Here is a 57671-nt window from a genome sequence, read left to right as displayed (position 1 = left end):
ACAGAATATGAATCTTTTGTTTGGCTTTAAAGAGCAGGAAGGATTGGAACTGGTTCCTATGTTTCCGTAAAAATGTGATAGTAGATCAGGAGAAGAAAAGATTGACAGAAAAAATGAGACAGAATAAGGATTTTCGATTGCCGGAAGGAGTGCAACTCCGCACTATGGAAGAAGGAGATTTTGCTGAGGTGCATGCGCTGTGGATGCAGATCAACGGATTTGCCATTCGCAGTATAGATGATTCCAAGGAAGGCGTTTTACGTTTTATCAAGCGAAATCCGACCACCAGTATCGTGGCTGAGGCAGATGGCAGGATCGTGGGTTCCATTCTTTGCGGGCACGATGGCAGACAGGGATGCTTCTATCATGTCTGCGTGGCAGAGGGCTACCGCAAGCACGGCATCGGAAAAGCCATGGCAACGACCTGTATGCGGCGTCTGCAGGAGGAGGGCATCAATAAGATCTCTCTGGTGGCATTTAAGGACAATGCCCTTGGCAATGCCTTCTGGAATGAGGAAGGCTGGAAATTGCGCCAGGACCTGAATGTATATGATTTTATTTTAAATGAAGAAAATATAACACGATTTAACAAATAAAGGAGTGGCAAAGATGGAAAAGATAGATGGCGGAGTTACCGCAGCAAAGGGCTTTCTGGCAGCGCACACCGCAGCCGGGATCAAATATCAGGGCAGAGACGACATGGCTATGATCTATAGCAAGGTGCCGGCGGTTGCAGCAGGTACTTTTACCCGCAATGTGGTAAAGGCTGCACCGGTCAAATGGGATCAGCAGGTGGTAGGGGAGAGTCCTTTCGTTCAGGCGGTAGTCATGAATGCCGGGATCGCCAATGCCTGTACCGGACAGGAAGGCATGGGCTATTGTAAGGAGACGGCTGACGCGGCAGGATCTGCACTTGGGATCCCGAGTCAGGCAGTCTTAGTCGCATCGACCGGTGTGATCGGCATGCAGCTGCCTATGGATCGTCTGCGCGCGGGCATTGGGGCAATGGTGCCTAAGTTAGAGGACACGCGGCAGGCAGCAGCCGCAGCCGCACAAGCCATCATGACGACCGATACCCACAAGAAGGAAGCGGCAGTGACCTTTACGGTGGACGGAAAGATCGTGACGGTCGGCGGTATGAGCAAGGGAAGCGGTATGATCCATCCTAATATGTGTACCATGCTTGCTTTTATCACAACGGATCTGGCAATCTCCCACGAACTTTTGCAGGAGGCACTCAGCAGCGTTGTGGACGACACTTACAATATGATCTCTGTGGATGGCGATACTTCCACCAATGATACCTGTCTGGTGCTTGCTAATGGTATGGCAGGCAATACTGAGATTACGGAGAAAAATGCTGATTATCAGGCTTTTGTAGAAGTTCTTTTTGAAGTCAACAAGACACTTGCCAAGATGATGGCGGGCGATGGTGAAGGCGCGACCGCCTTATTCGAGGTCAAGGTCATAAATGCTTCCAGCAAGGCAGAGGCAGTGACCCTCGCCAAATCTGTCGTTACATCCAGTCTGACCAAGGCAGCGATCTACGGTCATGATGCCAACTGGGGCAGGATCCTTTGCGCGCTGGGTTATGCCGGTGTGGACTTTGATCCGGAAAAGGTAGATCTCTACTTTGAGAGCAGCAATGGCAGATTAAAGATCATAGAAAACGGTGTGGCAACCGGTTACAGTGAGGAAGAAGCCACAAAGATCTTGACGGCAGATGCTGTGACAGCCATCTGCGATATGAAACAGGGGGATGCCGAGGCAACTGCCTGGGGATGCGACCTGACCTATGATTATGTCAAGATCAATGCCGATTATCGTTCTTAATGAAGAATGTCATAGATCCGCGATAAGGAGGATACAAAAGTGGAAGAAAAAAATATGCAGGAAGTCATGGAAAAGGCACAGGTTCTGATCGAGGCTTTGCCTTACATCCAGCGTTTTAACCGAAAGATCATTGTTGTAAAGTATGGCGGAAGTGCCATGATCGACGAAGAATTAAAAAAACATGTTATTCAGGATGTGACACTTTTAAAACTGGTCGGATTTAAGCCAATCATCGTACATGGCGGCGGTAAGGAGATCAGCCGCTGGGTTGAAAAAACAGGCATGCAGCCGGAATTTGTCAACGGACTCCGCAAGACGGATGCTGCGACCATGGAGATCGCAGAGATGGTCTTAAATAAGGTCAACAAGTCTTTAGTACAGATGGTCGAGGAACTGGGGGTCAATGCCATCGGTATCAGTGGCAAGGATGGCGGACTGCTGCGTGTAGAAAAGAAATATTCCGACGGTCAGGATATCGGCTATGTAGGTGAGATCACAGAAGTCAATCCAAAGATCTTAGAGGATCTTCTGGAACGCGATTTTCTCCCGATCGTCTGCCCGATCGGTATGGATGCCAATTATGAGACTTACAATATCAATGCGGATGATGCGGCTTGTGCCATTGCGCAGGCAGTACAGGCAGAAAAACTGGCATTCTTGACGGATATCGAGGGTGTCTATAAAGATCCTGCGGACAAATCAACGCTGATCTCAGAATTGACCGTATCCGAAGCAAGAGAACTGATCGCAGACGGCTTTATCGGTGGCGGTATGCTGCCAAAACTGAATAACTGTATGGAAGCGATCGAAAAAGGGGTTTCCCGGGTACATATTCTGGACGGGCGTATCGCACACTGCCTGCTTTTGGAGATCTTTACCAATAAGGGAATCGGAACGGCTATTTTAGATGATAAGGAGAAAAAGTTTAATCATGAATAAAGAAGAATATATTGCTACAGCAGAAGAATCTTTGTTCCATGTCTACAATCGGTTCCCGGTCGTATTTGAAAAGGGGAACGGTGTGCATATCTATGATACGGATGGCAAGGAATATCTGGATTTTGCATCCGGGATCGGCGTTATGGCATTTGGTTACAATGACGGCGAATACAAACAGGCACTCATGGATCAGATCGACAAGATTACCCATACCTCCAACCTCTACTATCATCCGCCAATGATCTCGGCAGCCAAAAAACTTTGTCAGGTATCCGGCATGGATAAGGTGTTCTTTACCAACAGTGGTGCTGAGGCGATCGAAGGAGCCATTAAGACTGCCAAGAAATATGCTTATCTGCGCGATGGATTTGCCGGACATGAGATCATTGCCATGGAACATTCTTTCCACGGCAGGACAGTGGGATCCTTGTCTGTGACCGGTACGGAGCACTACAGAGAACCATTTTTACCGCTGATGGATGGCGTGCGTTTTGCCAATTTTAACGATCTGGATAGTGTCAAGGCACAGATCACGGACAAGACTTGTGCCATTATCATGGAGACTGTGCAGGGCGAGGGTGGTCTGTATCCGGCAGAAGCGGACTTTTTACAGGGTGTCCGGGATCTGTGTGATGCGCATGATATCTTATTGATCTTAGACGAGATCCAGTGCGGCATGGGCAGGACAGGCTACATGTTTGCATGGCAGAAATACGGTGTAAAGCCGGACATCATGACCTGCGCAAAAGCACTTGGAGCAGGCGTGCCGGTCGGCGCCTTTGCACTCACCGACCGCGTGGCAGAGCACTCTTTGGTACCGGGCGACCATGGTACAACTTACGGAGGCAATCCGCTGGTATGTGCGGCAGTTGATAAGACACTGGATATGATGGAAAACCGCCATATTACTGACCATGTCAAAGAACTGACGCCATATTTTGAAAAGGCATTGGATGGTCTGGTCGCAAAATATGACTTTATGACAGGCAGACGTGGCATGGGACTCATGCAGGGCATTGTGATCGATGCGCGTATCCCGGTTGGTTCTATTGTGACAAAGGCACTGGAGGCAGGGCTGATCGTGCTCTCCGCAGGTGGGAATGTCTTGCGACTTTTGCCGCCACTGGTCATCGAAAAAGAAGATATCGATCATATGGTAGAAATTTTGACCGGGGTTTGTGACATAATTTCGTAAAACTCTTGTAATAATTGACGCTTTTGGATAAAATGATTTGCATAGCATTCATGTTTCCTTTCAGCGATCCAGAGGGGGTAGCAGACATTGCTGCTCCCTTTTCTTATTGTTTGAAAGGAGTGTAAAGTGAAAAAACAAATCATACTACTTGGTATTGTAGTTCTTATCTTGCTAGGATGTACGGCTTGCAAGTCTACATCTTATTTAGAAAAGCAGTCTGATCTTTCTAGTGAGGACACATCAGAAGATGCGACGGATTCCGCGGACACAACAGAAGAGACAGAGAAAAAGACAGAGATCTATGTGCAGATCAGTGGGGCAGTGGCAGATCCCGGTGTTTACACTTTTCCTGCAGACAGCCGCGTGTATGAACTGATCGAGGCTGCGGGCGGTCTGCTGCCGGAGGCGTATGATGTCTCTTTGAATCAGGCGGAGCGGCTTTCGGATGGGCAGAAGATCCATGTCTATACCAAAGAGGAAGCGGCAGAGGGGCTGGCACCGACAGAGGAAAGTTCTTCGACATCGGATGGAAAGGTCAACATCAATACGGCTTCCACGGAGGAACTGACAAGTTTAAAGGGAATCGGACAGACCAGGGCAGAAAGCATTGTCGCCTATCGGCAGGAGCACGGAGCCTTTGCGGCAGTGGAAGATCTAAAAGCAGTATCCGGGATCGGTGATGCGACCTATCAAAAGATCGCAGATGCAATTACAGTGAATTGAGGTTTTGAAAAATGGCAAAAAAAGTATTAGTGGTGGATGATGAAAAATTGATCGTAAAGGGGATCCGCTTTAGTCTGGAGCAGGACGGCATGGAAGTGGATTGTGCCTATGATGGACAGGAAGCGCTGGATAAAGCCATGGCAACACCATACGATATGATACTTTTGGATGTGATGCTGCCAAAGATGGATGGATTTGAAGTCTGCCAGCGTATCCGTGAATTTTCCAATATGCCGATCGTTATGCTGACGGCAAAAGGGGATGATATGGATAAGATCTTAGGCTTAGAGTATGGTGCAGATGATTATATCACCAAGCCTTTCAATATCTTAGAGGTCAAGGCGCGTATCAAGGCCATCATGCGCAGAACGACACCACAGGTCGTCAAGGAACAAAAGATCACAGAGATCAAAAGCGGAGATTTTACCATCAATACAGAAAACCGTCGTCTTTTTATTTTAGATCAGGAGATCAATGTGACCTCCAAAGAATTTGATATGCTCTTACTTTTAGTGACCAATCCGGGCAAGGTCTACAGCAGGGATGAGTTGCTCCGTGCTATCTGGGGCGAGGACTATCCGGGAGATGCGCGTACCGTGGATGTGCATATCCGGCGTCTGCGTGAGAAGATCGAGCCAAATGCCAGTGAACCAAAGTATGTGCACACCAAGTGGGGGGTAGGCTACTACTATCAGCAGGTTTAGAGGTAGGACATGAAAAAACAGAAACTCAAAGAAATGATCAAAAGTCTTAGGGCACATATTGTAGTGGTGGTCCTTTTGGTGGGGATCCTGCCTGCTACGCTGTTTTCTGTGCTTTTTTCCAGTTTATATGTGAGACGCTCCGTGGAGAGCGACGTGACGGACATGGTTGCCAATGGACAGATCTTAGGTAAGCAGATCATGTCGAGCGGCTATCTGAATGAAAAAGATTCCAAAAATGTAGATGAGCAACTGAGTGCCTTGTCTTTGACCTATTCCGGTAGAATGATGATCGTAAATTCTTCCTTAAATGTCATCAAGGATACCTATGGGGTGGACGAGGGCAAGACGATCGTCTGGTCGGATGTCATCACGGCATTTACCGGCAAGACGGCATCCTATTATGATAAGGAAAATGCTTATCTGGTAGTAGCCATACCCATTTTATCTACGAGCAAGGATGATAATGAAGTCTTAGGGGTACTGGTGATGAATAAGTCCATGACTTATATCACGACCAATCTGGAATATTTCCAGTCGGTAGCCATCATTACCCTCTTGGTCTTATATGTGGTCGTGATCGCACTGGCGATTCTTTTTTCCGGCCGCTTTACCAGACCTTTTAGAAAACTTGGTACAGCCATTGAGGCAAGGGAAAAGGGCAGCGATAACGGAGAGGAGATCGCCGTAGATGATTATACGGAGTCGGCTGAGGTTTCCAAAAAATTAAACAGCCTGATCGCCCGAATGAAGGTGGTGGATGAGTCCCGACAGGAATTTGTATCCAATGTGTCACATGAATTAAAGACACCGCTGACTTCCATGAAAGTGCTGGCAGATTCCTTGAACGGACAGGATAATGTGCCGGTGGAACTCTACCGGGAATTTATGGCAGATATCGGCGAGGAGATCGACCGCGAGACCAAGATCATCAATGATCTTTTAAGTCTGGTCAAGATGGATCGTGCAGCGGCATCTTTGAATGTGTCCGCTGTCAATATGAATGAGTTGATTGAACTGATCTTAAAACGCTTACGACCGATCGCGGAAAAGCAGCAGGTCGAGGTCGTTTTTGAGAGTTTCCGTCCGGTTGCGGCTGAGGTGGATGAAGTCAAGATATCCCTTGCAATCACCAATCTGGTCGAAAACGGGATCAAGTACAACCAGGAGGGAGGCTGGGTGCATGTGTCCTTGAATGCAGACCATCAGTATTGCTACATTAAGGTCGAGGATTCCGGTATGGGAATCCCACAGGAGAGTCTGGACTTTATTTTTGAAAGATTTTACCGTGTGGATAAGTCACATTCCAGAGAGATCGGTGGTACTGGTCTGGGACTTGCCATCACGAAAAATGCCATCACCATGCACAATGGCGATATCAAGGTACATAGCGTCCTGGGTGAGGGAACCATGTTTGATGTGCGTATTCCGCTGAACTATATCAGCCCACAGAATAGTGCCGGAAGCCATAAAAACAGAAAACAGCATAAGATGGTACATGATTAAGGCAGGAAGCAATGTGATGAGGAGCACACTTCTATGAAAAAAAGAGGGATCGGGTGTCTCATGGCGCTCGTTATGCTATGTGGTCTGCTGACGGGATGTGGCGGATCCAAAGAAAAAGAGAATATGAAGATCTATTATATCAATGCCTTGGGAGATGGGATCGGTGCTGTCGGTTATCATATGGATGCGACAAAGACGGATGCTATGATCGATGAAGCCTTACAGGCACTTGCCACAGATCCGGACAGTGTCGACTATCGCAAGACGATCTCAGACAGTATCAAGATCACAGACCGTGTTCTGGATAATGGACTGCTCAGTCTGTATTTTGACCGGGAATATGAGGAATTGACCGGTTATACGGAGGTTCTGATGCGGGCAGCCATTGTAAAGACTTTGGTACAGATCAAGGGAATCGACAGTGTTGCCTTTTATGTTGGCGAAGATCCGCTTCTGGATGCCAACGGCTCGCTGGTCGGCAGTATGAATGATGATACTTTTATCAATGACTACGGTGCAGAGACCGGAAGCCTGGAAAAGACAAAACTGACATTGTACTTTGCCAGTGCAGATGGGCAGTCTTTGGTCAAGCAGGAAAAGGATGTTTATTACAATAAGAATGTAGCCAGAGAGCGCCTGATTATGGATTATTTGCTCAAGGGACCGGATTCGGATGATGCTAAGTCCGTTTTTCCATCCGGGACAAAGATCTTAAATGTAACGGTGACAGACGGTGTCTGCTATGTCAATCTGGATTCGGCATTTTTAAAGACGCCAACCGGGATCAACAGCAATGTTGTCTTGTATGCGATCGTCAATTCTTTGACGGAACTGGATAACATCAATAAGGTGCAGATCCTGGTAGACGGTGCGCAGAGCACATCGGATTCTACTCTGGAATTTTCACTGGGAACATCTTATGAAAGAGATACATCTATGGTCATGCAGGCGGTAGAGCGTGACCTGATGAAAGAAGGAGACTAAGGGGATCATGTTAAGAAGAAATCTATGCCAGATCGGCATGGCATTTCTCCTTGGGGTTGGATGGAAAATATATGACAGCCTTTACTGGTGTCCGGCTTTTGCGGTCTATGTTCTGTGGCTTTTGCTGGGGCTTAGACCATATTTGCCGGTAAACATGCGAAAGAGGCGGATGCTGTTTTGGTGTATGGCATTTCTTTTGGGAAGCATCTGGGGCATGAGGGCAGTAGAAAGGCAGAAGAACATTCAGGATTTCTTGGCAGATGCAAAAGAGATCGAATTTCAAGGGGAGATCTACAAGAAAGAGAAAAAGGCGGATCAGCCAATCTATTATCTGCGGGATGTCATCCTGCGGGATCAAAAAGAGCAGATGACTTGCTCATCAGTTATTCTTTATCCGGGATCGGATGATGAAATCATAGGAAGCATTTATATAGGAAAGGCAAGGATACAGGCATTTCGACAGGCGCGTAATGACGGCAATTTTGATGAATTGTCCTATTATGAGAGTAGTGGGATCGCCGCAAAGTTGGAAGAGACAGCAAAAATAAAAAGCATAGTCCCGCGTTTTTGTCTGCGGCAGGTCTTATATGATCTGCGTGGAAATATGGCGCGCTCGTATGAAAACTGGCTGCCGGGCGAGGAGAGCGGTGTCATGAAAACGCTGGCATTGGGGGAGCGTGACGGACTGGATGCCGAGGTCAAGTCTTTATATCAGATGGCAGGACTGTCGCATATTTTAGCCATATCAGGTCTGCATATCTCGGTCGTTGGCATGGCAATCTATAATTTCTTACGACGCAGGGGCACAGGCTTCTTTACCGCCGGTATCCTTGCGGGGAGCCTGGTGGTCTCCTATGGCATCCTTTGCGGTATGGGAAGTTCGACCAAACGTGCTGTTTTTATGTATGGGATCTATCTTCTGGCAAATGTCTTGGGGGAGGTCTATGATTCGGGCAATGCCCTCATGCTGGCAGGGATTGTTCTGGTCGTGCAAGATCCGCTTTGTATGAAAAATACTGGGGTTATCTTTTCTTTTGTGGCTGTACTTGGTGTTATTTCCTTTGCATCACCTCTGGTGGAAGTGGTAAAAGGGAAGGCAGTGGATGCTTTTGTCTTTTCACTGGGGCTACAGTTGTTTACCCTGCCGCTTGTGGCAAGGTTTTATTATGAAATCCCGCTATACAGTATCTTTTTAAATCTGGTACTACTTCCTTTGCTGGGGCTTTTGCTGGGCTGTGGACTGATCGGTGGGTTGGTAGGTCTTTTTTGGCAGGGGCTGGCGGGCAAGATCCTTACGATCTGTCATGTGCTCCTGTATTTTTACGAATGGATGGCAGATCTGACCCTGCGTCTGCCGGGGGCAAGACAGATCGTGGGCGCTCCGGCATGGGGAAGGATCTTTCTCTATTATGGGCTTTTATATCTGGGACTTTTTTTGCTCAAGGGTAAAAATGGCAGGACGAAGGAAAAGAAGAAGGAAAAAGTGGGGCGCAGATATGGGCAGGCTCTGCTTTGCGGACTGATTGGACTTGTATTTTTGTTCTGTCCCAAAAAGACGCAGAATCAGATGGTCATGCTGGATGTTGGACAGGGGGATGGCATTTATCTGCAAAGTAGTGCCGGCGATCATTTTTTTATAGATGGGGGAAGTACGGATGTGACCAAGGTCGGCACGTATCGGATCCTGCCTTTCTTAAAATACCATGGCATCCGCAAGATAGACTACTGGTTTGTGTCCCATACGGATCTGGATCATATCAACGGCTTGCAGGAGTGTCTGGAGAGGGGTTATGAGATCGAGCACCTGGTCTTTGCTAAGGCGCAAAAGGAGGGGGTGGAAGATGGGGATGCCATGGAGAAACTGATACAGACGGCAAAAAAGCAGGGAAGCCAGATCCTTTATATGGAAGTGGGAGATCGGCTGATCAGCGGAGACCTGAGACTGCAATGTGTCGGACCGACTCAGGCGATCAGCAGGGATTTTGCCGCGGATTGCAATGCCATGAGCCTTTGTCTTTTATTGACCTGTGGAGATTTTCAAGGACTTTTTACCGGAGATATAGCCATGGACCAGGAAGCGTCTTTGGTGGCAGAGGTTCAAAGCGCGCTTGAAGAGAATGGGACGTTGGTCTTTTTAAAAGTGGCGCACCATGGCTCGAAGTATTCCAGTGGCGAGGACTTTTTGGATGCCTTGGCTCCGAAGATTGCCTTGATCTCCTGTGGAAAGAATAACTCTTACGGACATCCCGGCAAGGAGACCTTGGAGCGCTTGGAAGATGTGATGGGAAAAGATGATATTTATATCACTATGGATGCAGGACAGATCCGAATTTTATTCGATCAGGAAAGCCCTGCCCAAGTAAAATTTGCAAAATGATCATAAAACGGTAAAGCATTCATATATTAGACTATGGCTGAAGAACAAATGGACGAGTTAATGAAAATATTTCCGGTTAGGCTGCGGGAGATCCTGTCGCAGGTGACATGGTATCGGGAGGATTTAGAAGAGATCCGCATCCGCATCCAAAGACCGGTACAGTTTGTGACGTCGCAGGCATCCTTTTATCTGGATCCCCGGGAAAAGCGCTTGATGACACAGGCAAAAGGCGGACTTGCACTGGGGGAGGAAGACCTGCGGGAAATGCTGACCTATGTTTGTGAGTATTCCCGCTATGCCTATGCCAGGCAAATGCGGCAGGGATTTCTCGCCTTGGATGGCGGCATCCGTCTGGGACTATGCGGGCAGTATATGGCAGAGGAAGACGGACGGATAGGCATGGAATATCCCATGTATTTTTCCATCCGCATTCCCCATGAGAAGAAGGGATGCGCGGCGTGGATAGAGCCATGGCTCATAGAGGGGGAGACATTTTTACATACACTGATCCTGGCGGCACCTGGCATGGGAAAGACTACTTTTTTGCGGGATCTGGTACGGGTTCTATCCGACCGTCCGACCTGTCGGGGGCTGGCATTGATCGACGAAAGATATGAAGTGGCGGCAGCCAATTTTGGCATTCCGCAAAATGATGTGGGACTGCATACGGATGTCTATTCCGGTTACGCCAAGGAGGCGGGCTGTATGCAGGCGATCCGCACCATGGCGCCGCAGATCTTGGCGGTGGACGAGATCGGTGGGAAAAAGGATCTGGAAAGTCTGGTCTATGCCATGCACTGTGGGGTGGGCGTCCTTGCGACCATGCATGCCGGAAGCCTTTTGGAGTATCAGCAGAAAAGAGAGTGGGAGCCGCTTTTGGAAAAATGTCATTTCCGGCGTCTGCTCTGGATCGACAAAAAGTCCGGCAGACGGCAGTTTTTCTTATATGATGAAGCGGGGGAACTGTTATGTGTAAAGGAATCGGCATAGCCACCTTTCTTTTTGGGGGAGCGGGACTTTTGCTACAGCAGTGGTATAATTCCCGACAAAGATGGTACTTTTTACAGGAAATGCAGGCGAGTCTGCTTCGGATACGGCAGGCGGTAGCCCAGAGAAACCTGCCCATGCATGCCATCCTAAGGCAGGAAAGCGGGCACGGTATCCCGGTTTTATCCGATTACTTTGCGGCAGTGTTAAGGGAAATGCAGAAGCATAAAAAAGAAGATATGGAACCGACGCTCTGGCAAGAAATGACACCGGATATGCGAAGGCTTACGAAAGAGGAGGAAAGACGTCTGTTTGTACAGGCTCTTTGCTCCTTATTTTCTGCCTGCCTGCCCGGACAGGCGGAGGAATTTGGTATCTATTACGATTCTTTTGCAAAGTTACTGGAGAAGGAGCAACAAACAAAAAAAGAAAGGGGAAAGGTGACGGCGGCTACGACCGGGATGGGTCTCATGCTGGTTCTGGTGCTGTTACTGTAAGGATATGCCCATTGAACTCTTATTTAAAATTGCAGCAGTTGGTATTATCGTGACTATCTTAAATCAGGTCTTAAAACACAGTGGCAGGGATGAACAGGCTTTTTTTATCTCGCTGGGCGGACTTCTGGTCGTTTTGTTCTGGGTCGTGCCTTACATTTTAGATCTCTTTGAGATGATGCAAAAATTATTTGATCTTTAGGGGGCGGTACTTTGATAGGTGTTGCGGTGGCTGGCATTGTGACGGTCTTGCTGGCACTTTTGTTCCGGCAGCAGAAACCGGAATTTGCCATGATGCTTTCCTTGGCTTGTTGCCTTTTTATCTTTTTTTGTGTGCTGGCAAAGATCAGGGATGTCATGGATTACATACAGAGTCTGGCAGACCTGATCCATGTGGATGCCCTGTATATGGGCGTGATCTTAAAAATGATCGGCATTACTTATATTTCTGAGTTTGCATCTGCCATCTGCAAAGATGCGGGTTATGCCAGCATTGCCGGGCAGATCCAGGTATTGGCGAAGTTGTCGATCTTAGCACTGGGAATGCCGGTTCTGATGGCGTTCTTATCGACGGTGGAGGCATTTTTATGACGGAAGGAAGCGCAGTGGATCGCCTGTTTTCCTCATTGGACTTAAGTGGTATTGAAGATGCCTTAAGGGGCAGTGACGGATGGGAAGATCTGCGGTTTGAACAAATTGTAGAAAAACTGATCTCTGGGGAATATGACATCAGTCAGGGCCTGGGGCAGATGGTCTGGCAGTTTTTTTGGGGCGAGTGGGAGACCAACCGAAAGTATCTGATCTATATCCTGCTTTTGACGATTGCCTTTTCCCTTTTGAAAAATTTTGCGCAGGTCTTTGAACAGTCCTACATATCAAATGTCTGCTTTTTACTGGTCTATGCACTTTTGATGGTGCTATTGATGAAGTCGGTACTGCTATTGGATCAGGTCGTGCAGCAGACCATTGCGGTGGTGCTGGATTTTATGACGGCATTTGTCCCCGTCTTTGCGACGACCGTTGTGGTGGCGGGCGGGGATGCAACGGCTATGGGATTTTATGAACTGGGTTTTCTTGTGGTCTATCTGGTGCAGTGGATCTTAGCGGACGGTCTGGTGCCGCTGATCCGCATATATGTTGTCATGGGGCTTTTGAATTATGTCATGGAGGAAGGAAGATTTTCCAAACTGACGGATCTTTTGGAAAATATGGTTTCCTGGGCACTCAAGATCTTAACATCCGTAGTTCTTGGGCTAAATATCATCAAGAATGCCATTGCCCCGGTCACAGATACCTTTGCCAGACAGACGCTGAGAAAATCGCTGGCATTTGTGCCGGGGATCGGTTCGACCTTGTCGGCGGCATCGGATCTTTTTCTGGCGGCAAGCGATGTCATACGCAGCGGCATCGGGGCGGCGGCTCTGGTCGTACTTGTGATCCTGGTTGCCGTACCCTTGTCCAAAGTGGGAATCATGACATTTTTTTACCGGGTTCTGGCAGCCTTTGTGGAGCCGGTGGCAGATAAAAGGATCAGCAATGCTATACTGGTGGCGGCAAAGGGAGGCGGTATGCTTTTTAAACTGCTGACCAACTGCGCCATACTGATCTTTATCACGGTGGCAATGACGACATTAATAGGAGGCAGATGATGTGATCGCGTGGATCAAGGCGTATATTTCTCTTTTTCTGATCTTTGCCATGTTTTTGTACCTGCTCCCCTCCGGGCAGTATCGCAGATATCTGCGCTTTTTTCTGGAGATGGTCTTGGTACTCTTTTGCCTGACTTCCATTTTAGGGATCGGAAAACAAGATTACGAAAAGCAGTGGAATCAGACTTTTTCCCAGTATTATGCGCAGTGGGAGCAAAGAAAAAAGGAAGCCGAGGACTATTCTTATTTGGATCAGAATTATATAGATGCAGTGGTAAATGGGCAGGAGGAATGATGAAAAACTGGAAGAAATTGGCAGAAAAAATGCTAAAGAATATGGACAGACAGAAATGGATCGTGTGCATTTTGATCGGTGTTTTGCTCTTGGTCATAGCCATACCGGTCGATTCCAAGAAGCAGGATGCCGGAACGCAAGAGTCGGTACAGACCACGGAAACGGAAAGTTCTTCTTATGTGGAACAGATGGAGAGAGAACTGGAAGACTTGTTGGGGCAGATGGATGGCGTAGGAGCGGTCCGGGTCATGATCACCTTGGAAGATCAGGGGGAGAATGTCGTGGCACAGGACATCAGCAGCCAGTCATCCACGACCAAAGAGGGGGAGATGACCAAGGAGGAGATGAGTTCTGATCGCACGACCGTACTCTCGCAGGATGCACCCTATGAGACCAAGACCATTGAGCCAAAGATCCGTGGGGTCTGCGTGGTGGCGGAGGGAGCATCGGACAATCGGACAAAAGTGGCGATCTATGAGGCGATTCAGGCATTATTTTCCGTGGACGCACATAAGATATCAATAGTAGAAATGGGATCACAGGAGGGAACATGAAACGTATATTCCGAAAAAATCAGATCGTGGTAGCAGCCTTGGCACTTCTCATTGCCGGAGCCGGTTATCTCAATTATACATATGAAAATGATGAAAAAGATATTGCGACTATGGCGGCAAAGGACAGCAAGGAGGAAAAAGCAAAAGATACGGAGGCGTCGGCATCCCTGAGCGAGGAGGAGATCCTGACCGATACGGAGGCGAGCAGTGATGATATGGGGGATGACAGTGCAGGGGAGACGGTACTGACGGACAGTACTAATGTGCAGGTGTCAAAAGCGGCAAGCCTTAAGATGGATCGGGAGCAGACCAGGGCAGCCAGCAAGGCAACGCTGATGGAAGTGGTCAATAATGCTGCTTTGACGGATGTGGAAAAACAGGCAGCCGTAGAAGAATTGGCGGCACTTACTCAAGTGGCAGAAAAGGAGGCTGCCTGCGAGATGATGCTGGCAACCAAGGGCTTTGAGGAAGCCGTGGTCTCCATCGCAGGAGAAAATGCAGATGTCATTTTAAATGCCAGTCAGGTGACCGATGCACAGCGGGCGCAGGTAGAAGATGTTGTCAACCGTAAGGCTGGCATTGCACCGGACCATATCGTGATCTCGACCATGAACTAGGAGGGCATCCGCAAGGCGTGGAGAAGCAGGCGGCAGGGGGCAGGCGTGTCCTGTTGGGCAGAAATCTGTCGCAGAACAGGGAGTCTCTATGTGAGAAAGCATTGCTTGCGCATATAAAAACTGTCTTTGCAAAGTTAGACAGTCGCCTAGGATGATGTTCGCCTGTGACAGATATGAATGCAAAACGCATTAGAGACTCTTATAACTTGAAAGCATTCCGGCAACTCGGGTACAGGGATGTACCCGAGAGGCGCAACCGCACACGGATGTTCGTTTGCGCCGGTTGCCGACTTTGGATACAGCAAAACGGCCAAGTTATTAGAGTCTCTTATGTGTGACGCCTCTGAATATCTGTCACAGGCGGACACATCCTGTCGCCCGTCGAAGCTGTGCAAGAGACAGTTTACGGCAAGCAATCACTTTCTCACAGAGACTCACCTAACCTGCTCCAAAGATTTTCTGCCCAACAGGACACGCCTGCCCCCTGCCGCCTGCTTCTCCACGCCTTGCGGATGCCCGACGTAGACTTGACAAGGAATGTGAATGTAAGATAAACTAAATTAGTTTGAGATAAGATATAGATAGTATATAGATCCCGGCAATACCGGGAGCGCAGGATAAATGGGAGGAACATACTGTGTCAGATTTAGTGAAAGAGATTGAAAAGAGAAGGACATTTGCCATTATTTCTCACCCGGATGCAGGTAAGACGACCCTGACGGAGAAATTTCTCTTATATGGTGGAGCCATCAATTTAGCAGGCTCTGTCAAGGGAAAAGCGACTGCCAGACATGCGGTGTCTGACTGGATGGAGATTGAGAAGGAAAGAGGTATTTCGGTTACATCTTCTGTATTGCAGTTCCATTATGATGGTTATTGCATCAATATTTTGGATACACCGGGACATCAGGACTTCTCAGAAGATACCTATCGTACCCTTATGGCTGCGGATTCTGCCGTCATGGTCATTGATGCCTCCAAGGGTGTTGAGGCACAGACAAGAAAATTGTTCAAGGTATGCGTGATGCGACATATCCCGATTTTTACCTTTATCAACAAGATGGATCGTGATGCAAACGACACCTTTGAACTTCTGGATGATATTGAAAAGGAACTGGGCATTGCGACCTGTCCGATTAACTGGCCGATCGGCTCCGGTAAGGGCTTCAAGGGCGTGTATGACAGAAATACCAAGCGCGTCATGACCTTTGCAGATACCTTAAAGGGAACCAAAGAAGGAACCGAAAAAGAGATCGCTATTGATGATCCGGCACTTGTAGATGAGATCGGAGAAGATCAGAGACAGACCTTATTGGATGAGATCGAACTTCTGGACGGTGCCAGTGCAGAATTTGATATGGAACTGGTGTCCAAGGGCGAGTTGTCCCCTGTATTTTTTGGTTCGGCGCTTACCAACTTTGGTGTTGAGACCTTTTTGCAGCACTTTTTACAGATGACATCATCCCCATTGCCGAGAATGTCCGACCAGGGTGTGATCGATCCGTTTTCACCGGATTTTTCCGCATTTGTCTTCAAGATTCAGGCAAATATGAACAAGGCACACCGCGATAGGATCGCCTTTATGCGTATCTGCTCCGGCGAGTTTGATGCCGGTATGGAAGTCTTTCATGTGCAGGGAAATAAGGCGATGAAACTTTCCCAGCCTCAGCAGTTGATGGCGCAGGAAAGAAAGATCGTGGATAAGGCATATGCCGGGGATATCATCGGTGTATTTGACCCGGGCATCTTTTCTATTGGCGATACCATCGTCAGCGGAAAAAACAGATTTGCTTTTGAGGGCATTCCGACATTTGCACCGGAACATTTTGCCCGTGTGCGCCAGGTCGATACCATGAAACGTAAACAGTTCATGAAGGGCATCAGCCAGATCGCCCAGGAAGGTGCGATCCAGATCTTCCAGGAATACAATACCGGTATGGAGGAGATCATTGTCGGTGTTGTCGGTGTTCTGCAATTTGATGTTTTAAAGTATCGTCTGAATAACGAATATAATGTCGAGATCCGCATGGAAAATCTGCCATATGAGCATATCCGCTGGATCGAAAATGAGGATATTGATCTGGATAAGATCTCCGGTACCTCGGACATGAAGAAGATCAAAGATCTCAAGGGCAGACCGCTTCTTTTGTTCGTCAACTCTTGGAGCGTTGGCATGACACTGGATCGAAACGAGGGATTGATCTTATCAGAGTTTGGACGCAGTTAAGTTCATCCGGATAGGAAAGGCCGGTGCCAAGATGAGTCTTGACAGATGGGACGACCACTGGATATAATAAGGCGGTAGCGATTTGCTACTGTCTTTTTTCGTTTTACAATCCCCATGATACAGGATAATAACAAAGGAACACAAAATGAGGTTGACTTTTTTGTGGAAGTATAATAGTATTAGAACATGAAAACGAACAAAGGTTCGATATGGAGGTTTTTAGTTATGGCAAATGATGATAAGTTAAAGGCGTTAGACGCAGCGATTTCCCAGATAGAAAAGCAGTATGGCAAGGGCTCGATCATGAAACTCGGAGACACCAGCAACCAGATGCAGGTCGAGACCGTACCGACCGGTTCTCTCAGTCTTGATATTGCCCTGGGACAGGGCGGTCTGCCAAAGGGCAGAATTATTGAGATCTACGGACCGGAGTCCAGTGGTAAGACGACAGTCGCATTACATGCTGTCGCAGAGGTACAAAAGGCAGGCGGTATCGCAGGCTTTATTGATGCAGAGCATGCGCTGGATCCTGTCTATGCCAAGAATATCGGGGTGGATATCGACAATCTTTATATTTCCCAGCCGGACAACGGTGAGCAGGCTCTGGAGATCACAGAGACCATGGTGCGTTCCGGCGCGGTAGATATCGTGATCGTGGATTCCGTTGCTGCCTTGGTTCCAAAGGCAGAGATCGACGGTGATATGGGTGATTCCCATGTGGGCTTACAGGCACGTCTGATGTCACAGGCACTCCGTAAGTTGACTGCGGTGATCAGCAAGTCGAATTGTATCGTTATCTTTATCAACCAGTTGCGTGAAAAGGTTGGCGTTATGTTCGGTAATCCGGAGACGACGACCGGTGGTAGAGCGCTTAAGTTCTATTCTTCCGTACGTCTGGATGTCCGTCGTATCGAGGCGATCAAGCAGCAGGGAGAGGTCATTGGCAACCGTACCCGTATCAAGGTCGTAAAGAACAAGATTGCACCGCCATTTAGAGAGGCAGAGTTTGATATCATGTTTGGTCAGGGGATTTCCAAAGAGGGAGATATCCTAGATATTGCGGCAGATCTTGATATCGTCAACAAGTCCGGTGCGTGGTATGCCTACAATGGAGACAAGATCGGACAGGGGCGTGAGAATGCCAAGACCTATCTGCGTGAACATCCGGAAGTGCGTGATGAGATCGAACAGCAGGTCAGAGCACACTTTAAGCCGGAAGAGGCGGAGGAGACAGAGACTGTAGAAGAATAGGAGTGTCACAGTGTATATAGAATCGATTGACACAGCAGGAAAAAATAAATGTAAGATCCACCTCAGCAATGGGGTGGATCTTGCACTCTACAAGGGTGAAGTGCGGCAGTTGCATTTACAGGAGAATGACGAGATCACAGAGGATATGTATGAAAAGATTTTAGAGGAGATCCTCATACCCAGAGCCAGGCGCCGTGCTATGCACTTGCTGGAAAAGATGGACCGGTCGACCAGACAGTTGGAGACCAAACTGCGCGAGGGCGGCTATCCGGAACCGGCGATCGAGAGTGCCATTGCCTATGTAACAAGTTACCACTATCTGGATGATGAACGCCTTGCAAGATCCCACATCCGCTTTTATCAGACCAGCCGCAGTCGCATGCGCATGACACAGGATCTTTTGAAAAAGGGGATCGATCGTGAGATCATTGATCGTTGTATGGAAGAAGAATTGGAGCAATCCCAGATGGAGTTGATCGCAGTTTTATTGCAGAAGAAAGGCTATGCTCCGGAGAATGCAACGAGGCAGGAAGAAGCCAAAATGTATCGTTTCCTTATGCAGAGAGGCTTCGCATCCAGTGAGATCAGTCGTGTCCTGCGAGGCGGATTTTCGGAATGGGATTGAGGGATATATTCTTGACAAGCCATATAAGAAAGTATAAAATTTAATTGTTGTATTTATATGCAGATTAGTAATTTTTCATGATGTATGTACAATAAAATTAAATAAGGGAGGTGCTCCTGTGCTTACGATAATAATCACAGCGGTTGTTACGTTAGTCGTTGCAGTTCCGGTGTCTCTTGCCATCGCAAATGCTTCCTACCAGAAGGCATCTGCAAAGAAGGTTGGCAGTGCAGAAGACAGGGCTCGTGAGATCATTGATGAGGCTGTCAAGAATGCAGAGACCAAGAAGCGTGAAGCTCTTTTAGAGGCCAAGGAAGAGTCTATGAATACCAAGAATGAACTCGAAAAAGAGATTCGTGAGCGTAGAGCAGAAATTCAGCGCAATGAACATCGTGTGCTTCAGAAGGAAGAGAATCTGGATAAAAAATTAGAGGCTCTTGAGAAGCGTGAGGCTGAATATACTGCCAAGGAACGTGCGGTTAACAAGCAGAAAGAAGAAGTTGCGAAGTTAAATCAGCAAAGAGTACAGGAACTAGAAAGAATCTCAGGATTAACCTCCGAACAAGCGAAAGAAATACTTTTAAAAACTGTTGAAGAAGATGTAAAACTTGACACTGCAAAACTGATCAAAGAATCCGTTGCGCAGGCAAAAGAGGAAGCAAACAAGAAGGCAAAGGACATTGTGGTTACTGCAATCCAGAAGTGTGCCGCAGATCATGTTGCCGAGACAACAATCTCTGTTGTTCAGCTTCCGAATGATGAAATGAAGGGAAGAATCATTGGTCGTGAGGGACGTAATATCCGTACCCTTGAGACTTTGACAGGTGTAGAACTGATTATTGATGATACACCGGAAGCAGTTATTCTTTCTGCATTTGATCCGGTCAGACGTGAAGTGGCTAGAATTGCCTTAGAGAAGTTGATCGTAGATGGTCGTATTCACCCGGCTAGAATTGAGGAAATGGTTGAGAAGGCTCAGAAGGAAGTTGAGACTTTGATCCGTGAAGAGGGTGAGGCCGCAACACTTGAAGTTGGTGTTCATGGCGTACATCCGGAACTTGTCAAACTTCTTGGTAAGATGAGATATCGTACCAGTTATGGTCAGAATGTCTTAAAGCATTCTATTGAAGTAGCACAGTTAGCAGGACTGCTTGCCGCAGAGATTGGCGAGGATGTCAGACTTGCAAAGCGTGCTGGGTTACTTCATGATATTGGTAAGGCAGTCGACCGAGAGATGGAAGGTACACACGTACAGCTCGGTGTAGAACTTTGTAAGAGATACAAGGAATCACCGATTGTTATCAATGCGGTTGAAGCGCACCACGGCGATGTGGAACCGGAATCATTGGTCGCATGCTTGGTACAGGCTGCTGATACGATCAGTGCGGCAAGACCTGGTGCAAGACGCGAGACATTAGAAGCATATTCAAACAGATTACAACAGTTAGAAGAGATTACCGATGGATTTAAGGGAGTCGAAAAATCTTTTGCTATTCAGGCAGGTAGAGAGGTTCGGGTAATGGTAGTTCCTGAACAGGTCAACGATGCAGAGATGGTATTGTTGGCGCGGGATATTTCTAAGAGAATTGAGTCAGAATTAGATTATCCTGGACAGATCAAAGTAAATGTAATTCGTGAATCAAGAGTAACGGATTATGCAAAATAAAAAATAGTCAGCGAAAGCTGACTATTTTTTTACAAACTTATCGCGGCACGGGAATGTGCGGAAGGCACATTCTTTTTATCAGAAGGAGTGAGAAAGATGGAACACGTAGAGGTGGAAAAGAGAGAACTGGTTTATAAAGGCTCTATTCTGGATGTCTATGCAGACACCGTGCGCCTGCCAAACGGACACAAGGAAGCCTGGGATTTTGTGAGCCACAGAAAAGGGGCGGCGGCAGTCGTACCGGTTCTGCCGGATGGTAGGATTGTACTGGTACACCAGTACCGCCATGCCTTAAAACGTATGACATGGGAAATCCCGGCAGGATCCAGAGATTCCGTGACGGAAGATACTATGGTCTGTGCAAGAAGGGAACTGACCGAGGAGACAGGTTACACCTGTGACCGGATCGAGCCGCTCATCTCATTAAAGACCACCGTTGCCTTTTGCGATGAATTTATCGATGTCTATCTGGCAACCGGTCTCCATCCGGGACAACAGCATTTGGACGAGGCAGAGTCCATCGAGATCAAGGCTTGGAAGATGGAAGATCTTTTGACAGAGATCTATGCCGGGCGTATGCAGGATTCCAAGACGGTTTCGGCAATTCTGGCATATCAGGTCAAGGTCTTACAGCAAGGATAAGTAGCATAAAACGAGTACAGTATCATAAGATGAATAAGGATGATTTGGACAGGGAGTGAAACCAAATGAAGCAGTATTCATATTATGATGCATATCACAGACAGAGGAAATTCCCGATGACGATCCGCCTGCATCGCTGGCGGAGCAAGAGAGGGGTATTTCTTTTGTCTTTTTTTATTGCCCTGGTCTTGGTGCGCTTTTTCTTGTGGGAGGAGATCACGGAGGTGGCAGGCTGGAGCAGGATCTGTCTGGAACGGTTGGATGCCAATATCAGCGACAGCAGGAATTTTTTCTGGTATGTGGTCATACGAAGAAGTGAACTTCTCTTGCTCTTGACCTTGTGTGGGCTGACGAGAATGCGAAAAGCCTTATATTATATTGCCAGTGGACTGGGTGGCATTTGGCTTGGAATTTTCCTCATGTCTTTTCTAAAGATCTACGGTTGGAAAGGTCTGCTACTGGGAGCAGCAGCCTTGCTCCCACAGTGGATCGTCTACGGCATGCTCTTTGCTTATTTGTATTGGCTTTTCATTCGGCGTAAAGAGTTGGAGAGCAGGGAAAGCCTGCCAAGATATCTTTTATATGTGCTGGGACTTTTTGGGATGATGGCAAGCGGTATTTATTTGGAGTGTTTTGTCAATCCGCTTTTGATCGTATTCGTCAAAAATCTCTTTGTATTGTAAAAAGATGTCCGGCAAATACCGGAAAAGTGTTTTTCTACGCGTACACATGTACCTGTACAACGTACAAATAGTACGTGTATATATGAAAACAATATATAAAGACAGATAACAATATAAATATATAAAAATAGTCGAATAATCAGACAATATAAAAGAAAAAGTTGTTTACAAACGGGAAAAGCAGGAGTATATTAGTTAGCGACAGATGAATTTTCGGGAAGGAAAAGATATACAGAGAGGATGGATACGATGGAGAATAAGAATCAGAAGACGGGCTTATATCGACAGGAATTTGAACATGATAACTGCGGTATCGGTGCCGTTGTCAGTATGAAAGGGATCAAGACACATCAGACAGTGTCAGATGCTCTAAAGATCGTAGAGAATCTGGAACACAGAGCCGGCAAGGACGCTGAGGGGAAGACGGGCGACGGTGTTGGTATCATGTTGCAGGTATCGCATAAGTTCTTTAGCAAGATCGCGGGTAATCTTGGCATAGATTTAGGAGAGGAGAGAACCTATGGTGTAGGTATGTTCTTTTTCCCCCAGGATGAGTTGAACCGCAATCAGGCAAAGAAGATGTTTGAAATCATTGTGGAAAAGGAAGGCATGGAATTCTTGGGTTGGAGAGATGTACCGACCAATCCAAAGGTTCTTGGAAAGAAAGCAATCGACTGCATGCCTTATATTATGCAGGGATTTGTGAAAAAGCCGGCAGATGTTAAGACAGGACTCGATTTTGACCGCAAGTTGTATGTGGCAAGACGTGTATTTGAGCAGACCTGTGAGAATACCTATGTGGTTTCACTTTCCAGCCGTACGATCGTATATAAGGGTATGTTTCTGGTAGGACAGCTGCGTACCTTCTTTACTGATCTGCATGATGAAGATTACGAGTCAGCGATCGCTATCGTACATTCCCGTTTCTCCACCAACACCAATCCAAGTTGGGAGAGAGCACATCCGAACCGTTTTATCGTACATAATGGAGAGATCAATACGATCAAGGGAAATGCAGACCGCATGCTTTCCCGTGAGGAGACTATGTATTCTGAGTTCTTAGAGACAGAACTTTCTAAGATCACACCGGTTGTCAACACTTCCGGTTCTGACTCAGCAATGCTTGACAATACTTTGGAATTTTTGGTCATGAATGGACTGCCATTGCCGCTTGCCGTCATGATGACCATACCGGAGCCGTGGATCAACAATCAGGCAATGAATCAGGAGCGCAAGGACTTTTATCAGTATTATGCGACCATGATGGAGCCTTGGGACGGACCGGCATCCATTCTTTTCTCAGATGGAGATATCATGGGAGCAGTTCTGGATCGAAACGGTCTGCGTCCATCCAGATATTATGTGACCAAGGACGACTATCTGATCCTTTCTTCCGAAGTTGGTGTACTGCCGATCGATGAGAGCAGAATCTTATCCAAAGACCGTTTAAAGCCGGGCAAGATGCTTTTGGTAGATACGGTTGCCGGACGTCTGATCGATGATGATGAATTAAAGACCGCTTATGCGACCAAGCAGCCGTATGGTGAGTGGCTGGACAAGAACCTGGTACATCTGCATGATCTGAAGATCCCGAATAAACGTGTACCGAACCACACCAAGGAAGAACGTGCCAAGTTGCAGAAAGCCTTTGGCTATTCTTACGAGGACTTAAAGACTTCCATCCTGCCAATGGCACTCAATGGGGCAGAGGGCATCGGTGCCATGGGTATCGATACACCGCTGGCAGTACTGTCTAACCAGCATCAGCCGCTCTTTAACTATTTCAAGCAGTTGTTTGCACAGGTTACCAATCCGCCGATCGACTCCATCCGTGAGAAGGTCGTGACATCTACGACCATCTATCTGGGCGAGAGCGGCAATGTCTTAGAGGAAAAAGAAGAAAATTGTAAGATGCTTCGGATTAACAATCCGATCCTGACCAATACAGACCTGCTCAAGATCAAGAATATGGATGTGGAGGGATTTAAGGTTGAGACTATCCCGATCACATATTATAAGAATACATCTTTGGAAAAAGCCATCGATCACCTCTATGTAGAGGCAGATCGTGCGCACAGAGAGGGTGCTAATATCATCATCCTGTCTGACCGCGGCGTGGATGAGAACCATGTAGCCATCCCATCCCTGCTTGCAGTTTCTGCTTTACAGCAGTATCTGGTACAGACCAAAAAGAGGACAAGCCTTTCTGTGATCCTGGAGAGTGGAGAACCGCGAGAGGTACACCATTTTGCAACCCTTTTGGGCTATGGTGCATCTGCCATCAATCCATATCTGGCACAGGAGAGCATCCAGGAACTGATCGATCTCAACATGCTTGACAAAGATTATTATGCGGCAGTGGATTCTTATAATGAAGCCGTTATCAGCGGCATCATCAAGATCGCATCCAAGATGGGAATTTCTACCGTCCAGTCTTATCAGGGAGCCAAGATCTTTGAAGCCATCGGTATCAATGAGGATGTGGTAAACCGTTACTTTAAGGGAACGGTCAGCCGTATCGGCGGTATTGGTATCGAGGATATCCAAAAGGATGTAGAAATGCTGCATTCACAGGCATTCGATCCTTTGGATCTGCATACGGATAATACCTTGGACAGCAAGGGCGCACACAAGATGCGCAGTGGCAAGGAGGAACACCTGTATAACCCACAGACCATCCACTTGCTGCAACTTTCTACCAGAACCGGCGACTATGATACCTTTAAGGAATATACCTCACTTGTCAATAAAGAGGATGATACCATTATGAACTTGCGCGGACTTTTGGATTTCAAATATCCGAAAAAGGGCATCAGCATTGATGAAGTAGAATCCGTAGATGAGATCGTTAAGCGATTTAAGACAGGTGCCATGTCCTATGGATCTATTTCCAAGGAAGCACATGAGACTATGGCGATCGCCATGAACATGCTGCACGGAAAATCCAATTCCGGTGAAGGTGGTGAGGAAGAAGAGCGCCTTACCATCGGCAAGGACGGAAAGAACCGTTGCTCTGCTATCAAGCAGGTAGCATCCGGTCGATTTGGTGTTACCAGCCGTTACTTGGTAAGCGCCAAGGAGATCCAGATCAAGATGGCACAGGGAGCAAAACCGGGTGAAGGCGGACATTTGCCGGGCAAGAAAGTTTATCCTTGGATCGCCAAGACAAGACTTTCCACACCGGGCGTATCCTTGATCTCGCCGCCACCACATCATGATATTTATTCGATCGAAGATCTGGCACAGTTGATCTACGATCTGAAAAATGCAAATAAAGACGCCAGAATTTCTGTAAAACTGGTTTCTGAGGCGGGGGTCGGAACGGTTGCTTCCGGTGTGGCAAAGGCAGGAGCACAGGTTATTTTGATTTCCGGTTATGACGGAGGAACCGGTGCCGCACCGAGAAGTTCCATTCACAATGCCGGACTTCCGTGGGAACTTGGACTTGCAGAAGCACACCAGACCTTGACTATGAATGGTCTGCGCAACAAGGTTGTCATTGAGACAGACGGTAAACTCATGAGTGGTCGTGATGTTGCAATCGCTGCCATGCTTGGTGCCGAGGAATACGGCTTTGCTACAGCGCCGCTGGTTACCATGGGATGCGTGATGATGCGTGTCTGCAATCTGGATACCTGTCCGGTGGGGATTGCAACCCAGAATCCGGAATTGCGCAAGCGCTTTACCGGAAAACCGGAATATGTTGTCAACTTTATGCGTTTTATCGCACAGGAACTGCGTGAGTACATGGCAAGACTTGGCGTGCGCAGCGTAGATGAACTGGTAGGCCGCACGGATCTTTTGGAAGTAAAGGAGAGTGCAAAACAGGGCAGATATGCAAAGATCGACCTTTCTGCGATCTTGGACAATCCATATGCCAAGGATGCAGGAAAGATCTGCTACAACAAGAAAAATGTATTTGATTTCCAGTTGGAAAAGACGGTAGATGAAAAGATCCTTTTGAAACAGTTTAAGGACGCTTTGGAAAACGGAAGCAAAAAGGGTCTACAGATCGATGTGACCAATACCGACCGTTCCGTAGGTACCCTCTTTGGCGCGGAGATCACCAGACGCTTTGGCGAATCTTTGCCGGAAGATACCTTTACGGTACAGTGTAACGGTGCCGGTGGACAGAGTTTTGGTGCCTTTATTCCAAAGGGGCTGACGCTTGAACTTGTCGGCGACAGCAACGATTACTTTGGTAAGGGACTTTCCGGTGGAAAGTTAGTCGTTTACCCGCCAACAGGTGTAACTTATAAAGAAGACGAAAATATCATTATCGGTAATGTGGCACTTTACGGTGCGACCAGCGGTAAAGCCTTTATCAACGGTGTGGCCGGAGAGCGTTTCTGTGTCAGAAATTCAGGTGCAACTGCGGTTGTAGAGGGCTGTGGCGATCACGGTTGTGAATATATGACCGGCGGACGTGTCGTAGTCTTAGGGCAGACCGGAAAGAACTTTGCTGCCGGTATGAGCGGCGGAATCGCTTATGTACTGGATGAAGATGCATCCCTTTACCGAAAACTCAATAAGACCATGGTATCTTTGGAACCGGTGACAGATAAGTATGATGTCTTAGAATTAAAGGAGATCATTACGGAACATGTTGCTTACACCAATTCCAAGAAGGGCAAGGAGATATTTGACAACTTTAGCCAGTATCTGCCGAAATTCAAAAAGATCGTGCCTCACGACTACAAGAAGATGATGATGACTATTGTCCAGATGGAAGAAAAGGGACTCAGCAGTGAGCAGGCCCAGATCGAGGCGTTCAACGCTTTGACAAAGTAAGAGAAAGGAGATACCAATGGGAAAAGCAACAGGATTTTTAGAATATGAGCGTCGGGAGTCACAGGCGATCGACGCAAAGGAGAGAATCAAGAATTTTAACGAATTTCATATTCCACTTTCAACAGAAGAACAGCAGAGACAGGGATCACGTTGTATGGACTGCGGTGTTCCTTTCTGCCAGTCGGGTATGACGATCAAGGGGATGACCTCGGGGTGTCCTCTCAACAACCTGATACCGGAGTGGAACGATCTGGTCTATCATGGCAACTGGGAGCAGGCGTACCTGCGTTTGCACAAGACCAGCAATTTCCCGGAATTTACTTGCCGTGTATGCCCGGGACTTTGTGAAAAGGCATGTACCTGCGGGCTGAACGGAGATCCGGTCACGACCAGGGAAAATGAGCGTGCTATCATTGAATACGCCTATGCACACGGTCTGGCAGACGCAAAGCCGCCGGTCAATCGTTCCGGCAAAAAGATCGCGGTCATCGGTTCCGGTCCTTCCGGGCTTGCAGCAGCAGACCAACTCAATTCCAGAGGACATGCAGTGACGGTCTATGAGAGAAATGACCGTGTGGGTGGATTGCTCCGTTACGGTATTCCAAATATGAAACTGGAAAAGCAGATCATTGACCGCAAGACCGCTGTTATGGAAGAAGAGGGCATTACCTTTAAGACCAATGTAGATGTTGGTAAGGACATCAAGCCAAAGGAACTCCTGGCAGAATATGATGCTGTGATCTTAGCATGCGGGGCATCCAATCCAAGAGACATCCAGGCGCCGGGCAGAGAGGCAAAAGGTATCTACTTTGCGGTAGATTTTTTGACCTCCACGACCAAGAGCCTGTGGGACAATGGATTAAAAGAAGGAACTTTTATCTCTGCAAAGGATAAAGATGTGATCGTGATCGGTGGTGGTGATACCGGTAATGACTGTGTGGGTACCTGCATGCGTCATGGTTGCAAATCCATCACACAACTGGAAATGATGCCGAAGGCACCGGATGAGAGACGGGAGAGCAATCCTTGGCCACAGTGGCCGCTGGTCTGCAAGACAGATTACGGTCAGGAAGAAGCAATCGCGGTCTTTGGACATGATCCGCGTATTTATACAACGACGGTTAAAGAATTCAAGAAAGACCGCAGCGGCAACCTAAAGAGCGTTATCCTTGTCAGTCTGGAATCCAAGACGGACGAAAAGACCGGCAGACGCATGATGGTGCCGGTGGAAGGTACAGAAAAAGAAGTGCCATGCCAACTGGTGCTGATCGCCGCAGGTTTTTTGGGAAGCCAGTCTTATGTGACCGATGCCTTTAAGGTAAAGGTGGACGGCAGAACCAATGTCGCTACGGAGGCAGGAAAGTTTGCCGCTTCGGTAGACAAGATCTTTACCGCGGGCGATATGCATACCGGTCAGTCGCTGGTTGTGAAGGCAATTCGACAGGGACGTGATTGTGCAAGAGAAGTAGATGAATATCTGATGGGATATTCTAATTTATAATTTAGATTTACGGAAAAGACACCGACGGTGCAGAGTCAGAAGACGACTTTGTGCTATCGGTGTCTTTTTGTGTCCGGATATGTACACCGTGTATGGTATAAAGCCCATCCGTGGCTTAATTTATAAAAATTTAAGAATTGAATCTTATGTCCTTCCTTGTAAAAGATAGTCGCTATGCCTTAAAATTAAAGTAAGAAAATGGCAGGTGATTTATTATGGAAAAAGGAAAGAAATTATTGAAAAATAAAAAGGTCTGGGTATTTTTACTTCTGATAATTTTGGCGGTGGCGATCGGCTTTATCGTGGTTGTCCGCAAGCAGAAGCAAAAGGAAGAACAGGTGGCGGAAAAGGTCTATCAGGTCAAGGTCATGGAGGCGGGGGAGACCGGGAGTGATGTAAGTCTTTCCTATACGGGGATTGTCCAGCCGGAAGAAACCATCCAATGTACCTTTGAAACGGTTGGGACGATTGAGACCGTGAATGTCGAAAAAGGGCAGGAAGTCGCAGAGGGACAGATCCTTTGTACCATGGATGCCGGGGATGCAGAGGATCAGTTGGATAGTGCCAATCGGACTTTGGAATATGCGGACAAGACAAGAAAAAATGCGCAGGAATCTTATGAGAATGCCCAGGAGGACTATGCGACAGCCTGCGGTACCAAACGTGAATTGGAAAATCTAAATGATGCCATAGCAAGAAGGGATGAGCAGCAGAAAAAGGTGGATGCCCTCAAGAGCAAGTTGGATGGCATGTCGCAGTACAAGCCGGGCAACGGCAGCCTTGGCAATATGCCGGAGACCAATACCGAGTATTATTCTACCAAGTTGGAACTGGATTCTGCACAAAGCACCTTGGAAGTCTATCAGCGAAATGTAGACAGTGCTCAGGAAGCCTATGATAAAAAGGCAAAAGAAGGGGCAGATTCCGATGAGGCAAAAGCCCAGAAAGAACGGCTGGACTCTGCGCGTGATGCCTTGGATAATGCCAACGAAGCCTATGATAATGCTGCGGACAATGTGGAAAAGGCACAGAGTGCAGTAGATAAATGTACGCTGAAAGCACCCAAGGCGGGATATGTGGTCAATGTTTCTGCGACAGAGGGCAGTGTTTCAACACCGATCATGCCGGCGGTTGTTCTGGCAACGCATGATGTTGTGATCAATTTCGGTGTGTCACAGACAGATATTACATCCCTTTCTGCCGGTATGGCCGCACAGATCCAGATTGGAGATAAGACTTTTGCCGGAAATATTAAGAGCATAGATGTGACGCCGGATGAGAATACCAGGACTTATGCGACGGATGTGACGGTAGATACCGCGGATCCGGAGGTATATCTGGGAGAACTGGCAACCGTTGAGATTAATATAGGAGAACGGACCGGCATCTGGCTGCCTTTGTCGGTGATCCTAAATGATGGCAATGATTATGTTTATGTGGTGGAAAATGACAGGGCAAAGCGTGAGTATATCAATGTCCTGGAAGTCAGTGATGATCAGGTGCTGGTCGAAGGAACAAAAGCAGGGGATAAGATCATCTGCGAAGGCATGAAGCTGGTCCGTACAGGTAGTGCTGTGTCCTATGACAAGGCAGAATAAGGGGGGCAGGGCATGGATAAATTAACAAAAGGTTTATTACATAATCGCTATATTGTGGTATTCTTTCTGGCGATCATTGTTTTACTGGGCGGCATTTCTTATTATCTGGTGCCAAAGCAGGAAAATCCGGACACGTCCATAGCGGTTGCGCTCGTGACGACTATCTATCCGGGAGCCTCACCGGAAGAGGTAGAGGAATACGTGACAGATAAATTGGAAGATGCCATTGGGCAGTTGGCGAATGTGGACTATACAACCAGTATGAGTATGGAATCTGCAAGCGCCGTGATCGTGTATTATACCACCGATGTGACGATCGACCAGGTGGAATCCAAGTTGCGAGAATGTGTATCGGATGTGCAGGGCGACCTGCCGGATATGTGCCAGACAAGTACAGTAAAAACGGATCTGGTCTCAAATAATCAATTTATCATTAGTTTGTCGGGAGAAGACTATTCTTCGGAGGAACTGGTAGCCTATGCAGATACGATCAAGGATCAACTGGAGGATATCGATCATGTGGCATCGGTATCCATTGAGGGCGCCAGCACGAAACAGGTTGTGGTGGAGGCTGACATCCAGAAATTGCAGTCTTACAATGTTTCCATTGAAAATATCTTATCCTTGATGCAGGCGCAGAACCTTAATATTCCGGCAGGAAGTATTGCTTATGATTCCGGTACGGTCACGGTGACCAGTGACGGACTTTTTACCAGCCTGTCAGATATTGAGAATACAGTGATCGGCGGTGCGGATGACAGTCTTTCTTTTGTAAAATTAAAGGATGTGGCAAATGTCTATGTGGAAAACACCAGTGATAAGCATTATGAGCAGGACGGAAAAGGCTGTATTCTTCTGGTCGGCAAGTTTGATGATGGTGTCAATGCGGTAAATGTCGGCAAAGATGTCCGCAGTCAGATCAATACGATCAAGAAGCAGTTGCCGGAAAATCTGGATTTCCATGAAGTCATGTATGCGCCGGAGGCAATCAGCGAAAATATCAACGGCTTTATCTTGAATCTGATCGAAAGTGTCCTGCTGATCATGGTGGTTGTCCTGATCGGTGTCGGTATCCGCAATGCACTTGTCATCAGTACGGCACTGCCAATCAGTGTTCTGGTGACTTTTACGGTCATGTATCTTTTAAATATCGAGTTTCAGTTTATATCGATCGCAGCCTTGATCATCAGTCTGGGTATTTTGGTGGATAATGCGGTTGTGATCAGCGAAGCGATCCAACAGCGCATGAACGCCGGACAGGAAAAAGAAGAAGCCATTGTGGGCGGTGTCAAAGAAACCTGGCTGCCGGTACTGACCAGTACACTTACAACGATCGTGACCTTTAGTATTATCTATTTTATCCCGGGGACGATCGGTAAGGTGGCAGGAACGATCCCTACGGTTGTTATCACATCCCTGATCGCTTCCTATATCATGGCGATGTGCGGTATTCCGGTTTTGGCATATTTCTTCTTTAAACCGGAAAAAGAAAAAGAAAATAAAAAGCCGAATCCGGTGCATAGATTTTTTGACCGCCTGCTGGGGATCGGGCTTCGCTATCCGAAGCGGACGCTGGTGTTTTCCTTTGCAACGCTTGGCGTGGCAGCACTTTTAGCCACACAACTTGGCATGCAGTTTTTCCCATATTCATCAAAGCCGGTGATCTATCTGGATGTCAGTGGAGAAACCATGAATCTGGATGCGACGGAAAAAGTCATAGATCAGGTAGAAGATGTCTTAAAAGAGGATGAACTGGTGGCACATTATACTACAGCCATCGGCGGCGGGCTGCCGAGTTTCTTCATATCGGTACCTTCCATGAATGATGCAGACAATGCCGGGCGCATCATGCTGGAGTTAGATGAGGATGCATTGAAAAAGGTTGGCAGTACGGAAAAGGCTGCTAAACAACTGCAAGAGGAAATCAATGAGAAGGTTACCGGCGCAAGCATTGAGGTCAAATGTCTGGAATACTCCCTGCCGGCAGATGATAAGATCGTTTATACGGTATCGGGGGATGATCTGGATGAAATCAATGCATTTGCGGCACAGATGGTAGAAGACCTGTCCCAGATAGAAGGAACGACGAATGTGCGTGACACTTCCGTAAATGCACAATATGAGTACAAGGTAAATCTGGACAGTGAGAGATTATCCAGTTATGGACTTTTGAAATATGATGTGGTCAAGCAACTCAATACCAGCCTTATGGGGGCAACGGCATCCACTTATACCGGCGCAGAGGATGAGATGAATATAGTCGTTAGGGCAAAGGTGGATAGTCTGGAACAACTGAAAAATCTGCCAATTTCCGGCTCCGTCAGTGATACCCATGTTTTGTTGGGGCAGGTGGCGGACATCACGCTGGAGCCGACTATTCCGCTGATCAACCATTATAACGGAAAGCGGTATGTCAATGTCTTATCCGGTGTGCAATCCGGCTATGTATCCGGTACGATCGAATCAAAATTTGAAAAACAATATCTGGACAAAATGGATAGCGAGGGACTTACCATTGTGGAACAGGGCGAGATGAGCAATATGATGACTCTGGTCGGAAATCTGATCAAGGCGGCAGGTGTGGCGATTTTGATCATATACATTATCCTGCTTCTGCAGTTTAAGGATTTTGGAAAGCCGCTCAACATACTGACTTCCATACCGTTGTCGCTGATCGGCTGTTGCTTTGGACTCTGGATCTTAAACATGAACATTCAGGCGATGGCGCTTTTGGGCATTGTTGCCCTCTTTGGCATTGTGGTAAATAATGGTATTCTTCTGATCGAGGTCATCGACGAGAAACGAAGGAATGGCGAGAGCGTCCGGGAAGCCTGCCGCAGTGCGGTGGCAGCAAGATTTCGTCCGATCATGATCTCTAGTGTTACGACCTGTATCGGTTTGGTACCGCTGATCGTATCACAGGATCCCATGTCAGCGCCGATGGCGGTAACGCTATTATTCGGACTGCTCTTTTCTACCATACTTACCATGGTGGTCGTGCCGACGATTTATTATTTGCGGGAGAGCAAGAAAGAAACAGAATAAGGAAAAGAAAACGCTGTGGGTCAAACCTACAGCGTTTTGTTATGATAGGAATATTTACTTCCAAGAAAAAGTCGCAATGCCATAAATATAAATGATGGCGATGATCACAGGTACCACGAAGGTAAAAATGGGCTTTTGCCAGTTCTTCATCTTAGGCCCGACACCGGTATTGGCTTCCTTAAAGAAATTATCCCATCCCCAGCCAAACTTATGACAGCAGAAGAGGGCGAGGACGAGAGAACCCAGCGGCAGTATGTTAGTAGAAACAACAAAGTCCCAAAAGTCCATCCAGGTCGTCCCTTCAGCAAATGGCTGGAAATGCAGGACATTAAATCCGAGTGCTGTTGTCAGTGCCAGTAAAAAGACGATGATGCCACAGACCAGACTTCCCTTTGGTCTGGACCAACCGGTTAGTTCGCGGACCATGGCAAGAATATTTTCGCAGACACCCAGTACCGTGGAGAGCGCAGCGAAGATCATAAACAAAAAGAATAAGGATCCCCAGACGCGCCCACCGGGCATATTATTAAAGACGGTTGCCATCGTATCAAATAAAAGGCTCGGTCCGGCACCGACTTCCAGATCATAGGTAAAACATGCAGGGAAGATGATGACACCTGCTAAAAAAGCGACTAAAGTATCAAGCGTGATGACATGCAGGGCTTCGCCCATGAGGGTGCGGTCTTTTCCGATATAAGAGCCAAAGATCGCCATGCTTCCCATACCGGTGGAAAGCGTGAAAAATGCCTGGTTCATGGCGGCAACCACGACAGATCCGTTGATCTTGGAAATATCCGGTTTCAGATAAAAAAGTAAGCCTTGTCCGGCACCTTTTAACAAAAGACTGTGGACTGCCAGTACCAGCATGAGCACTAAAAGTGCGCTCATCATAAATTTTGTGATCCGCTCAAGCCCGCCCTGTAAATGGAAGGACAGGATGAAAAAGGCAAGGACAACCGTTATGAACAGGAAAGTCACATTGATCGTTGGACTTGCGATCATGGAGGCAAATCCTAAAGTCTGCTGCCTACCGGCAACAAATTTACAGAAATAATAGACGAGCCATCCGCATACCACGGTGTAAAATGCCATCAGTGCCAGATTACCGATCAGACAGATAATGCCGAAACCACCCCATTTTTGACCCGGCTTTTCCAATTTTTTATACATATTGAGAGGACTGGTCTGTGCGGCTCTGCCGATCGCAAATTCCAAGGTAAGAGCCGGAATGCCGAGGATAATCAGACAGATGATATAGACCAGCATAAAAGAGCCGCCACCATTTTGCCCGCACATCCATGGAAATTTCCACATATTTCCACAGCCGATAGCGCACCCCGCCGATAGCATGATGAAGCCCAGACGACTTCCTAATTGTTCACGTTTCATATAAATCTATAAATCCCCTCTTATTTATTCAACTCGGCGATCATATAAAGCAACTTCTCAGAATCCTCCCATCCAAGACATGGGTCGGTGATGGACTTGCCATAGACCTGATGATCGGAAATCTTCTGGGAGCCTTCTTCCAGATAACTTTCTACCATGACGCCCTTGACCAGGTTCTTGACATCGCTTGAGAACTGGCGGCTCATCATGATTTCACGGACGATACGGATCTGCTGCTTGAACTGCTTGTTGGAGTTGGAGTGGTTGGCATCCACGATCGTAGCCGGATTGACAAGATCCATAGAGGCATACATATCGGAAAGGCGAACCAGATCCTCGTAGTGGTAGTTCTGTACACAGTTGCCATGCTTGCTGACAGCCCCGCGCAGGATCGTATGCGCCAAAGGATTGCCGGTTGTGCGCACCTCGTAACCGGAAAAAGTAAAGTGGTGTGCATGTTGTGCTGCATATACGGAATTGAGCATAACGGAAAAGTCACCGCTGGTCGGATTCTTCATACCACTTGCTACATCAAAACCACTGACGGTCAGACGATGGTGCTGGTCTTCTACAGAACGTGCACCGATGGCAACGTAGGAGAGCAGGTCTTCAACATAAGGCCAGTTCTCCGGGTAGAGCATCTCATCGGCACAGGTAAAACCGCTTTCTGCGATAGCGCGCAAGTGCATTTTACGCATGGCGATCAGACCCTCGACCATATCCGGTGCCTTGGTAGGATCCGGCTGGGAAGCAATGCCCTTGTAACCGGAACCGGTGGTCCTAGGTTTATTGGTATAGATACGAGGAACGATGAGCACACGGTCTTTGATCTTTTCCTGTACGGAGGTCAGGCGGTTGACATACTCACAGACAGAATCTTCGTTGTCTGCGGAGCATGGCCCGATGATGGCGAGCACGCGGTCATCTTTTCCTGTAATGATATCTGCAATCTGCTGATCTCTGTCAGCCTTTAATGCCTTCATCTCCGGTGTTAAGGCAAATTCACTTTTGATGGTGTCCGGATCCGGCATCTTTTTTAAATATGAAAAACTCATGATAATCTCCATTCTGTCGCAGATTGCGACATAAATTTAACAATAACTATATTATAAGAAATTGTTGGCTCTGTCAAACATTGGCATGTTTCTTACATTGACTTTGCCTCGTGATTTTGATAGAATAAACAAGATTTGTATTAAGTAGGCGTAGCGTAGCTGGATAACGCATCGGACTCCGACTCCGAAGATCGCTGGTTCGAATCCAGTCGTCTACATTCAAAACACTATGTGTTGGGGAGACTTTTTTGGAGGTGATATTGTTGAAGGTGAAAGAATTCTTTCAGAAGATAAAAATAGATAAAATTACAGAATTCCTTAAAAAGAATGCGAGATATTTTGGCGCAGCGGCAGTCTTTGTGGCTATGGTACTCATCCTTGCCAGATGTACAGATGGTACGACATCGGACAAGGATCCGATGGCAGGCGCATATCAGCAGTATGCGGAAAGTGACAATCAGGAAGTCAATGACCTGATTACCAAATATTACGAATATTATGCAGCAGGAGATACCGATTCTCTCAAGCAAATCGCTACTCCGATTTCAGATGCAGAAGTCAGTTATATCCAGTTCTATAGTCAATATATTGAAAAGTACCAGAATTTAAAGGTTTACACAAAGCGTGGCTTGGACAAGGATTCCTATCTGTGTTCCGTATATTTGCAGATCAAGTTTGCAAATATAGATACACCGGTTGCAGGGCTTGATTTCTTCTATGTCCAGACCAAGGATGATGGAAGCCTTTACATCAACAATGTATATGGTTCATTCAACCAGTCCAACGGCGAATTTGACATGGATACGGATATCGCATCCTTGATCGCTACCTTTGAACAACAGAGTGATGTCCTTGCTTTGCAGGCAGAAGTACAGCAGGAATGCAACGAGGCAATGCTTGCAGACGAAAATCTGAACACCTTTGTCAATACGACCTTACAGGATGCTATCAAGCAGTGGGCGGCAGATTATAAGGCATCCGTAGCCCAAGCAGCGGAAGAGGCAGCAGCAGCCAAGGCAGCAGAGGAAGAAGCAGCAGCCAAGGCGGCAGAAGAAGCCAAGGCAGCAGAGGAAGCAGCGGCAGCCGAAGCAGCAGAGGCAGCAAACGCTAAGACAAAGGTCACAACCGACAAGATCAATGTGCGTGATGCCGCATCCGAGGATGGAAACTTGTTAGGACAGTTGGCATCCGGTACGCAGGTTACCTGGTATGCAGATGAAAATGGCTGGGCAAAGATCGACTACAATGGCACCAAGGCATATGTAAAGGCAGATTATCTGGCAGATGTATCTGGTGACAGTACACAAGATACAAGCCAGTCAACAAATAGCAGTGCAAACCTGAGCCAGGGACAGGAGATCACACTTGCCAATACGGTCAATGTTCGCGAGAGCATGAGTGAGACTGCTTCCAAGGTAGCAGTTGCATACGCAGGCGAACAGGTCACTGTGATCGAGTCTTATGCGGATGGATGGACCAAGGTCAATTACAACGGCAAGCAGGGATACTGCAAGACAGAATACTTACAGTAAAAGCAGTTTTATAATGTATCTTTAGGGGCAGTCCATATGGTCTGTCCCTTTCGTAGCCTTATAGGAATCGGACAGAAAGGAGACCCATGGCAGAAGAAGAGATCCGCCTAAATAAATATTTGAGCGAAGCAGGTATTTGTTCCAGAAGAGAAGCGGACCGGTGTATCGAGGCAGGCAAAGTCTTAGTCAACGGCAAAGTGGCTGGCATGGGACAAAAGGTTAAAATGTCCGATTGTGTGGAATACTGTGGACGAGAGGTCATAGGAAAGCCCAAGGATGTCCTACTTTTATTCAACAAGCCTGTTGGGATTGTCTGTACGGCAGAAAAGCGGGAGAAACACAATGTGGTCGATTATATTGATTATTCGACCCGGCTTTATCCGGTAGGACGTCTGGATAAAAATTCCAGAGGACTTCTTTTGATGACCAATCAGGGAGATCTGGTCAATCAGATCATGCGCAGTCGTTACCATCATGAAAAAGAGTATATCGTACGCGTAGATCGTCCGATTGATGCAGCTTTTGTAGAGCGTATGGCAGCAGGAGTCTATCTGTCAGAACTGAAAGTTACGACCAGACCCTGTAAAGTAGAAAAGTTATCCAAATTTACTTTTCGCATTATTTTGACCCAGGGACTCAACCGCCAGATCCGCCGCATGTGTATGGAATGCGGTTATCATGTACGGGATCTGGAACGTGTGCGCATCATGAACCTGACGCTGGACGGTATCGCGGAAGGGCAGTATCGCCCGATCACTGCGTCAGAATTTGCTGAGTTACAGAAATTACTTAGAGGTTGATATGGATATTAAGGAAGAAGTAAAAGCATTACGGGAACAAATCGAATATCACAGCAATCGTTACTATAATATGGATGCACCGGAGATTACAGACTATGAGTATGATATGCTCATGCAGCGTCTAAAGCAGATCGAAAAAGAGCATCCGGAACTGGTGGACGCGTCTTCTCCGACACAAAAAGTCGGTGGCAATGCCAAGAGAGAGGCAGGAGTACTGGTGCGTCACAATGTGCCAATGCTGAGTTTGCAGGATGTCTTCTCTAAGGAAGAGGTCATGAACTTTGTGGCAGAAATGCAGGAAAAACTGGAAGATCCTGAGTTTGTCGTTGAGTACAAGATCGATGGGCTTTCCATGTCCTTGCGCTACGAGCAGGGCAAACTTGCGCTGGCAGAGACCAGAGGTGATGGCATCAACTTTGGCGAGGATGTTACAGCAAATGCCAAGGTGATCGAAGATGTAAAGACGACCTTAAAGGACGCACCGGACTATCTGGAGATCCGTGGAGAAGTCTACATGACGGAAGCCGCTTTTTCCCATGTGAATGAGACGCAGGAACTGCTGGGCAAAAAGACTTTTGCCAACCCAAGAAACTGTGCGGCGGGCACGCTTCGGCAGTTGGACAGCAAGGTGGTAAAGGAACGCCATCTTTCCATGTTTATTTTTAATTTACAGCAATCGGTGGGACGGGAATTTTTGACCCACACCGAGGCATACGAATATATGAAATCCCAGCACATCCCGGTCATTGAGGATTACCGGGTCTGCCACAGTGGCGAGGAAGTCTGGGATGCCATCTGTGCCATAGGGGAGAACCGTGGCAATCTGGCGTATGATATTGACGGAGCGGTGGTCAAGATCAACCGTTTTTCCGACCGCGAACTTTTGGGAAATACATCTAAAGTGCCACGCTGGGCGATCGCCTACAAGTATCCGCCGGAGGAAAAAGAGACCAAATTACTGGATATCGAATTATCGGTAGGGCGTACGGGGCGTATCACACCGACTGCCATTTTTGAACCGATCCGTCTGTGTGGGACTTCGGTCAGCCGGGCAACCCTGCACAATCAGGATTTTATCAATGATCTGGATATCGGGATCGGCGATACCATCCTTGTCTACAAATCGGGAGAGATCATTCCAAAGGTCAAAGAGGTATTACATGACAAACGTCCGGCCGGGGTAAAGACCTTTGTGATCCCGGATAAGTGCCCGGTGTGTGGAGCGCCGACCTATCGGGAAGAAAACACGGCAGATATCAAGTGTTCTTCTGCGACCTGTCCGGCACAACTGGAACGCCATATCATCAATTTTGTGGGGCGCGATGCCATGGATATCAAAGGATTTGGCACAGCCTATATTGAGGAACTCATCCATCAGGACTATCTGCACGACATTGCGGATATTTATGGACTTTATGAATACCGGGACGAATTGATCGAAAAGGGTATCCTGGGCAAAGAAAAAAATACAGATAAACTTCTCGGAGTGATCGAGGCATCCAAGGAGAATGATGCCTACCGCCTTCTGACAGGACTGGGCATACCGGGGATTGGCAAAGCAGCGGCAAAATCGCTTTTGGACTATTTTGGTTCGATCGATGCGGTAGCAAAGGCAGAGCCGGAAAAACTGGTCGAGGTCAATGATATTGGCGAGATCAGTGCAAAAGCCATCTATGCTTATTTTCGTGATCCGGTCAGTCTGGGGATCTTGGAGCGAATGCAAAAGCACGGTGTCAATATGGCACGCCTTCAGGCAGCAGATAGTGACGATGTGCTGGCAGATCTTACATTTGTGATCACAGGAACACTCCCCGGCATGGGAAGAAAGGAAGCAGCAGAATTGATCGAACGCCACGGCGGCAAGGTCAGCAGTTCTGTTTCCAAAAAGACAAACTACCTACTGGCGGGTGAAAATGCAGGAAGCAAATTGGATAAGGCGAACGCTTTAGGAGTCACCGTGCTTACAGAGGAAGAATTATTAGAAATGCTTCAGGCCAAAGCCTAGAGAATAGAGATAGAAAGAGGGGGCAATTATGCCGATCAAAACACAGAGCGATCTGCCTGCAAAGGCGATCTTAGAGCATGAAAATATATTTGTTATGGACGAGGAAAGGGCATTGCATCAGGATATCCGCCCGATCGAGATCGGGATCCTGAACCTTATGCCTTTAAAAGAGGATACGGAACTGCAGATGCTGCGTTCCCTGTCAAATTCCCCGCTTCAGGTAGACATTACTTTTATCGCAGTGGAGAGCCATATTTCAAAAAATACGTCCATGAGCCATTTGAACAAGTTTTACCAGACCTTTGGTGACATCAAAAACCGTAATCTGGACGGCCTGATCATCACGGGAGCACCGGTGGAACTGCATGATTTTGAAGAAGTGGATTACTGGGATGAACTGGTCGAGATCATGGAGTGGTCAAAGACCCATGTGACCTGTACTTTTTACCAGTGCTGGGGCGCACAGGCGGGGCTATATTATCACTACGGTATCAAAAAGGAGATCTTAGATCAAAAGATCTTTGGTGTCTACAAGCACAGGGTGCAAAACCGCAAGATCCCATTGGTACGCGGTTTTGATGATTATTTCATGGCACCACATTCCAGACACACCAGAATGGACGAGGATGCCATCCGAAACAACCCGGATCTGATCGTGCTGGCAGAGTCGGAAGAAGCAGGCATCTTTTTGATCCTGTCCAAGGATAACAGCCAGATCTTTTGCATGGGACATCCGGAATACGATCGTTTGACCCTGGATAAAGAGTACAAGCGGGATCTGGAAAAAGGCATGGATATCCAGATGCCGGTCAATTATTATCCTAATGATGATGTGAACGAAAGACCGTTTTTACAATGGCGTTCCCATGCAAATTGCTTATATACCAATTATCTGGATTATTATGTCTACCAGATGACACCGTACGATTTGCACTGGCTGCCAAAAGACAAAAGATAAAAAACTTCCCAATTTACGGGAGGTCTGATATAATAATGCTAAGAATATGTTTAGGAGGCTACCGATATGGCAGAAGATAGAAAGAGTTTTGTTATCAAAGAGAGCGAAAATGGTGGGGTCAATATCACAGATGAAGTAGTTGCAATCATCGCAGGACTTGCTGCTACAGAGGTGGAAGGTGTATCTTCTCTGGCTGGAAATCTGACCAATGAAGTGATCAGCAAGGCTGGGATGAACAAGTTATCCAAGGGTGTAAAGATCATCACAGAAGAAGAAAACAAAGTTGCAGTACGTTTGGGAGTGAATATCTCTTATGGCTATGAGATCCCAAAGATCTGCCAGCAGGTGCAGGACAAGGTCAAGAATGCGATCGAGAACATGGTCGGACTAGAGGTCATCAGCGTAGATATCAAGATTGCATCTGTAGCGGTTGCAGGGGAATAATTCTTTTGTTTTATCAAGGATTGCGCTATAATCAAGGGTGTCTGAAAAGACATCCTTTTTTACCATATTATCAATACATTGAGGGAGCGAAAAAGGTCTATGACAATGACAAGAAGACAAATACGAGAAGAGATATTTAAGATCATCTTTCAGGCGGATTTTCATGCGCAGGAAGATCTACCGGAACAGGTAGACCTATTCTTGCAGGATGAGAGCGAGCCGGAGAAAGAGACAGAAGAATTCCCGGTCAAGAGCGATAAGGAATTAGAACAGGAAAAATACATTGCTGACAAGAGCAGTGACATCTTTGCACACGTTGAGGAGATCGATGCGATCATCGATGAGGCAGTGGAGGGCTGGAAGACCAGCCGTATGGCAAAGGTCGACCTGTCTTTGATCCGTCTGGCAGTCTATGAGATTCGATATGAGAAATTGCCAAAGGGCATTGCCATCAATGAAGCCGTAGAACTGGCAAAGACCTATGGCACAGATCAGTCAGCAGGATTTGTCAACGGAGTATTAGCAAGGATCCATGAATAAAAATATCTATGGTGTAGGGCAGGTCAATGCCTATATCCAACGTATGTTTGCAGAGGATTTCTTACTCCGTGATATCCGTATCAAGGGAGAGGTCTCCAACTGCAAATATCATTCCAGCGGTCATATCTACTTCACCTTAAAGGACGCAGGCGGAGCGATCTCTGCCATTCTCTTTCGCGGGAACCGTGTCAAGGGTCTGCGTTTTCCTATGAAGGATGGAGATAAGGTCGTGGTCACAGGTTCCGTTTCCGTCTATGAAAAGGGCGGTACCTATCAGATCTACGCAAAAGAGATCACGCTGGATGGGGCAGGAGATCTGTATGTACGTTTTGAACAGTTAAAAAAAGAACTGGAAGAAATGGGCATGTTTGCCGCAGAGTACAAAAAGCCTATTCCCCGTTTTGCACAACGGATCGGCATTGTGACGGCACCGACCGGCGCAGCCGTGCGGGATATCATCCAGATCTCCAAAAGACGCAATCCTCATGTATCCATTGCCTTATATCCGGCTTTGGTACAGGGCGAGGGCGCCGTGGAGAGTATCATTTCCGGTATCATGGCGCTGGATGCCATGGGTTTAGACGTTTTGATCGTCGGCAGAGGCGGTGGCTCGATCGAAGACCTATGGGCATTTAATGAGGAAGCCGTAGCCAGAGCCGTGTTCAACTGCAATACACCGGTCATTTCGGCGGTGGGGCATGAGACCGATACGACGATCTGTGATTTTGTGGCTGATCTACGTGCACCGACACCGTCGGCGGCAGCCGAACTGGCAGTCTTTTCCTATGAGGAGGTCGCTGGTGCTTTGACATCCGTCCAGGTCCGTATGCAGCAGTCCATGCAGATGCATCTGCAAAAGGACAGACAGACCTTGGAAGGGCTAAAAAGGCAGATGCTGCTTTTGAGTCCAATGGGGCGGCTCAATGAGAAAAGACAGTATGCCATGCATTTGGAAGACCGTTTGCAGCAGACGATGCGAAGGAGGCTGGACGGCTTTGATGGGCGGATGCGGCTTTTGGCAGAGCGTTTGGAGGGCATGTCGCCTTTGAAAAAACTGGCACAAGGCTATGCCTATGTAGCAGATGAGAGCGGACATTGCCTGTCTTCGATAAAAGGCGTAGCCATAGGAGATCCTGTGCAGGTTTATGTGCGTGACGGCAGGATGCAGGCTGTCATAAAAGAAATCGATGAGGATGTAGCATGGAAGAAAAAGAATTGACCATAGAACAGAGTTTTGCAGAAATTGAAGAAATCTTGAACAAGTTAGAGTCCAATGAAGTGACTTTGGAGGATTCTTTTTTGTTATATCAATCAGGTATGCAGCAGATCAAGCACTGCAATGACCTGATGAATGCCGTAGAGCAAAAGGTACAGATGTTGAACAGTAATGGTGAGTTAGAAACATTTGAAGAGGTGTAGTTATGGATATCAATAAGGAAATCGCCTATAAGGCAAGCGACGCAGACCGTATGATCTACCGTGTGTTACCGGCGGAAAAAGGTTATCAGAAGACAGTATTTCAGGCAATGAACTATAGTGTTTTGGCAGGGGGCAAGCGGATCCGTCCTATCCTCATGCTGGAGACTTACAAATTATTCGGTGGTTCCAACAAGGCAATCGAATCTTTTGTGGCAGCGATCGAAATGATCCACACATATTCTTTGGTGCATGATGATCTGCCAGCCATGGATGATGATGAATTGCGCCGTGGCAAATTGACGACACATGCCAAATTCGGCGAGGCTATGGGCGTTTTAGCAGGTGATGGCTTGCTCAATTATGCCTTTGAGATTGCGCTGGATACTTTGGATGAGACCAAGGGGGCAGACAACAGGGCTGTCATCCGTTCACTCAAGGTTCTGGCAAAAAAAGCCGGTATTTATGGCATGATCGGCGGTCAGGTTGTAGATGTGGAAGCCGAGAAACAATACGGTATCTCCAAGAATCGTTTGGACTTTATCTATGAGTTGAAGACCGGAGCCCTGATCGAGGCAGCCATGATGATCGGTGCTATTTTAGGTGGCGCGACGGATGAAGAAGTCGAACAGATCGAAGAGGTGGCAAAAAAGATCGGACTTGCTTTCCAGATCCAGGATGATGTCTTGGATGTGATCGGTGAGACAGAGACAATCGGTAAATCCGTTGGCAGTGATGAGAAGAACCAGAAGGCAACTTATGTTGTATTTGAAGGTTTAGAAAAAGCAAAGCAGGAAGTAGCAGATCTGACAGACGATGCGATCGCTATTTTACAAGAACTTCCATACGAAAATCCATTTTTGACAGAACTTTTACGATGGATGGTGCTTCGCGATAAGTAGAGGATGAGACTTATGGTGTTAGATAAGATACAAAAAGAAAATGATATTAAGAATTTGACACCGGCAGAGATAGATGTCTTACGACAGGAGATCCGTACTTTTTTGATCGAAAAGATCTCAGAACTCGGCGGACATTTGGCGTCCAACTTAGGAACCGTGGAACTGACGATGGCATTGCATCTTTTTTTGGATTTTCCAAAGGATAAGATCGTGTGGGACGTGGGACACCAGTCTTATACCCACAAGATACTGACCGGCCGCAAGGACGACTTTGATCATCTGCGCCAGTATGGTGGTATGAGTGGCTTCCCAAAGCGGACAGAGAGTCCGTGCGATTCCTTTGATACCGGACACAGTTCTACTTCCATCTCCGCAGGACTTGGACTGGCATGGGCGAGAGAGTTACAGAATGAGGACTACAAGGTGGTTTCTGTGATCGGTGACGGAGCCCTGACAGGCGGTATGGCATATGAGGCGATGAATAATGCCGCCGCCCTCAAGAAGAATTTTATCATCATATTAAATGATAACAATATGTCGATCTCAGAAAATGTCGGCGGGATGTCCAGACATTTGTCAAAACTGCGTACCAGCACGAACTATGTGGAATTAAAAGAGGGCGTGCAGTCTTCTTTGGAAAAGATCCCGGTTTATGGCGAGCGCATTGTATCCGGTATTCGCAAGACCAAGAGCAGTATCAAACAGATGGTGATCCCGGGGATGATCTTTGAAGATATGGGGATCATGTATCTAGGACCTGTGGATGGGCACGACATATCCGCTATGCTCAAAGTCTTTCAGGAGGCTTCGCAGGTACAGGGACCGGTCTTAGTGCATGTTCTTACCAAGAAAGGATATGGCTACCGCCCGGCAGAAAGACATCCGTCCCGTTTCCACGGTACGGCACCTTTTGATATTGAGACAGGGATCCCGCTTTCCCATGGGAAAGCGACCTATACCGATGTATTTTCAACCGTTATGCGCAAGATGGGAGACCGGGATGACAAGTTAGTTGCCATCACCGCAGCCATGGCAGACGGTTGTGGACTCAAGCGTTTTCACAATATGTTCCCGGATCGTTTCTTTGATGTGGGGATTGCGGAAGAACACGCCGTGACCTTTGCCGCTGCACTTGCAGCAGGAGGCATGCATCCGGTCTTTGCGGTCTATTCCTCCTTTTTACAGAGAGGCTATGACCAGATGCTGCATGATGTCTGTATGCAAAATCTTCCGGTTGTATTTGCTATTGACCGGGCGGGACTTGTCGGCAGTGATGGAGAGACCCATCAGGGCGTTTTTGATCTGTCCTATTTGACTGAAATGCCGAATATGACTGTCATGGCACCGAAAAATAAATGGGAACTTTCCGATATGTTAAAGTATGCGATCGCTTATGATGCACCGATCGCCCTTCGTTATCCGAGAGGAGAGGCATATGACGGCTTGCAGGAACACCGTCAGCCGATCGTCTACGGCAAGTGTGAGGAGATCACAGTGGGGCAGGATATACTCCTGTTTGCTTTGGGCAGTATGGTAAAGACCGCCGAGGCTGTCTGCGGGCAGTTAAAGGAAAAAGGCATAGAGGCAACGCTTGTCAATGCCAGATTTGCCAAGCCTTTTGATGCGGCATATTTAAAAGAAGCCATGACCAAGCACTCTATGATCGTTATTTTGGAGGAAAATGTAGCCTTGGGCGGCTTTGGTGAGCATGTGGCATGTTTCCTTCGTCGGGAGGGCTATGAAGGACAGATCCTTTCTATTGCGATCGGAGACCATTTTGTAGAGCATGGCAATGTGGCAGTCTTGCAAAAAGAATTAGGGATCGATGCCGATGGTATCACGCGGCAGATCTTAGAAAAATTATAGGATAGATAAGCATGAAAGAACGTTTGGATGTTTTATTGGTGCAAAAAGGACTTGCCCCTTCCAGAGAAAAGGCAAAGACCATGATCATGGAGGGTAATGTCTTTGTAGACAACCAGAGAGAAGATAAGGCGGGCACTTTTTTTGATCCGTCCGTGAATATTGAGATCCATGGCAATACCCTGCGTTATGTCAGCCGTGGCGGACTGAAACTGGAAAAGGCAATGGCACAGTTTGGCATTACCCTAGATGACAAGGTCTGCATGGATATCGGGGCATCGACCGGAGGCTTTACCGATTGTATGTTACAAAACGGAGCAAAGAAGGTCTATGCCGTGGATGTAGGATATGGACAGTTTGCCTGGAAACTGCGGCAGGATCCGCGGGTGGTCTGCATGGAAAAGACCAACATCCGCTATGTGACACCGGAGGACATCGGGGACGCTTTGAATTTTGCGTCCGTGGATGTATCTTTTATTTCCCTGACCAAGGTCTTGGGACCGGCAAAGGAACTTTTAAAAGACGGCGGACAGATGGTATGTCTCATCAAACCCCAGTTTGAAGCAGGTAAGGACAAGGTCGGAAAAAAAGGCGTGGTAAGGGATCCGGCAGTACATAAAGAGGTGATCGAGCGCGTGATCTTATTTGCAAAGTCCATCGGATTTGGCATCCTGCATCTGGATTATTCGCCGATCAAGGGACCGGAAGGAAATATCGAGTATCTGGTACATATCGTAAAGGATGCCGAGGCGGAGAGCCAAGAAGTGATTGATGTGGGGGCAGTTGTAGCGGCAGCCCATGGAGAACTGGATAAATAGGCATGAAACATTTTTTTGTTGTAGCAAGAGAAGATAAAAAAGAAATCTTAGAATTTGTGCAGAAACTGACGGATTATATCGAAAAAAAGGGCGGAACCTGCTCCTATGGGATCAATCCGGATGATGCATTAGAAGCAGAACTGGATGTGCCGGAGGACACACAGGGAATCTTAGTTGCCGGCGGTGACGGTACGGTGATCCGGGCTGCACAGAATATTTTTGGAAAAAATATCCCAATGATCGGGATCAACCGCGGGCATCTGGGCTATCTGTGTGATCTGGATGATGCATCGGTCTATGATGCCATCGATGCCATGATGGCAGGTGATTACAGTATTGAAGAACGGATGATGTTGTCCGGGCATATGGTAGATGCCCAGGGCAATGCGGGCAAAGAGATCCAGGCACTCAATGATATTGTGCTTTGTTCGAGTGCAGGCCTGCAGGTCATGCGTGTTGTTGTTTATGTCAATGGGCAGTATCTTTATGCCTATAATTGTGATGGGGTAATCTTTGCGACACCGACCGGATCAACGGCATACAATCTTTCCGCCAATGGTCCGATCGTCAATCCTATGACCAATCTCATCCTTCTGACACCGATCAATCCGCATACCCTAAATGCCAGAAGTATTGTTCTGGATCCCTATGATGAATTGGTGATCGAGATCGAGTCGCGCAGGGAAGATGGGACAGAGGAAGCCGAGATCAGTTTTGACGGCAATCACAAGAGATTATTGCATCCGGGAGAAAAACTCGTTGTACATCGGGCAAAGGAGACCACAAAGATGATTCATTTGCGGGATGTGAGTTTTTTGGATCGCATCCGTACCAAGTTACAGGCGGATGACGATTGATGGAGTATAGATAGAGTTGTTTGATACAGTATAAGAGGTAAGGACATGAAAGCAGAACGTCAGGCAAAGATCTTGGATCTGATCGTAAAAAAGGAGATTGGCACGCAGGAAGAATTGACCATGGAATTGGAACGTGCCGGATTTGTGGCAACACAAGCCACGGTTTCCCGAGATATTCGAGAGATGAAACTGACAAAGGTAGCCATGAGCGATGGAAAACTACGCTATGTGGCATATCGTAAGACCGAAGAGAAGATGGCGGAAAAATATATCCGCATTTTCCGGGATGGTTATGTGTCTATGGATAACGCACAGAACATTCTTGTCATCAAGACCGTTTCCGGGATGGCGATGGCAGTGGCAGCAGCACTCGATCATATGGAATTGCCGGAGATCGTGGGAAGTATCGCCGGGGATGATACGATCATGTGCGCGGTCCGCAGTGTAGACGATACCATTGTGATCATGAGTAGATTAAGGAAACTAGTTGAGAATAAAAATGCTTAAGAAGAGTGAAAGGAGCAAGTATGCTTGAAAATTTACACGTCAAAAACCTTGCACTCATCGAGGAGGAGGACATCACCTTCTTGGACGGACTGCATATCCTGTCCGGAGAGACCGGTGCCGGAAAGTCCATTATTTTAGGGGCGCTTGGTCTGGCACTTGGTGGAAAGGTGTCAAAAGACATGTTGCGGGATCCCGGTAAGGAAGCCTTGGTCGAGGCTGTCTTTCGCATCACCAGGGACTCGCAGAGAAAGCAGTTGGCAGAACTGGATATCGAGCCTTATGATGATGAGGTCATCCTCAGCCGTAAGATCACGGAGAGCCGCAGTGTGGCAAAGATCAATGGCGAGATGGTACCGGCGATCAAGATGAAAGAGGTGGGGGATATCTTTTTGGATATCCATGGGCAGAATGACCATCAATCCCTGCTCCACAAAAAAAAGCATCTGGAAATGTTGGATGAGTATGCCAAAAATGAAGTAGGACCGCTCAAAGAGCGTATGCAGACAGCCTACAAGACCTATGCCACAAAGCAGCAGGAATGGAAGGAAGCCAACCAGTTGGATGGCGACAGGGAGCGCGAGATCTCATTCTTAGAGTATGAGATCAAAGAGATCACAGAGGCAAATTTGGAGATCGGAGAAGATGCGCGCTTTGAAAATCAGTATCGCAGATTATCCAACAGCAAACGGATCATGGAGGCACTTTCCGAGGCATACCAGCAGACCAGCGGCAGTGATGGGGCATCGGAACAGGTAGGAAGGGCTGTGCAGCGTCTGCATCAGATCCTGTCTTATGATGAAGCCTTAGAGCCTATGTTTGAAAGTTTAAATGACATCGACAGCCTGCTTTCTGATTTCAACCGTGATCTGTCACAGTATATGGCTGAGACAGAGTTTGACGAGGAAATGTTTGCCCAGATCGACGGCAGACTCAATGAGATCAACCGCCTCAAGGACAAATATGGCGCGACCATTGAGGATATTCTGGCGGCAAAGCAGGAAAAGGAAGACCGCTTGGAAAAACTCATGCACCACGAAGCCTATCTTGCTAAGTTGACGCAGGCTTTAAATGACGCCAAAAAAGAAGCAGAGGATGCGGCATTTGCCCTGTCCGGTATGCGCAAACGCTATGCTAAGGAACTCTCCGGCAAGGTAGAAGAAGCCCTGATGGATCTGAATTTTCTGGATGTGCATTTTTCCATGGAATTTTTGCAGACAGATCATATCGGCGCAGACGGTTATGACGATGCACAGTTTATGATCCGTACCAATCCGGGAGAGCCGATCCGTCCGCTCAAGGATATAGCATCCGGTGGTGAGATGTCGCGTATCATGTTAGCAATCAAGACGGTACTGGCAGAGCATGATGATATTGATACTTTGATCTTTGATGAGATCGATGCCGGAATCAGTGGTCGTACAGCGCAGGCAGTATCGGAGAAACTCCATTTGGTCGCAAAGGAACATCAGGTCATTTGCATCACGCATCTGCCACAGATCGCAGCCATGGCAGATCATCATTATCTGATCCAGAAGGATGTGGTAGGCAATGAGACCATATCTTCGATCGAGGCACTTTCTTATCATGACAGCATCAAGGAACTGGCGCGTATGCTTGGCGGAACGACCATCACGCAGACGGTCTTAGACAATGCCAAGGAGATGAAAGATCTGGCACAAGGCAAGAAAGATGTTTAAAATAAGGCAAAACTAACATACTAAAGGAAGGACAAATGTCCTTCCTTTTCTTTTTCATGGAGGTTTTGCTTATGTTTGCATGGTATCAGAAAAATCGCAAAAAAACAGCCATAGCCTACGGCATTGTATATGTCATAGCCTGCTATTTTATGCTTTTATCCTATATTCCCAAAGAGGTTGTTTTGCAAAAAGCCAGTGATAAGATCTCACTGGCGGCACCTATTCGTGTGCAGGAAGCCCATACAGAAGAGACCGTGCAGACGGAGCGTGGAAGCGATGCCAAGGGCATACAAAAGACCTATACCTGTAAACTGTTTGGTCTAATCCCGATCGCGACCATGAGCGGGACCGTTGTCGGAGATCAGTCCGTGGATGCTGTGGGAAGACCGGTCGGTATTTATCTGCAGACTCAGGGCATCTATGTTGCCGGTTTAAAAGAGATCCAGACTGTATCCGGAGAAAAAGTATCTCCCTGTGCTTATATTTTGCAGGAGGGAGACTACATTACGGGGCGGGATGGAAAAGAACTTTCAGACAAGGAGGACTTGCAGGAGGCGGTAGAAGCGTCAAAAGGGCAGGCCATGGTTCTGTCCGTCGTAAGACATGGGGAAGAAATGGAAGTCAAAGTCCAGCCGCAGGAAACGGAGGATGGCTCATATAAGTTAGGCATTTGGGTCAAAGATGATGTGGCAGGGGTAGGAACCCTGACCTATGTCAAGGAGGATGGTTCTTTTGGGGCGCTGGGACATGGTATCAGCGCGACATCGGGAAGTCAGGCGCTTAGTATGAAAGAGGGCTATCTGTATGAGACCAGCATTACCGGGATCACGCCTAGCAGCATCGGTTCGCCGGGGGAGATCTCAGGTCTGATCCATTATGGCAGTGCGGCGCGGCTGGGAGAGATCACGCGCAATTCCAATGTGGGCATTTATGGCAAGATGAATGGGACGGCAAAGACGGCATATGCGGGAAACTCCTATGCGGTTGCTTATAAACAGGAGATCAAGCGGGAGGGGGCGACCATCCTGTTTGGCGAAGGCGATGCGGTGGAGGCTTATCAGATCATGATCGACCAGATCGATTATGAACCAAAGGAAAAGAATAAATCTTTTGTCTTTCATGTGACGGATGAAAAACTCATCGACCAGATGGGCGGGATCGTTCAGGGCATGAGTGGATCGCCCATCATTCAGGAAGGCAGGATCATTGGCGCAGTAACGCACGTTTTTATCAATGATCCTACAAAAGGATACGGCATTTTCATTGAGGAAATGCTATAGGATTTGTAAATATCATTTTTCGCGACTACTTTCGACAGCATACATACAAAATATGCTGAATAATGAGGAACGTAGATTTTGAAGAAAGTAGGAGGATGGTATGGACAAACTCAATGTGGCAATCGCAGACGATAATGATCTGATGCGTCAGTTGCTAGACACCATCGTACAGTCGGATGAAGAACTTTCAGTAGTTGGAACAGCAAAAGATGGGGAAGAAGCGTATCAGATGATCAAGGAGAAAGAGCCGGATGTGGTACTGCTTGATATCGTGATGCCAAAGATGGACGGACTGGGGGTCCTGGATAAAGTACAGCGGGATACGAGTATTAAAAAGACACCGAACTTTATCATGGTAAGTGCCGTCAACCAGCCACAGGTCACAGAGGATGCCTTTGCTCTTGGGGCAGATTATTTTATCATGAAGCCTTTTGATAAAGATACGATCATTCAGCGGATCAAAAAGACAAGAAGAACCCGTGCCTTTGTAGAGCCCGGTTTTTATCAGAAAAAGACGAAGGAGCATACCGAGGCTGCCTTAGAGGCAGATGTGACAAATATCATTCATGAGATCGGGGTACCGGCACATATCAAAGGTTACCAGTACTTAAGGGATGCGATCGTCATGTCCGTACAGGATATTGAGATGCTCAATTCCATTACGAAAGTCTTGTATCCGACGATCGCAAAGAAATATGATACGACCACGAGTCGTGTGGAACGTGCCATCCGGCATGCGATTGAAGTGGCATGGAGCAGGGGCAGGATGGATACTATTGATGCACTGTTTGGATACACTATCAATCATGGCAAGGGCAAGCCGACCAATTCGGAATTTATCGCCCTGATCACAGATAAGATCCGCTTGGACTACAAATTACGCTAGGCAGGAGGGACGTTCCTTTTGCCATGAGGAGCGTTCCTTTTGGACTTGGGACTGGCACAGACCAGCATCCTGTGCCCTGTCCGCCTGCTGGTCTGTGCCAGTCCCAAGCCCAAAGGAACGCATCTTCGATTTGCAAAAAGATAAAAAAATCGTTGCCAAAACAGAAAACTTTCGATATAATAATTTCGTTGCTCCGATAGCTCAGTTGGTAGAGCACTTCACTCGTAATGAAGGGGTCGTCAGTTCGAGTCTGATTCGGAGCTTTTTCCATTTGCGCATGTCTGAATCGGAGGGTTTATGACATACGAAATATTTAAAAAGGAATTGATTTCCTTACTTGAGGAGCGGATTGACGCGGATCAGGAGATTGATGTGCGCCCTGTTCTCAAGAACAACGATCTATGGTTAGACGGACTGAGCATCCTTCAGTCATCTGTCAACATTTCCCCAACCATTTATTTACATACGTGTTATGAGATTTTTCAAGAGGGATCGTCCCTGACAGAAATCGCAGACCGCATACTTGCCAGTTTTTCTGAGTATCGCCTGAAAGAGGATGTGGATCTATCTTTTTTCACGGATTTTTCCAAAGTGCGGGAAAATATTATCTACAAACTGGTCAATATGGAAAAGAACAAAGAACTTTTGGCAGAAGTGCCGTTTGTTCCCTATTTGGATCTAGCAGTGGTATTTTGCTATTATATTTTGGCGGATGAGACCTTCCCTGAGCAAATGACAAGGAGTAATGCGTCTATCCTGATCCGAAATGATATGTTAGATATCTGGCATATCACGCCGAAAGAACTCTTATCTTATGCACGCCGCAACACGCCAAAATTGCTTGCACCAAAGATGCATTCCTTTTCGGGACTGGTGGATTCTATGCTGGAAGCAGCAGGGCAGAGTCTGCCGGAACTTGAAGACATGGAAGATCTGGCAGATTTTCAGATGTATGTGCTGACCAATGCCAACCAGTATTTTGGGGCGGCAGTCATGTTGTATCCGCAGATCATGCAAAAATGTGCGAAAGTGACAGAAAGCGATTTTGTTATCTTGCCGAGCAGTGTGCATGAGTTGATCTTGCTGCCTTATCAAAATCGCTTTGATCTGGAGGAAATGTCTGCCCTGGTACGTCAGGTCAATGCTACCTGTGTGATGCCGGAAGAAGTCCTTTCTGACCATGTGTATTATTATGACCATGTCAACAATCGCGTCAGTTATTCCTGATGAGAAAAGGTGGTAGTTGTTTCTTCTTTTAAAACTTGCTATAATGGGCTAAGTGAAAAGAACAGGAGAGGACACTTAAAATGACAAAAGCAATCAAAGTATTTAAAAATAAACCAATCATACCACTTGGAATTTTTCTGGCGGTGACCGTAGTATTGATCGTCGTGAGTTTTGCGGTATTAAATATTCCCATTGTGGCAATCTGTTCGATCGCCATTTTGGAAGTGCTGCTCAGCGCACTTTTAAACCGGATCCCGCTCTGGGTACATGGGCTCCTTGTGATCGCACAGATCGCGGCAGGATTTATCTTTGGCAGAGCCGTTTTTATGGTACTCATGGCAATCGTATATGTACTGGCAGTGGCATTTTTATATCTTTGGACATCTGAGGAAGCATAGTACATGAAGCAGAATTATCAACGTCTTTTGGATCAAACGATTCTTCAGTTGCAGGAGCAGGGCAGGGTGCCGAGACTTCTTTTGCACGCCTGCTGTGCGCCCTGCAGTTCTTATGTCTTGGAGTATCTGTCCGCTTATTTTTTGATCACCGTATTCTATTACAATCCCAATATTTACCCGGATGAAGAATATAACAAACGTGTGGCAGAACAAAAGGCTTTTATCGAACGTTTTCCGGCAAAGCATCCGATCTCTTTTGTGGAGGGAGACTTTGACAAAGAGCGTTTTTATGAAGTGACCAAGGGACTGGAGAAGGAGCCGGAGGGTGGAAAGCGGTGCCAGCAGTGTTTTCGTCTTCGGTTGGAAGAGACGGCGAAACTGGCAAAAGCAATGCAGATGGACTATTTTACGACGACACTCTCCATCAGTCCCATGAAAAATGCCCAGATGCTCAATGAAATCGGCGGAGCACTGGCAAAAGACTATGGCATTTCGTATTTGTATTCGGATTTTAAGAAACGCGAGGGCTATAAGCGCAGCGTAGAATTATCAAAAGAGTATGGCATGTATCGGCAGGATTACTGTGGGTGTGTGTTTTCATATCGTAGCAGACAGCAGGAAAAAGAGGAAAGGAATTAAGTATTATGGCACAGTTATGGGGTGGACGATTCACCAAGGCAACCGATCAGTTAGTATATGATTTCAACGCTTCCATCGGATTCGACCAGCGGTTTTTTGCGGAAGACATCATGGGCAGCAAGGCACACGTCAAGATGCTTGCAAAACAGGGCATCCTTACGGAAGAGGAAAGGGATGAGATCTTAGTCGGACTGGAAGGCATCGAAAAAGATGTGGCAGACGGCAAACTTGCCATCACATCCGAATATGAGGATATTCATAGTTTTGTGGAGGCAAATCTGATCGACCGTATCGGTGATCCGGGCAAGAAACTGCATACCGGACGCAGCAGAAACGATCAGGTGGCATTGGATATGCGCCTTTATACCAGAAGTCAGGTAGAACATACCAAGGATCTGCTCCATCATCTGCTTGAGACCATTCTTTCCATTATGGAAGATAACACAGAGACGATCATGCCGGGCTTTACCCATTTGCAAAAGGCACAGCCGATCACGCTTGCGCATCATATGGGGGCTTATTTTGAAATGTTTAAGCGTGATGTTTTGCGCTTGTCCGATATATACGAGCGCATGAATTATTGTCCTTTGGGCTCCGGCGCATTGGCAGGCACGACATATCCATTGGATCGTGATTATACTGCAGAACTGCTGGGATTTTACGGACCGACCGTCAACAGTATGGATGGTGTCAGCGACAGGGATTATCTGATCGAATACCTGAGTGCCATGTCTACCATCATGATGCATCTGAGCCGTTTTTCCGAAGAAGTCATCATCTGGAATTCCAATGAATACCGTTTTATTGAGATCGACGATGCCTATAGTACCGGAAGCAGTATCATGCCGCAGAAAAAGAACCCTGATATCGCGGAACTCGTGCGTGGTAAGACCGGGCGTGTCTATGGGGCACTGATGGGACTGCTTACGACCATGAAGGGCATTCCGCTTGCCTATAATAAGGATATGCAGGAAGATAAAGAAATGGCATTTGATGCGATGGATACGGTCAATGGCTGCATCCAACTCTTTGATGGCATGTTAGAGACCATGACTTTCCGCAAAGACGTCATGGAAAAGAGCGCCAGACATGGCTTTACCAATGCGACCGATGCCGCAGATTATCTGGTAGGCAAGGGCGTACCGTTCCGGGATGCGCATGGCATTATCGGACGTGTGGTTCTCTATTGCATTGATAAGGGTATCGCGATCGATGATATGTCATTGGAGGAATTGAAAGAGTTCTCGGATGTCTTTGAAGAGGACATTTATGATGCCATTTCCATGTACACCTGTGTCAACAAGCGTCTGACGACGGGAGCACCGGGCAAGGAAGCAATGGAAACAGCCATTGCGTCTTACAAGGAATTTTTGAAAAAATAACCAAAAGAAATATGGAAAAAGGCAGGCATTTGTGGAATTTGTGTAAAATTGGAAAAGTGCTTGCTTTTTTTTATGGAATAACGTAACATATTTTCCTAGAAAGACAGTTGTCTGCGTAGAGCGGACATGTGAGAAGGAGAGCATCATGAGCGAAAAATTAAAAGTTGGTATTTTAGGTGGAACAGGTATGGTTGGACAGAGATTTATCTCTCTGCTGGAAAATCATCCATGGTTTGAGGTAACTACGATCGCAGCCAGCCCAAGAAGTGCAGGCAAGCGGTATGAGGATGCTGTGGGTGGACGTTGGAAAATGGACACACCAATGCCGGAAGCCGTAAAAGATATAGTGGTAAAGAATGTCAATGAAGTAGAAGATGTGGCAGCGGAGGTGGATTTTGTATTCTCTGCGGTTGACATGACAAAGGATGAGATCAAGGCGATCGAGGAAGCATATGCTAAGACTGAGACACCGGTCGTTTCCAATAACAGTGCACACAGATGGACACCGGATGTACCTATGGTTGTACCGGAGATTAACCCGGAACATATGCATGTGATCGAATATCAGAAGAAGAGACTGGGAACCAAGAGAGGATTTGTGGCAGTAAAGCCAAACTGCTCGATCCAGTCTTACGCACCGGTACTTACCGCATGGAAAGAGTTTGAGCCGTATGAAGTGGTAGCGACAACTTATCAGGCAATTTCCGGTGCAGGAAAGACCTTTAAGGATTGGCCGGAGATGGAAGGAAATATCATTCCATACATCGGTGGTGAAGAAGAAAAGAGTGAAAAAGAGCCACTCCGTATCTGGGGCTATGTGGATGAAGAAAAGGGCGAGATCGTACCGGCAACCAGCCCGGTCATCACTTGCCAGTGTATCCGTGTTCCGGTATTAAATGGTCATACCGCAGCCGTATTTGTGAAGTTTAAGAAAAATCCTACCAAAGAGCAGTTGATCGAGGCGTTGGAGAAATTCTCCGGACTGCCACAGGAGTTAAACCTTCCGAGTGCGCCAAAGCAGTTTATCCGTTACATGGAAGAGGATAACCGCCCACAGGTCACATTGGATGTCAACTATGAAAATGGTATGGGTATCAATGTGGGACGTTTGCGTGAGGACACGGTATATGACTGGAAGTTCGTTGGACTTTCTCATAATACAGTCCGCGGTGCAGCAGGCGGCGCAGTTCTTTGTGCAGAACTTTTAAAGGCACAGGGATATATCGCAAAGAAATAGATCATGTGGATCGGGACGAAGTTCTTAGGGCTTCGTCCTTTTTTTCTTGTCAATTTTCTCCTGCAAAGATATAATAGAAATTGCGACTTGTTAAATGCAGATTTATGTATTTGAGATAAAAAGAAATGGGGAAACATAGATGATCACACGAGCCACAGAGTATAAGAAATTAGAAGAATTATATAAAAAGAGCGGCAACCAGTTGTATATTTTGTATGGCAGGAGCGGTTGCGGTATGGAACTGCTCTTACAACTCTTTGCAAGGGATAAAAAGTGCTTTTATTATCATGCCAGAAATGCCTCTGCCGAGGAACAACTGCACCAGATGCAAAGGGAAATTGAAAAACAGTACGAGGTCAATCTGACCCGCGATTCCTATGATGAGTGCTTTAACCGCGTTAAGAGTGGGGATGCGTCCAAACTGGTTCTTATGATCGATGCTTTTGACCGCATTGTAAAAAAAGACCCGCATTTTATGGAAAGCATCTTAAAATTAAAGGCGCGCAGGCTTTATCCGGGACCGGTCATGATCCTGCTCTGTCATTCGTCCTTAGCGTGGGCGCATAAGGATATGGCAACTTGTCTGGGGGATGCCATGGCAAAGGTCGATGAGGTCATGAAGTTGGATGATATGAGTTTTCTGGATGTCGTCCGTGCCTTCCCGGAGTATTCGGTGGCACAGTGTGTTGAGACTTATGGTATCATCGGCGGCGTGCCGGATTATCTCAACCGCTGGAATGGGAAAAAGAGCATCAAGGAAAATATCTGCAATAATATCCTGCGGCCGCATGGCTATCTGTTTTCGGAGGCAGAGGATTTCATTGGAAGCGAACTGCGGGAGTTGTCTGTCTATGACACGATCTTGGCATCGATCGCATCCGGACATGAAAAATTAAATGATCTTTTTATGGATACCGGCTATTCGCGGGCAAAGATCAGTGTGTATATGAAAAATC

52 protein-coding genes and 2 tRNA genes (2 of these 54 cut by a window edge) are annotated in these 57671 nt (G+C 47.1%); 52 read left to right on the top strand and 2 right to left on the bottom strand.

What is annotated here, in order from left to right:
- The 28 genes from argC to DW183_RS10785 all read left to right on the top strand — a co-directional run.
- Positions 1-70, top strand: the 3' portion of a protein-coding gene (argC, locus tag DW183_RS10920) for an N-acetyl-gamma-glutamyl-phosphate reductase (RefSeq protein WP_118282035.1). Its footprint begins 998 nt before the window's first position; the window shows 70 of its 1068 coding nt (coding positions 999-1068); its start codon lies off the left edge, out of view; it ends in the stop codon at positions 68-70.
- Positions 71-164: 94 nt separating this feature from the next.
- A complete protein-coding gene (locus DW183_RS10915; RefSeq protein WP_243069570.1) occupies positions 165-596 on the top strand; it encodes a GNAT family N-acetyltransferase in 432 nt (143 codons plus the stop codon).
- 13 nt (positions 597-609) lie between these two features.
- Entirely contained in the window at positions 610-1833 is a 1224-nt protein-coding gene (argJ, locus tag DW183_RS10910) for a bifunctional glutamate N-acetyltransferase/amino-acid acetyltransferase ArgJ (protein ID WP_118282034.1), read from the top strand.
- Between the two features lie 39 nt (positions 1834-1872).
- A complete protein-coding gene (gene argB / locus DW183_RS10905; protein WP_118282033.1) occupies positions 1873-2772 on the top strand; it encodes an acetylglutamate kinase in 900 nt (299 codons plus the stop codon).
- Positions 2765-3967: an aspartate aminotransferase family protein gene (locus DW183_RS10900; protein WP_118282032.1), complete on the top strand. Its 1203-nt coding sequence runs from the start codon at positions 2765-2767 to the stop codon at positions 3965-3967. The genes argB and DW183_RS10900 overlap by 8 nt, the downstream gene beginning before the upstream one ends.
- Before the next feature lie 126 nt (positions 3968-4093).
- Positions 4094-4690, top strand: coding sequence for a helix-hairpin-helix domain-containing protein (locus DW183_RS10895; RefSeq protein WP_118282031.1), 597 nt, complete (start codon positions 4094-4096; stop codon positions 4688-4690).
- Between the two features lie 11 nt (positions 4691-4701).
- Positions 4702-5394, top strand: coding sequence for a response regulator transcription factor (locus tag DW183_RS10890; protein ID WP_118282030.1), 693 nt, complete (start codon positions 4702-4704; stop codon positions 5392-5394).
- A gap of 9 nt (positions 5395-5403) precedes the next feature.
- Positions 5404-6897, top strand: coding sequence for a sensor histidine kinase (locus tag DW183_RS10885; RefSeq protein ID WP_118282029.1), 1494 nt, complete (start codon positions 5404-5406; stop codon positions 6895-6897).
- A gap of 33 nt (positions 6898-6930) precedes the next feature.
- Positions 6931-7881 carry a GerMN domain-containing protein gene (locus DW183_RS10880; RefSeq protein ID WP_118282028.1) on the top strand — a complete coding sequence of 317 codons (951 nt, stop codon included), beginning with the start codon at positions 6931-6933 and terminating at the stop codon, positions 7879-7881.
- 7 nt (positions 7882-7888) lie between these two features.
- Complete coding sequence (locus tag DW183_RS10875; RefSeq protein WP_118282027.1) at positions 7889-10258, top strand: DNA internalization-related competence protein ComEC/Rec2; 2370 nt, start codon at positions 7889-7891, stop codon at positions 10256-10258.
- A gap of 48 nt (positions 10259-10306) precedes the next feature.
- Positions 10307-11248 (top strand): stage III sporulation protein AA, encoded by a 942-nt coding sequence (locus DW183_RS10870; RefSeq protein ID WP_147403380.1) that lies wholly within the window; start codon positions 10307-10309, stop codon positions 11246-11248.
- Complete coding sequence (locus DW183_RS10865; protein ID WP_118282025.1) at positions 11227-11742, top strand: hypothetical protein; 516 nt, start codon at positions 11227-11229, stop codon at positions 11740-11742. The genes DW183_RS10870 and DW183_RS10865 overlap by 22 nt, the downstream gene beginning before the upstream one ends.
- A gap of 4 nt (positions 11743-11746) precedes the next feature.
- On the top strand, positions 11747-11941 hold the full coding sequence (spoIIIAC, locus tag DW183_RS10860; protein ID WP_118282024.1) for a stage III sporulation protein AC: 195 nt from the start codon (positions 11747-11749) through the stop codon (positions 11939-11941).
- Between the two features lie 11 nt (positions 11942-11952).
- Positions 11953-12330 (top strand): SpoIIIAC/SpoIIIAD family protein, encoded by a 378-nt coding sequence (locus DW183_RS10855; RefSeq protein ID WP_118282023.1) that lies wholly within the window; start codon positions 11953-11955, stop codon positions 12328-12330.
- Positions 12327-13388 carry a stage III sporulation protein AE gene (locus tag DW183_RS10850; protein ID WP_118282022.1) on the top strand — a complete coding sequence of 354 codons (1062 nt, stop codon included), beginning with the start codon at positions 12327-12329 and terminating at the stop codon, positions 13386-13388. Before DW183_RS10855 ends, DW183_RS10850 begins: the two co-directional genes overlap by 4 nt.
- 1 nt (position 13389) lies before the next feature.
- Positions 13390-13683 (top strand): stage III sporulation protein AF, encoded by a 294-nt coding sequence (locus DW183_RS10845; protein WP_118282021.1) that lies wholly within the window; start codon positions 13390-13392, stop codon positions 13681-13683.
- A complete protein-coding gene (locus tag DW183_RS10840) occupies positions 13683-14237 on the top strand; it encodes a stage III sporulation protein AG (protein WP_118282020.1) in 555 nt (184 codons plus the stop codon). The genes DW183_RS10845 and DW183_RS10840 overlap by 1 nt, the downstream gene beginning before the upstream one ends.
- Positions 14234-14854: a SpoIIIAH-like family protein gene (locus DW183_RS10835; RefSeq protein ID WP_118282019.1), complete on the top strand. Its 621-nt coding sequence runs from the start codon at positions 14234-14236 to the stop codon at positions 14852-14854. The genes DW183_RS10840 and DW183_RS10835 overlap by 4 nt, the downstream gene beginning before the upstream one ends.
- 637 nt (positions 14855-15491) lie before the next feature.
- Positions 15492-17081, top strand: a complete 1590-nt coding sequence (locus DW183_RS10830; RefSeq protein ID WP_118282018.1) for a peptide chain release factor 3 — start codon at positions 15492-15494, stop codon at positions 17079-17081.
- A 225-nt stretch (positions 17082-17306) separates the two neighbouring features.
- Positions 17307-18332 carry a recombinase RecA gene (gene recA, locus DW183_RS10825; RefSeq protein WP_118282017.1) on the top strand — a complete coding sequence of 342 codons (1026 nt, stop codon included), beginning with the start codon at positions 17307-17309 and terminating at the stop codon, positions 18330-18332.
- A gap of 10 nt (positions 18333-18342) precedes the next feature.
- Positions 18343-18957, top strand: coding sequence for a regulatory protein RecX (locus tag DW183_RS10820; RefSeq protein WP_118282016.1), 615 nt, complete (start codon positions 18343-18345; stop codon positions 18955-18957).
- A 169-nt stretch (positions 18958-19126) separates the two neighbouring features.
- Positions 19127-20623, top strand: a complete 1497-nt coding sequence (gene rny, locus DW183_RS10815) for a ribonuclease Y (RefSeq protein WP_442969794.1) — start codon at positions 19127-19129, stop codon at positions 20621-20623.
- 96 nt (positions 20624-20719) lie between these two features.
- Positions 20720-21265, top strand: coding sequence for an NUDIX domain-containing protein (locus DW183_RS10810; RefSeq protein ID WP_118282014.1), 546 nt, complete (start codon positions 20720-20722; stop codon positions 21263-21265).
- A 65-nt stretch (positions 21266-21330) separates the two neighbouring features.
- A complete protein-coding gene (locus tag DW183_RS10805) occupies positions 21331-21948 on the top strand; it encodes a hypothetical protein (RefSeq protein WP_118282013.1) in 618 nt (205 codons plus the stop codon).
- 249 nt (positions 21949-22197) lie between these two features.
- Positions 22198-26739 (top strand): glutamate synthase large subunit, encoded by a 4542-nt coding sequence (gltB, locus tag DW183_RS10800; RefSeq protein ID WP_186854625.1) that lies wholly within the window; start codon positions 22198-22200, stop codon positions 26737-26739.
- Positions 26740-26755: 16 nt separating this feature from the next.
- Positions 26756-28240 (top strand): glutamate synthase subunit beta, encoded by a 1485-nt coding sequence (locus DW183_RS10795; protein WP_118282011.1) that lies wholly within the window; start codon positions 26756-26758, stop codon positions 28238-28240.
- 215 nt (positions 28241-28455) lie between these two features.
- Positions 28456-29838 carry an efflux RND transporter periplasmic adaptor subunit gene (locus DW183_RS10790; RefSeq protein ID WP_118282010.1) on the top strand — a complete coding sequence of 461 codons (1383 nt, stop codon included), beginning with the start codon at positions 28456-28458 and terminating at the stop codon, positions 29836-29838.
- Positions 29839-29850: 12 nt separating this feature from the next.
- Positions 29851-32883: an efflux RND transporter permease subunit gene (locus tag DW183_RS10785; protein WP_118282009.1), complete on the top strand. Its 3033-nt coding sequence runs from the start codon at positions 29851-29853 to the stop codon at positions 32881-32883.
- A gap of 54 nt (positions 32884-32937) precedes the next feature.
- Here the strand turns inward: DW183_RS10785 and DW183_RS10780 are convergent, their stop codons facing one another.
- Both DW183_RS10780 and DW183_RS10775 read right to left on the bottom strand, forming a co-directional pair.
- Positions 32938-34272 (bottom strand): sodium-dependent transporter, encoded by a 1335-nt coding sequence (locus DW183_RS10780; RefSeq protein WP_118282008.1) that lies wholly within the window; start codon positions 34270-34272, stop codon positions 32938-32940.
- 20 nt (positions 34273-34292) lie between these two features.
- Positions 34293-35327 carry a 3-deoxy-7-phosphoheptulonate synthase gene (locus DW183_RS10775; RefSeq protein WP_118282007.1) on the bottom strand — a complete coding sequence of 345 codons (1035 nt, stop codon included), beginning with the start codon at positions 35325-35327 and terminating at the stop codon, positions 34293-34295.
- Between the two features lie 144 nt (positions 35328-35471).
- Here DW183_RS10775 and DW183_RS10770 point away from each other — a divergent pair.
- The 24 genes from DW183_RS10770 to DW183_RS10655 form a co-directional block, all read left to right on the top strand.
- Positions 35472-35545, top strand: a tRNA-Arg gene (locus DW183_RS10770).
- Positions 35546-35596: 51 nt separating this feature from the next.
- On the top strand, positions 35597-36859 hold the full coding sequence (locus DW183_RS10765; protein ID WP_243069569.1) for an SH3 domain-containing protein: 1263 nt from the start codon (positions 35597-35599) through the stop codon (positions 36857-36859).
- 86 nt (positions 36860-36945) lie between these two features.
- The gene (locus DW183_RS10760) at positions 36946-37659 is read left to right on the top strand and encodes a pseudouridine synthase (protein WP_118282005.1); all 714 of its coding nucleotides are present in this window, start codon (positions 36946-36948) and stop codon (positions 37657-37659) included.
- A gap of 1 nt (position 37660) precedes the next feature.
- On the top strand, positions 37661-39664 hold the full coding sequence (gene ligA / locus DW183_RS10755; protein ID WP_118282004.1) for an NAD-dependent DNA ligase LigA: 2004 nt from the start codon (positions 37661-37663) through the stop codon (positions 39662-39664).
- A gap of 28 nt (positions 39665-39692) precedes the next feature.
- Positions 39693-40622 carry a homoserine O-acetyltransferase MetA gene (gene metA, locus DW183_RS10750; protein WP_118282003.1) on the top strand — a complete coding sequence of 310 codons (930 nt, stop codon included), beginning with the start codon at positions 39693-39695 and terminating at the stop codon, positions 40620-40622.
- A 66-nt stretch (positions 40623-40688) separates the two neighbouring features.
- On the top strand, positions 40689-41066 hold the full coding sequence (locus DW183_RS10745) for an Asp23/Gls24 family envelope stress response protein (RefSeq protein ID WP_118282002.1): 378 nt from the start codon (positions 40689-40691) through the stop codon (positions 41064-41066).
- A 105-nt stretch (positions 41067-41171) separates the two neighbouring features.
- A complete protein-coding gene (gene nusB / locus DW183_RS10740) occupies positions 41172-41606 on the top strand; it encodes a transcription antitermination factor NusB (RefSeq protein ID WP_118282110.1) in 435 nt (144 codons plus the stop codon).
- Positions 41599-42825 carry an exodeoxyribonuclease VII large subunit gene (xseA, locus tag DW183_RS10735; RefSeq protein ID WP_118282001.1) on the top strand — a complete coding sequence of 409 codons (1227 nt, stop codon included), beginning with the start codon at positions 41599-41601 and terminating at the stop codon, positions 42823-42825. Before nusB ends, xseA begins: the two co-directional genes overlap by 8 nt.
- Positions 42807-43025, top strand: a complete 219-nt coding sequence (xseB, locus tag DW183_RS10730) for an exodeoxyribonuclease VII small subunit (RefSeq protein ID WP_118282000.1) — start codon at positions 42807-42809, stop codon at positions 43023-43025. Before xseA ends, xseB begins: the two co-directional genes overlap by 19 nt.
- 2 nt (positions 43026-43027) lie before the next feature.
- Positions 43028-43924, top strand: a complete 897-nt coding sequence (locus tag DW183_RS10725) for a polyprenyl synthetase family protein (RefSeq protein WP_118281999.1) — start codon at positions 43028-43030, stop codon at positions 43922-43924.
- A 12-nt stretch (positions 43925-43936) separates the two neighbouring features.
- Positions 43937-45790 carry a 1-deoxy-D-xylulose-5-phosphate synthase gene (gene dxs / locus DW183_RS10720; protein ID WP_118281998.1) on the top strand — a complete coding sequence of 618 codons (1854 nt, stop codon included), beginning with the start codon at positions 43937-43939 and terminating at the stop codon, positions 45788-45790.
- A gap of 11 nt (positions 45791-45801) precedes the next feature.
- Complete coding sequence (locus DW183_RS10715) at positions 45802-46605, top strand: TlyA family RNA methyltransferase (RefSeq protein WP_118281997.1); 804 nt, start codon at positions 45802-45804, stop codon at positions 46603-46605.
- A gap of 2 nt (positions 46606-46607) precedes the next feature.
- Complete coding sequence (locus tag DW183_RS10710) at positions 46608-47462, top strand: NAD(+)/NADH kinase (protein ID WP_118281996.1); 855 nt, start codon at positions 46608-46610, stop codon at positions 47460-47462.
- Between the two features lie 45 nt (positions 47463-47507).
- The gene (argR, locus tag DW183_RS10705) at positions 47508-47969 is read left to right on the top strand and encodes an arginine repressor (protein WP_118281995.1); all 462 of its coding nucleotides are present in this window, start codon (positions 47508-47510) and stop codon (positions 47967-47969) included.
- A 20-nt stretch (positions 47970-47989) separates the two neighbouring features.
- On the top strand, positions 47990-49666 hold the full coding sequence (gene recN, locus DW183_RS10700; RefSeq protein WP_118281994.1) for a DNA repair protein RecN: 1677 nt from the start codon (positions 47990-47992) through the stop codon (positions 49664-49666).
- 71 nt (positions 49667-49737) lie between these two features.
- Positions 49738-50946, top strand: a complete 1209-nt coding sequence (spoIVB, locus tag DW183_RS10695) for a SpoIVB peptidase (protein WP_158573073.1) — start codon at positions 49738-49740, stop codon at positions 50944-50946.
- A gap of 100 nt (positions 50947-51046) precedes the next feature.
- Positions 51047-51832, top strand: coding sequence for a sporulation transcription factor Spo0A (gene spo0A / locus DW183_RS10690; protein ID WP_118281992.1), 786 nt, complete (start codon positions 51047-51049; stop codon positions 51830-51832).
- A gap of 190 nt (positions 51833-52022) precedes the next feature.
- A tRNA-Thr gene (locus DW183_RS10685) sits at positions 52023-52095 on the top strand.
- 34 nt (positions 52096-52129) lie between these two features.
- Positions 52130-53059 carry a DUF5688 family protein gene (locus DW183_RS10680; RefSeq protein WP_118281991.1) on the top strand — a complete coding sequence of 310 codons (930 nt, stop codon included), beginning with the start codon at positions 52130-52132 and terminating at the stop codon, positions 53057-53059.
- A gap of 80 nt (positions 53060-53139) precedes the next feature.
- The gene (locus DW183_RS10675) at positions 53140-53457 is read left to right on the top strand and encodes a hypothetical protein (RefSeq protein ID WP_118281990.1); all 318 of its coding nucleotides are present in this window, start codon (positions 53140-53142) and stop codon (positions 53455-53457) included.
- Positions 53458-53460: 3 nt separating this feature from the next.
- Complete coding sequence (locus DW183_RS10670; RefSeq protein WP_118281989.1) at positions 53461-54096, top strand: epoxyqueuosine reductase QueH; 636 nt, start codon at positions 53461-53463, stop codon at positions 54094-54096.
- A gap of 5 nt (positions 54097-54101) precedes the next feature.
- Positions 54102-55478 (top strand): argininosuccinate lyase, encoded by a 1377-nt coding sequence (gene argH, locus DW183_RS10665; protein WP_118281988.1) that lies wholly within the window; start codon positions 54102-54104, stop codon positions 55476-55478.
- Positions 55479-55623: 145 nt separating this feature from the next.
- Positions 55624-56715 (top strand): aspartate-semialdehyde dehydrogenase, encoded by a 1092-nt coding sequence (gene asd, locus DW183_RS10660; RefSeq protein WP_118281987.1) that lies wholly within the window; start codon positions 55624-55626, stop codon positions 56713-56715.
- A gap of 139 nt (positions 56716-56854) precedes the next feature.
- A protein-coding gene (locus DW183_RS10655; RefSeq protein WP_118281986.1) for an ATP-binding protein crosses the window boundary here: on the top strand, positions 56855-57671 show its 5' portion. Its footprint extends 545 nt past the window's final position; the window shows 817 of its 1362 coding nt (coding positions 1-817); its start codon is at positions 56855-56857; the stop codon falls past the right edge of the window.

It is taken from the genome of Roseburia sp. AM16-25, from assembly GCF_003473825.1.
In the GTDB taxonomy this organism is placed as follows: domain Bacteria; phylum Bacillota; class Clostridia; order Lachnospirales; family Lachnospiraceae; genus Pararoseburia; species Pararoseburia lenta.
The sequence above is the reverse complement of the archived record's forward strand: the minus strand, read 5'-3'. Positions and strand labels throughout refer to the sequence as shown.

What these genes read in the sequence shown, in the direction of transcription:
- DW183_RS10680 (WP_118281991.1), top strand. Translation starts at nt 52,130, where the DNA reads ATGACATACGAAATATTTAAAAAGGAATTGATTTCCTTACTTGAGGAG.
- nusB (WP_118282110.1), top strand. Translation starts at nt 41,172, where the DNA reads ATGACAAGAAGACAAATACGAGAAGAGATATTTAAGATCATCTTTCAG.
- DW183_RS10875 (WP_118282027.1), top strand. Translation starts at nt 7,889, where the DNA reads ATGTTAAGAAGAAATCTATGCCAGATCGGCATGGCATTTCTCCTTGGG.
- DW183_RS10780 (WP_118282008.1), bottom strand. Translation starts at nt 34,272, where the DNA reads ATGAAACGTGAACAATTAGGAAGTCGTCTGGGCTTCATCATGCTATCG.
- recA (WP_118282017.1), top strand. Translation starts at nt 17,307, where the DNA reads ATGGCAAATGATGATAAGTTAAAGGCGTTAGACGCAGCGATTTCCCAG.
- DW183_RS10790 (WP_118282010.1), top strand. Translation starts at nt 28,456, where the DNA reads ATGGAAAAAGGAAAGAAATTATTGAAAAATAAAAAGGTCTGGGTATTT.
- DW183_RS10870 (WP_147403380.1), top strand. Translation starts at nt 10,307, where the DNA reads ATGGACGAGTTAATGAAAATATTTCCGGTTAGGCTGCGGGAGATCCTG.
- DW183_RS10710 (WP_118281996.1), top strand. Translation starts at nt 46,608, where the DNA reads ATGAAACATTTTTTTGTTGTAGCAAGAGAAGATAAAAAAGAAATCTTA.
- spoIIIAC (WP_118282024.1), top strand. Translation starts at nt 11,747, where the DNA reads ATGCCCATTGAACTCTTATTTAAAATTGCAGCAGTTGGTATTATCGTG.
- ligA (WP_118282004.1), top strand. Translation starts at nt 37,661, where the DNA reads ATGGATATTAAGGAAGAAGTAAAAGCATTACGGGAACAAATCGAATAT.
- DW183_RS10805 (WP_118282013.1), top strand. Translation starts at nt 21,331, where the DNA reads ATGAAGCAGTATTCATATTATGATGCATATCACAGACAGAGGAAATTC.
- DW183_RS10885 (WP_118282029.1), top strand. Translation starts at nt 5,404, where the DNA reads ATGAAAAAACAGAAACTCAAAGAAATGATCAAAAGTCTTAGGGCACAT.
- spoIVB (WP_158573073.1), top strand. Translation starts at nt 49,738, where the DNA reads ATGTTTGCATGGTATCAGAAAAATCGCAAAAAAACAGCCATAGCCTAC.
- xseB (WP_118282000.1), top strand. Translation starts at nt 42,807, where the DNA reads ATGGAAGAAAAAGAATTGACCATAGAACAGAGTTTTGCAGAAATTGAA.
- DW183_RS10880 (WP_118282028.1), top strand. Translation starts at nt 6,931, where the DNA reads ATGAAAAAAAGAGGGATCGGGTGTCTCATGGCGCTCGTTATGCTATGT.
- asd (WP_118281987.1), top strand. Translation starts at nt 55,624, where the DNA reads ATGAGCGAAAAATTAAAAGTTGGTATTTTAGGTGGAACAGGTATGGTT.
- DW183_RS10675 (WP_118281990.1), top strand. Translation starts at nt 53,140, where the DNA reads ATGACAAAAGCAATCAAAGTATTTAAAAATAAACCAATCATACCACTT.
- DW183_RS10840 (WP_118282020.1), top strand. Translation starts at nt 13,683, where the DNA reads ATGAAAAACTGGAAGAAATTGGCAGAAAAAATGCTAAAGAATATGGAC.
- argJ (WP_118282034.1), top strand. Translation starts at nt 610, where the DNA reads ATGGAAAAGATAGATGGCGGAGTTACCGCAGCAAAGGGCTTTCTGGCA.
- DW183_RS10795 (WP_118282011.1), top strand. Translation starts at nt 26,756, where the DNA reads ATGGGAAAAGCAACAGGATTTTTAGAATATGAGCGTCGGGAGTCACAG.
- DW183_RS10745 (WP_118282002.1), top strand. Translation starts at nt 40,689, where the DNA reads ATGGCAGAAGATAGAAAGAGTTTTGTTATCAAAGAGAGCGAAAATGGT.
- argR (WP_118281995.1), top strand. Translation starts at nt 47,508, where the DNA reads ATGAAAGCAGAACGTCAGGCAAAGATCTTGGATCTGATCGTAAAAAAG.
- spo0A (WP_118281992.1), top strand. Translation starts at nt 51,047, where the DNA reads ATGGACAAACTCAATGTGGCAATCGCAGACGATAATGATCTGATGCGT.
- DW183_RS10850 (WP_118282022.1), top strand. Translation starts at nt 12,327, where the DNA reads ATGACGGAAGGAAGCGCAGTGGATCGCCTGTTTTCCTCATTGGACTTA.
- DW183_RS10865 (WP_118282025.1), top strand. Translation starts at nt 11,227, where the DNA reads ATGTGTAAAGGAATCGGCATAGCCACCTTTCTTTTTGGGGGAGCGGGA.
- DW183_RS10810 (WP_118282014.1), top strand. Translation starts at nt 20,720, where the DNA reads ATGGAACACGTAGAGGTGGAAAAGAGAGAACTGGTTTATAAAGGCTCT.
- DW183_RS10915 (WP_243069570.1), top strand. Translation starts at nt 165, where the DNA reads ATGGAAGAAGGAGATTTTGCTGAGGTGCATGCGCTGTGGATGCAGATC.
- DW183_RS10760 (WP_118282005.1), top strand. Translation starts at nt 36,946, where the DNA reads ATGGCAGAAGAAGAGATCCGCCTAAATAAATATTTGAGCGAAGCAGGT.
- DW183_RS10785 (WP_118282009.1), top strand. Translation starts at nt 29,851, where the DNA reads ATGGATAAATTAACAAAAGGTTTATTACATAATCGCTATATTGTGGTA.
- DW183_RS10725 (WP_118281999.1), top strand. Translation starts at nt 43,028, where the DNA reads ATGGATATCAATAAGGAAATCGCCTATAAGGCAAGCGACGCAGACCGT.
- recN (WP_118281994.1), top strand. Translation starts at nt 47,990, where the DNA reads ATGCTTGAAAATTTACACGTCAAAAACCTTGCACTCATCGAGGAGGAG.
- DW183_RS10890 (WP_118282030.1), top strand. Translation starts at nt 4,702, where the DNA reads ATGGCAAAAAAAGTATTAGTGGTGGATGATGAAAAATTGATCGTAAAG.
- DW183_RS10835 (WP_118282019.1), top strand. Translation starts at nt 14,234, where the DNA reads ATGAAACGTATATTCCGAAAAAATCAGATCGTGGTAGCAGCCTTGGCA.
- gltB (WP_186854625.1), top strand. Translation starts at nt 22,198, where the DNA reads ATGGAGAATAAGAATCAGAAGACGGGCTTATATCGACAGGAATTTGAA.
- DW183_RS10775 (WP_118282007.1), bottom strand. Translation starts at nt 35,327, where the DNA reads ATGAGTTTTTCATATTTAAAAAAGATGCCGGATCCGGACACCATCAAA.
- metA (WP_118282003.1), top strand. Translation starts at nt 39,693, where the DNA reads ATGCCGATCAAAACACAGAGCGATCTGCCTGCAAAGGCGATCTTAGAG.
- DW183_RS10900 (WP_118282032.1), top strand. Translation starts at nt 2,765, where the DNA reads ATGAATAAAGAAGAATATATTGCTACAGCAGAAGAATCTTTGTTCCAT.
- argH (WP_118281988.1), top strand. Translation starts at nt 54,102, where the DNA reads ATGGCACAGTTATGGGGTGGACGATTCACCAAGGCAACCGATCAGTTA.
- xseA (WP_118282001.1), top strand. Translation starts at nt 41,599, where the DNA reads ATGAATAAAAATATCTATGGTGTAGGGCAGGTCAATGCCTATATCCAA.
- DW183_RS10715 (WP_118281997.1), top strand. Translation starts at nt 45,802, where the DNA reads ATGAAAGAACGTTTGGATGTTTTATTGGTGCAAAAAGGACTTGCCCCT.
- dxs (WP_118281998.1), top strand. Translation starts at nt 43,937, where the DNA reads ATGGTGTTAGATAAGATACAAAAAGAAAATGATATTAAGAATTTGACA.
- DW183_RS10670 (WP_118281989.1), top strand. Translation starts at nt 53,461, where the DNA reads ATGAAGCAGAATTATCAACGTCTTTTGGATCAAACGATTCTTCAGTTG.